Source organism: Streptomyces sp. NPDC055400 (genome assembly GCF_053644375.1).
The window spans coordinates 284,057-341,727 of sequence record NZ_JBSHLM010000004.1 but is presented as its reverse complement, the minus strand read 5'-3'; the positions used below and the strand labels follow the sequence as shown (position 1 = coordinate 341,727).

Annotated in this window: 46 protein-coding genes and 1 pseudogene (2 of these 47 running past the window's edge); 26 read left to right on the top strand and 21 right to left on the bottom strand. The window is 71.8% G+C overall.

The genetic code is table 11. The annotated features are described in order from the left end of the window. From ACWIGU_RS12840 to ACWIGU_RS12830, 3 genes are all read left to right on the top strand, one after another. Positions 1–235, top strand: the end of a protein-coding gene (locus ACWIGU_RS12840) for a sugar phosphate isomerase/epimerase family protein (protein WP_454400134.1). Its footprint begins 668 nt before the window's first position; only the last 235 of its 903 coding nucleotides appear in the window; its start codon lies off the left edge, out of view; the stop codon is at positions 233–235. Positions 236–498: 263 nt separating this feature from the next. After that, positions 499–696 carry a helix-turn-helix transcriptional regulator gene (locus tag ACWIGU_RS12835; protein WP_356273352.1) on the top strand — a complete coding sequence of 66 codons (198 nt, stop codon included), beginning with the start codon at positions 499–501 and terminating at the stop codon, positions 694–696. Positions 697–799: 103 nt separating this feature from the next. Next, a complete protein-coding gene (locus ACWIGU_RS12830) occupies positions 800–1,381 on the top strand; it encodes a GNAT family N-acetyltransferase (RefSeq protein ID WP_454400131.1) in 582 nt (193 codons plus the stop codon). A gap of 15 nt (positions 1,382–1,396) precedes the next feature. On the opposite strand, the gene ACWIGU_RS12825 is transcribed toward ACWIGU_RS12830, so the two are convergent. Continuing rightward, positions 1,397–2,431, bottom strand: a complete 1,035-nt coding sequence (locus ACWIGU_RS12825; RefSeq protein ID WP_454400129.1) for a zinc-dependent alcohol dehydrogenase family protein — start codon at positions 2,429–2,431, stop codon at positions 1,397–1,399. Between the two features lie 159 nt (positions 2,432–2,590). Here ACWIGU_RS12825 and ACWIGU_RS12820 point away from each other — a divergent pair. The 3 genes and pseudogenes from ACWIGU_RS12820 to ACWIGU_RS12810 all read left to right on the top strand — a co-directional run bounded on the left by ACWIGU_RS12820 (position 2,591) and on the right by ACWIGU_RS12810 (position 6,408). Next, positions 2,591–3,540, top strand: a pseudogene (locus tag ACWIGU_RS12820) (PrsW family intramembrane metalloprotease). A gap of 116 nt (positions 3,541–3,656) precedes the next feature. Beyond that, positions 3,657–3,974: a heavy-metal-associated domain-containing protein gene (locus tag ACWIGU_RS12815; RefSeq protein WP_454400127.1), complete on the top strand. Its 318-nt coding sequence runs from the start codon at positions 3,657–3,659 to the stop codon at positions 3,972–3,974. Between the two features lie 91 nt (positions 3,975–4,065). After that, entirely contained in the window at positions 4,066–6,408 is a 2,343-nt protein-coding gene (locus ACWIGU_RS12810; protein ID WP_454400125.1) for a heavy metal translocating P-type ATPase, read from the top strand. A gap of 631 nt (positions 6,409–7,039) precedes the next feature. Here ACWIGU_RS12810 and ACWIGU_RS12805 read toward each other — a convergent pair. The 3 genes from ACWIGU_RS12805 to ACWIGU_RS12795 form a co-directional block, all read right to left on the bottom strand. Next, on the bottom strand, positions 7,040–8,329 hold the full coding sequence (locus ACWIGU_RS12805) for a citrate synthase (RefSeq protein WP_454400123.1): 1,290 nt from the start codon (positions 8,327–8,329) through the stop codon (positions 7,040–7,042). A gap of 134 nt (positions 8,330–8,463) precedes the next feature. After that, a complete protein-coding gene (gene recD2, locus ACWIGU_RS12800; RefSeq protein ID WP_454400121.1) occupies positions 8,464–10,767 on the bottom strand; it encodes an SF1B family DNA helicase RecD2 in 2,304 nt (767 codons plus the stop codon). Positions 10,768–10,822: 55 nt separating this feature from the next. Continuing rightward, the gene (locus ACWIGU_RS12795; RefSeq protein ID WP_454400120.1) at positions 10,823–11,407 is read right to left on the bottom strand and encodes a hypothetical protein; all 585 of its coding nucleotides are present in this window, start codon (positions 11,405–11,407) and stop codon (positions 10,823–10,825) included. Between the two features lie 283 nt (positions 11,408–11,690). On the opposite strand from ACWIGU_RS12795, the gene ACWIGU_RS12790 reads away from it, so the two are divergent. From ACWIGU_RS12790 to ACWIGU_RS12765, 6 genes are all read left to right on the top strand, one after another. Further along, positions 11,691–12,764 (top strand): LacI family DNA-binding transcriptional regulator, encoded by a 1,074-nt coding sequence (locus tag ACWIGU_RS12790; protein ID WP_454400118.1) that lies wholly within the window; start codon positions 11,691–11,693, stop codon positions 12,762–12,764. Continuing rightward, a complete protein-coding gene (locus ACWIGU_RS12785) occupies positions 12,761–14,359 on the top strand; it encodes a sugar ABC transporter ATP-binding protein (RefSeq protein ID WP_454400116.1) in 1,599 nt (532 codons plus the stop codon). The genes ACWIGU_RS12790 and ACWIGU_RS12785 overlap by 4 nt, the downstream gene beginning before the upstream one ends. Further along, positions 14,349–16,295: an ABC transporter permease/substrate-binding protein gene (locus ACWIGU_RS12780; protein WP_454400114.1), complete on the top strand. Its 1,947-nt coding sequence runs from the start codon at positions 14,349–14,351 to the stop codon at positions 16,293–16,295. The genes ACWIGU_RS12785 and ACWIGU_RS12780 overlap by 11 nt, the downstream gene beginning before the upstream one ends. A 38-nt stretch (positions 16,296–16,333) precedes the next feature. Then, positions 16,334–17,242 carry a ribokinase gene (locus ACWIGU_RS12775; RefSeq protein ID WP_454400112.1) on the top strand — a complete coding sequence of 303 codons (909 nt, stop codon included), beginning with the start codon at positions 16,334–16,336 and terminating at the stop codon, positions 17,240–17,242. Continuing rightward, the gene (gene rbsD / locus ACWIGU_RS12770) at positions 17,239–17,628 is read left to right on the top strand and encodes a D-ribose pyranase (protein WP_454400109.1); all 390 of its coding nucleotides are present in this window, start codon (positions 17,239–17,241) and stop codon (positions 17,626–17,628) included. The genes ACWIGU_RS12775 and rbsD overlap by 4 nt, the downstream gene beginning before the upstream one ends. Positions 17,629–17,868: 240 nt before the next feature. Then, complete coding sequence (locus ACWIGU_RS12765) at positions 17,869–18,333, top strand: DUF937 domain-containing protein (RefSeq protein ID WP_454400107.1); 465 nt, start codon at positions 17,869–17,871, stop codon at positions 18,331–18,333. A gap of 21 nt (positions 18,334–18,354) precedes the next feature. On the opposite strand, the gene ACWIGU_RS12760 is transcribed toward ACWIGU_RS12765, so the two are convergent. From ACWIGU_RS12760 to ACWIGU_RS12750, 3 genes are read right to left on the bottom strand one after another with little or no spacing between them, the layout of a single operon-like run. Beyond that, positions 18,355–19,152: a sugar phosphate isomerase/epimerase family protein gene (locus tag ACWIGU_RS12760; RefSeq protein WP_454400561.1), complete on the bottom strand. Its 798-nt coding sequence runs from the start codon at positions 19,150–19,152 to the stop codon at positions 18,355–18,357. A gap of 32 nt (positions 19,153–19,184) precedes the next feature. Beyond that, entirely contained in the window at positions 19,185–20,324 is a 1,140-nt protein-coding gene (locus ACWIGU_RS12755) for a dihydrodipicolinate synthase family protein (protein ID WP_454400105.1), read from the bottom strand. Further along, positions 20,321–21,478 (bottom strand): Gfo/Idh/MocA family protein, encoded by a 1,158-nt coding sequence (locus ACWIGU_RS12750; RefSeq protein WP_454400103.1) that lies wholly within the window; start codon positions 21,476–21,478, stop codon positions 20,321–20,323. The genes ACWIGU_RS12755 and ACWIGU_RS12750 overlap by 4 nt, the downstream gene beginning before the upstream one ends. 187 nt (positions 21,479–21,665) lie before the next feature. On the opposite strand from ACWIGU_RS12750, the gene ACWIGU_RS12745 reads away from it, so the two are divergent. Continuing rightward, complete coding sequence (locus tag ACWIGU_RS12745; protein WP_454400101.1) at positions 21,666–22,715, top strand: LacI family DNA-binding transcriptional regulator; 1,050 nt, start codon at positions 21,666–21,668, stop codon at positions 22,713–22,715. 264 nt (positions 22,716–22,979) lie between these two features. Beyond that, positions 22,980–23,780 (top strand): sugar phosphate isomerase/epimerase family protein, encoded by an 801-nt coding sequence (locus ACWIGU_RS12740; protein WP_454400099.1) that lies wholly within the window; start codon positions 22,980–22,982, stop codon positions 23,778–23,780. Positions 23,781–23,804: 24 nt separating this feature from the next. Here the strand turns inward: ACWIGU_RS12740 and aroA are convergent, their stop codons facing one another. Then, positions 23,805–25,040, bottom strand: coding sequence for a 3-phosphoshikimate 1-carboxyvinyltransferase (gene aroA / locus ACWIGU_RS12735; protein ID WP_454400097.1), 1,236 nt, complete (start codon positions 25,038–25,040; stop codon positions 23,805–23,807). Further along, complete coding sequence (locus ACWIGU_RS12730) at positions 25,027–26,001, bottom strand: EamA family transporter (RefSeq protein ID WP_454400559.1); 975 nt, start codon at positions 25,999–26,001, stop codon at positions 25,027–25,029. The genes aroA and ACWIGU_RS12730 overlap by 14 nt, the downstream gene beginning before the upstream one ends. 133 nt (positions 26,002–26,134) lie before the next feature. Between ACWIGU_RS12730 and ACWIGU_RS12725 the strand changes: the two genes are divergently transcribed. The 3 genes from ACWIGU_RS12725 (at position 26,135) to ACWIGU_RS12715 (ending at position 30,034) form a co-directional block, all read left to right on the top strand. Then, complete coding sequence (locus tag ACWIGU_RS12725; RefSeq protein ID WP_454400095.1) at positions 26,135–27,094, top strand: LysR family transcriptional regulator; 960 nt, start codon at positions 26,135–26,137, stop codon at positions 27,092–27,094. 342 nt (positions 27,095–27,436) lie between these two features. Next, positions 27,437–29,290, top strand: a complete 1,854-nt coding sequence (locus ACWIGU_RS12720) for a glycoside hydrolase family 3 protein (RefSeq protein ID WP_454400093.1) — start codon at positions 27,437–27,439, stop codon at positions 29,288–29,290. Positions 29,291–29,401: 111 nt separating this feature from the next. After that, a complete protein-coding gene (locus ACWIGU_RS12715; protein WP_454400091.1) occupies positions 29,402–30,034 on the top strand; it encodes a hypothetical protein in 633 nt (210 codons plus the stop codon). A 15-nt stretch (positions 30,035–30,049) separates the two neighbouring features. Here the strand turns inward: ACWIGU_RS12715 and ACWIGU_RS12710 are convergent, their stop codons facing one another. The 8 genes from ACWIGU_RS12710 to ACWIGU_RS12675 all read right to left on the bottom strand — a co-directional run bounded on the left by ACWIGU_RS12710 (position 30,050) and on the right by ACWIGU_RS12675 (position 42,314). Further along, positions 30,050–31,477 carry an aminopeptidase gene (locus ACWIGU_RS12710; RefSeq protein WP_454400090.1) on the bottom strand — a complete coding sequence of 476 codons (1,428 nt, stop codon included), beginning with the start codon at positions 31,475–31,477 and terminating at the stop codon, positions 30,050–30,052. 101 nt (positions 31,478–31,578) lie between these two features. Further along, positions 31,579–31,971 (bottom strand): hypothetical protein, encoded by a 393-nt coding sequence (locus ACWIGU_RS12705; RefSeq protein WP_454400088.1) that lies wholly within the window; start codon positions 31,969–31,971, stop codon positions 31,579–31,581. Between the two features lie 95 nt (positions 31,972–32,066). Beyond that, positions 32,067–35,798 (bottom strand): ABC transporter ATP-binding protein, encoded by a 3,732-nt coding sequence (locus tag ACWIGU_RS12700; protein WP_454400086.1) that lies wholly within the window; start codon positions 35,796–35,798, stop codon positions 32,067–32,069. A gap of 134 nt (positions 35,799–35,932) precedes the next feature. Beyond that, on the bottom strand, positions 35,933–36,856 hold the full coding sequence (locus ACWIGU_RS12695; protein WP_454400084.1) for a serine hydrolase: 924 nt from the start codon (positions 36,854–36,856) through the stop codon (positions 35,933–35,935). 371 nt (positions 36,857–37,227) lie between these two features. After that, positions 37,228–37,914 (bottom strand): DUF6445 family protein, encoded by a 687-nt coding sequence (locus ACWIGU_RS12690; protein WP_454400082.1) that lies wholly within the window; start codon positions 37,912–37,914, stop codon positions 37,228–37,230. A gap of 204 nt (positions 37,915–38,118) precedes the next feature. Further along, positions 38,119–39,798, bottom strand: coding sequence for a thiamine pyrophosphate-binding protein (locus ACWIGU_RS12685; RefSeq protein ID WP_454400080.1), 1,680 nt, complete (start codon positions 39,796–39,798; stop codon positions 38,119–38,121). Further along, entirely contained in the window at positions 39,795–40,763 is a 969-nt protein-coding gene (gene speB / locus ACWIGU_RS12680; RefSeq protein ID WP_356273302.1) for an agmatinase, read from the bottom strand. Before speB ends, ACWIGU_RS12685 begins: the two co-directional genes overlap by 4 nt. A gap of 72 nt (positions 40,764–40,835) precedes the next feature. After that, complete coding sequence (locus tag ACWIGU_RS12675) at positions 40,836–42,314, bottom strand: sodium:solute symporter (protein WP_454400078.1); 1,479 nt, start codon at positions 42,312–42,314, stop codon at positions 40,836–40,838. A 177-nt stretch (positions 42,315–42,491) separates the two neighbouring features. Between ACWIGU_RS12675 and ACWIGU_RS12670 the strand changes: the two genes are divergently transcribed. Both ACWIGU_RS12670 and ACWIGU_RS12665 read left to right on the top strand, forming a co-directional pair. Beyond that, positions 42,492–43,991, top strand: a complete 1,500-nt coding sequence (locus ACWIGU_RS12670) for a helix-turn-helix domain-containing protein (protein WP_454400076.1) — start codon at positions 42,492–42,494, stop codon at positions 43,989–43,991. A 62-nt stretch (positions 43,992–44,053) separates the two neighbouring features. After that, positions 44,054–44,851, top strand: a complete 798-nt coding sequence (locus tag ACWIGU_RS12665; RefSeq protein ID WP_454400074.1) for a phosphatase — start codon at positions 44,054–44,056, stop codon at positions 44,849–44,851. On the opposite strand, the gene ACWIGU_RS12660 is transcribed toward ACWIGU_RS12665, so the two are convergent. From ACWIGU_RS12660 to ACWIGU_RS12645, 4 genes are all read right to left on the bottom strand, one after another. After that, positions 44,835–45,833 (bottom strand): cation diffusion facilitator family transporter, encoded by a 999-nt coding sequence (locus tag ACWIGU_RS12660; protein WP_454400072.1) that lies wholly within the window; start codon positions 45,831–45,833, stop codon positions 44,835–44,837. The two genes, ACWIGU_RS12665 and ACWIGU_RS12660, sit on opposite strands and share 17 nt — an antisense overlap. Positions 45,834–45,880: 47 nt before the next feature. Continuing rightward, positions 45,881–46,762: an acyl-CoA thioesterase gene (locus tag ACWIGU_RS12655; RefSeq protein ID WP_454400070.1), complete on the bottom strand. Its 882-nt coding sequence runs from the start codon at positions 46,760–46,762 to the stop codon at positions 45,881–45,883. Positions 46,763–46,798: 36 nt separating this feature from the next. Further along, the gene (locus ACWIGU_RS12650; RefSeq protein ID WP_454400068.1) at positions 46,799–47,956 is read right to left on the bottom strand and encodes an acyl-CoA dehydrogenase family protein; all 1,158 of its coding nucleotides are present in this window, start codon (positions 47,954–47,956) and stop codon (positions 46,799–46,801) included. 92 nt (positions 47,957–48,048) lie between these two features. Further along, positions 48,049–48,642: an SACE_7040 family transcriptional regulator gene (locus ACWIGU_RS12645; protein WP_454400066.1), complete on the bottom strand. Its 594-nt coding sequence runs from the start codon at positions 48,640–48,642 to the stop codon at positions 48,049–48,051. Positions 48,643–48,739: 97 nt separating this feature from the next. Between ACWIGU_RS12645 and ACWIGU_RS12640 the strand changes: the two genes are divergently transcribed. The 7 genes from ACWIGU_RS12640 to desA all read left to right on the top strand — a co-directional run. Then, entirely contained in the window at positions 48,740–50,362 is a 1,623-nt protein-coding gene (locus ACWIGU_RS12640) for a carboxyl transferase domain-containing protein (RefSeq protein WP_454400064.1), read from the top strand. A gap of 15 nt (positions 50,363–50,377) precedes the next feature. Then, positions 50,378–52,327, top strand: a complete 1,950-nt coding sequence (locus ACWIGU_RS12635; RefSeq protein WP_454400063.1) for an acetyl-CoA carboxylase biotin carboxylase subunit — start codon at positions 50,378–50,380, stop codon at positions 52,325–52,327. Further along, on the top strand, positions 52,324–53,319 hold the full coding sequence (locus tag ACWIGU_RS12630) for a hydroxymethylglutaryl-CoA lyase (RefSeq protein ID WP_454400061.1): 996 nt from the start codon (positions 52,324–52,326) through the stop codon (positions 53,317–53,319). Before ACWIGU_RS12635 ends, ACWIGU_RS12630 begins: the two co-directional genes overlap by 4 nt. Positions 53,320–53,324: 5 nt before the next feature. Continuing rightward, on the top strand, positions 53,325–54,485 hold the full coding sequence (locus tag ACWIGU_RS12625) for an acyl-CoA dehydrogenase family protein (protein WP_454400059.1): 1,161 nt from the start codon (positions 53,325–53,327) through the stop codon (positions 54,483–54,485). A gap of 104 nt (positions 54,486–54,589) precedes the next feature. After that, on the top strand, positions 54,590–55,639 hold the full coding sequence (locus ACWIGU_RS12620; protein WP_454400057.1) for an ABC transporter substrate-binding protein: 1,050 nt from the start codon (positions 54,590–54,592) through the stop codon (positions 55,637–55,639). A 5-nt stretch (positions 55,640–55,644) separates the two neighbouring features. Next, positions 55,645–56,532, top strand: coding sequence for a siderophore-interacting protein (locus ACWIGU_RS12615; protein ID WP_454400056.1), 888 nt, complete (start codon positions 55,645–55,647; stop codon positions 56,530–56,532). 152 nt (positions 56,533–56,684) lie between these two features. After that, a protein-coding gene (gene desA, locus ACWIGU_RS12610; RefSeq protein WP_454400054.1) for a lysine decarboxylase DesA crosses the window boundary here: on the top strand, positions 56,685–57,671 show its 5' portion. Its footprint extends 465 nt past the window's final position; the window shows 987 of its 1,452 coding nt (coding positions 1–987); the start codon lies at positions 56,685–56,687; its stop codon lies beyond the right edge, outside the window.

Below are 57,671 nucleotides of genomic sequence, written 5' to 3'. Positions count from 1 at the left end.
CGTGCTCGCCGAAGTCCGCGCGGGCGGGATCCCGTTCGGGCCCGCCGTGGCGCGCGGCGTGATGTGCGAACCCCCGGCCGGGGAGCCCGCGTTGGAGCCCGTCATCGCGGCGGCCCGGCGTCTGGACGTCGATCTCTTCGCGATCGTCGAGCAGGACATGTACCCGTGCGAGCCGGACCGCCCGCTGCCCATCGCGCGCCGCACCAGGGGTTATCTGAGGTCGTGCGGGGTGTAGGGACTCCTCGGGGGGCCGATCACCCCCGCGTACGCACCTTCCGCGCGCCGCGAATGCGTCACTCGCGTCACAAACACCCCCTTCCTGTCACACATGTTCCGTATACGCGGGTCTTGCGTCACACCCCGTCGACAGCCCCTCGCCTCTTCTCCGGGCGGGTCGTTGTCCGGGCACAGGCTGACTGATCGCCAGCGTTTCGCGCCGCAGCTCCCCCGACGGCCACCCCGAGCCGCCGCTGCGGCACCCGCAGCAAGGAGCCACAGATGACCGACCGAAGGCTCTGGTCGTACCAGGACATCGCCGCGCACATCCGGGTCCAGCCGGACACCGTGCGCTCGTACCGCAAGCACGGTCTGCTGCCCCCGCCCGACCACGTGGAGGCGGGAAAGCCGTACTGGTACGTGGACACCGTCCACGCCTGGGTCGCCTCCCGCCCCCGCAACCGGGGCCTCAATCAGTGACCACCCCACCGCACCGCCGCCGCCCCGCACGTATGCCACCGTGCGGGGCGGCGCCCGCGTTATTCGATTGCCGCGCGCGGCCGGCCCTGCGGACAATCCCCGGATGACCCAAGACCCCCTGGCCGCCGGCTTCTCCGTCAAGCCGGTGCTGACCGGCGAGAAGACCGTCCTGCGGCCGTTCACCGCCGCGGACGCGGACACGATGGCCGAGATCATCGACGACCCGGAGGTACGCCGCTTCACCGGGGACCCGTCGAACGAGCTCACCCTGGACTCCCTGCGCGCCTGGTACGGCTCACGCTCCGCGCAGCCCGACCGTCTCGACCTCGCGGTGACCGACCGCGCCACGGGCCGGCTCGTCGGTGAGGTCGTCCTGTACGACTGGGACCCGGTCCACCGCAGCTGCACGTTCCGCACGCTCGTCGGCCCCGAGGGCCGCGGCCGGGGTCTCGGCACCGAGGCGGTCCGCCTCATCGTGGGCCACGGCTTCGAGAGCCTGGGCCTGCACCGCATCGCCCTTGACCTCTTCAGCCACAACCACCGGGCCCGCCGCGTCTACGAGAAGGCGGGCTTCGTCGAGGAAGGCGTGGCCCGGCAGTCGGTACTGCGCGACGGCCAGTGGTACGACCAGACACTGATGTCGGTCCTGGCCCCGGAGTGGGCGGAGCACGGCGGGCGGCCCTGACCAGGAGTCAGGGGCTCAGGCCCACGGCTCGATGATCGTCACGCCCGCGCCCGGCGTCGTGCCCATCGCTTCGAGCGCTGCGGGTGCCGCGTCCAGGGTGATCGTGGAGGTGACCAGGAGGTCCGGGCGCAGTACCCCGGCGCGGACCGTCTCCAGCATCTGCGGATAGGCGTGCGCGGCCATTCCGTGGCTGCCGAGGAGTTCGAGTTCGAGGCCGATCACCCGGCTCATGGGGACGACCGGGTCCTGCGGCAGCAGGCCGACCTGCACATGGCGGCCCCGGCGCCGCAGGCCGCCCACCGAGGCGGCGCACGTGAGCGGTGAGCCGAGCGCGTCGAGCGACAGGTGCGCGCCGCCGCCGGTCAACTCCCGTACGGCTGCGGCCACATCGGGCACCTGGGAGGCGTTCAGGCAGTGGGCGGCGCCGAAGGTGCGGGCGAGGTCCAGCGCGGCGGGCGAGACGTCGACCGCGACGACCCGCGCCCCGCTCGCCGCCGCGATCATCACGGCGGACAGGCCGACGCCTCCGCACCCGTGCACGGCGACCCACTCACCGGCGGCCACCCGGCCCTGCGCGACGACGGCGCGGAACGCGGTCGCGAAGCGGCAGCCGAGCCCCGCCGCCGTCGCGAACGACAGCTCGTCCGGTACGTCCACCAGGTTCACGGCGGCGTGGTCCAGGGCGACGTACTCGGCGAAGGAGCCCCAGTGCGTGAAGCCGGGCTGGGTCTGGCGCTCGCACACCTGGTGGTCGCCGGCCGCGCAGGACGCGCAGGTGCCGCAGGCGCACACGAACGGGACGGTGACCCGGTCGCCCGGCCGCCGGTCCGGCACGTCGGCGCCCACCGCCTCGACCACTCCGGCGAGTTCGTGCCCGGGGACGTGCGGCAGCCGGATGCCGGGGTCGTGGCCCGTCCAGCCGTGCCAGTCGCTGCGGCACAGGCCCGTCGCCTCGACCCGTACGACGACGCCGTGCGGCGCGGGCACCGGATCGGGCACCTCCCGGACCTCGGCCCGCTCCCCGAACTTCTCGAACACCACAGCCCGCATCGCCCTCGCGCCTCACTTCCGACCAGCCGTCACCCGACCGGACGAACGTAACCCCCGGCCCGGTCACCACGCCTGCGCCCCCGCACCCACTCACGGTGCGGCAAAACGCGCATCTACATAAACTCCGTCACAAATCTTCCCCACGCAGAGGGAATTGCCGTGACCCAAGCCCAGCCGCCCGGCGCGCCCCGAGCCCGCATCCCCGGCCCCAAGCGGCCCCCGTCGTCCGTGCCGCGGATCCGGGCGGGACTGTGGAAGCACTGGCTGCGGGGCGGACTCGCCCTGTGGACCCTGACCGCCGTCGTCACGTTCGCGACCCTGAACACGACGCTGCTGCCGACGCTGATCCTGCTCGGCAGCTTCCTCGTCCCGGGCGCCTTCGTGCTGTGGGCGTACGAGCGCCACGCGCGGACCTGGGCGTGAGTCTGACGCTCGGCTGCTTCGCCGCCGGTGGCGTCCTCGGGGCGCTCGGCGCCTCGGTCATGGAGTACTCCCTGCTGCACCCCTCGCCGTGGATGTTCGCCGGGGTCGGCCTGATGGAAGAGGCGGTCAAGCTCGCCGCCCTGATGTACGTGCTGCACACCCAGCCCCGGGTGCGCGGGCTGCGGGCGGGGCTCGTCCTCGGCGCGTCCGCAGGCTTCGGCTTCGCGGCCTTCGAGAGCACGGGCTACGCGTTCAACGCCGCCGTCGGCACGCAGGGCATCGACGTGCGCTCACTCCTGGAGACGGAGGTGCTGCGCGGCCTGCTCGCACCGCTCGGGCACGGCCTGTGGACGGCGATCTCCGGCGCCGTCCTACTGGCCTTCCGCAGGCCGAACGGGCGCTATCGCTTCGCGGCGCCGGTGGTGTTCACGTTTCTGGGGGTCTCCTTGCTGCACGCTCTGTGGGACTCCACGCACGGCATCGCGATCTGGACAGTCGCCCGGCTCACCGCCACGGACCTGCCCCTCACGCTCTTCGCCGAGGGTTACATCCCGCAGCCGACCGGCACCCGGATGCACCTCTTCACGCTCTTCTCGGTGGGCACTCTCGTGATCATCTCGCTCGCGGGGATCGCCTGGGTACGGTCACTCGCCCGCCATGGCCCCTCTTGGAGAAATACCCCCTAGGGGTATACAGTCGTGAGTGTCAGGAGGTCCCGGGGATGCCCCGGCGCCTCACTCGCACGGTACGCCGCACGCCTGCTCAGACCGGGACGCACGCGGCCTTCGACAAGGAGAACGACATGAGCGCCCAGACCGAGCTCCCCCAGATCGGCACCGAGTCGACCGGTTCCTGCTGCTCGCCCAGCGGTTCGTGCCACTCGGACGCCGCCGGGAACGCCGAGGGAGCCGTCACCACCGTGTACCAGGTGACCGGCATGACCTGCGGACACTGCGAGGGCGCCGTGTCGGACGAGATCTCGGGGCTGGCGGGCGTCATCTCCGTGAAGGCCGCGGCCTCCACGGGACAGGTGACCGTGGTCTCCGCGGCGCCCCTGGACGAGGAGGAGGTCCGGGCCGCCGTCGACGAGGCGGGCTACGAGCTGGCCGGCAGGGCCTGAGCCTTCAGGGAGCGCCGGGCCGCCCACCACGGCCCGGCGCCCGTGGTCGTACGCTCGGCGGTAGTCCCGTACGCCCCTGGAAAGAACCGCCATGACCACGCCCACGGACACCACGGCCGGGCCGCTCTGCGAGGTGGAGCTCGCCGTCGGCGGGATGACCTGCGCCTCCTGCTCGGCCCGCATCGAGAAGAAGCTCAACCGCCTCGACGGCGTGACGGCGACGGTCAATCTCGCGACCGAGAAGGCGAGGGTCGCGTACGCGCCCGGAGTCGAGGTCGCCGACCTGGTCGCGACGGTGCGAAAGCTCGGATACACGGCGGAGCCGGTGGTCCGGGAGGAGCCGGTCGTCCGTGACGAGGCGGCCGAAGCCACTGCGGACGGTCTTCTGGGCGCGGCCGGTGATGTGGCCCCGGTCGCGGTCCGCACGGAAACCGGGAGTGGAACCGGCGCCGAACCCGACCCCACCGCTCCGCTGCGCCGGCGCCTGGTCGTCTGCGCGCTGCTCTCCCTGCCCGTCGTGCTGCTGGCGATGGTGCCCGCCCTCCAGTTCGACAACTGGCAGTGGCTCTCCCTCACCCTCGCCGCCCCGGTCGCCGTCTGGGGCGGGCTCCCCTTCCACCGCGCCGCCTGGACCAACGCGCGGCACGGCGCCGCCACCATGGACACGCTCGTCTGCGTGGGGACGCTCGCCGCGTTCGGCTGGTCGCTGTGGGCCCTGTTCCTCGGCGACGCCGGGACGATCGGGATGCGGCACGGATTCACGTTCGCCGTCGACCGCACCGACACCTCCTCCACCATCTACCTCGAAGTCGCCGCGGGCGTCGTCACCCTGATCCTGCTCGGCCGCTATCTGGAGGCCCGCTCCAAGCGCCGCGCCGGCACCGCCCTGCGCGCCCTGCTCGAACTCGGCGCCAAGGACGTCGCCGTACTGGACGCCTCCGGCGCGGAAGTGCGCGTACCGGTCGGGCGGCTGAGGCCTGGCGACCGGTTCGTCGTGCGCCCCGGCGAGAAGATCGCGACCGACGGCACGGTCGTCGAGGGCACCTCAGCCGTCGACGCCGCCCTGCTCACCGGCGAGTCCGTGCCCGTGGACGTGACCGTCGGCGACGCCGTGACCGGCGCGACCGTGAACGCTGGCGGGCGGCTCGTCGTCGAGGCGACCCGCGTCGGCGCCGACACCCAGCTCGCCCGCATGGCGCGCCTCGTCGAGGACGCGCAGACCGGCAAGGCCGAGGTGCAGCGCCTCGCCGACCGGATCGCCGGCGTCTTCGTGCCGGTGGTGTTCGTCATCGCGCTCGGCACGTTCGCCGGGTGGCTGCTCGCCACCGGCGAGGTGACCGCCGCGTTCACCTCGGCCGTCGCCGTCCTGATCATCGCCTGCCCCTGCTCGCTCGGCCTCGCGACCCCGACCGCGCTCATGGTCGGCACCGGCCGCGGCGCCCAGCTCGGCATCCTCATCAAGGGGCCCGAGGTCCTGGAGAACACGCGCCGCGTCGACACCGTCGTACTCGACAAGACCGGCACGGTGACGACCGGCCGGATGACGCTCCAGGACGCGTACGCCGCCGAGGGCGTAGAGGAGAAGACGCTGCTGCGGCTGGCCGGGGCCGTGGAGCACGCCTCCGAGCACCCCGTCGCCCGTGCCGTCGCGGACGGCGCCGCCGGCCGGGCCGGAGCGCTGCCCGCCGTCAGCCGCTTCACGGCGCTCGCCGGACTCGGCGTCCGCGGCGTGGTGGACCGGCACGACGTGCTCGTCGGCCGTGAGCGGCTCCTGGCCGAGCACGGGATCGCCCTGCCGCCCGCGCTCGCCGCCGCCAAGACCGCCGCCGAGGCCGCGGGCCGTACCGCCGTCGCCGTCGCGTGGGACGGGGTGGCACGGGGTGTCATCACGGTCGCCGACGCGGTCCGCCCGACGAGCGCCCAGGCCGTCGCGGAGCTGCGCGCGCTGGGCCTCACGCCGGTGCTCCTGACCGGCGACAACCGGATCGTCGCCGAGTCCGTGGCGCGGGCCGTCGGGATCGCCGAGGACGCCGTGTACGCGGAGGTCCTGCCGCGGGAGAAGGTCGACGTGGTCCGGCGTCTGAAGGCCGAGGGGCGCACCGTCGCCATGGTCGGCGACGGCGTCAACGACGCGGCGGCGCTCGCCACCGCCGACCTGGGGCTCGCGATGGGCACCGGCACGGACGCCGCGATCGAGGCGGGCGACCTGACGCTGGTGCGCGCGGACCTGCGCGTGGCCGCCGACGCGATCCGGCTCTCCCGCCGCACGCTCGCGACCGTCAAGGGCAACCTCTTCTGGGCGTTCGGCTACAACGTGGCCGCGCTGCCGCTGGCCGCCGCGGGGTTCCTGAACCCGATGATCGCGGGCGCCGCCATGGCGTTCTCGTCGGTCTTCGTGGTGACGAACAGCCTCCGGCTGCGGACGTTTTCCTGAAGGTGAGGACCCTTTTTCTGGAAGGACTTCCCATCGCCTCTGCTCTGGCCCATCATCAAGGGGTCTTCACATTCGCCTCACATCACAACCGCAGCACCCTCACGTCCGAACCTCGATCTACATATGGGGTCTCTTGCGCACGATCAGGACATATGCAGGAGACGCAGATCACAGTGATCTGAACGTAACCATTTGAGGTTCTCGTGAGTCTAAGGAGGCGATGCAGGAACGTCTTGGGGGGCGTTTCTGTGTTGACCGGGGCCGTCTTGGGGGACGGACCCGACCGCGTTGGCCGGGACACGTGCCACGGAGAGCTTGAGCGGCCCTCCCGTGTACGCGTCCCGGCAGACCGCACCGTAGACGCCCGGACGGATCCCGTGGGGGGAATCCGCACCGGGAAAAGGAAAGCGCCCCGACTGCCGGCCCGTGGGGGGACTGGCAGCGGGGCGCTTTCCGCTTTCTCTTCACTTCTGCTCCCGCTCTACGCGGGGTGCGCTGCGTGGTGTGCGGTCACGCAGCGCAAGGTGCATGGCGCGAGGCCTCAGCGGGCCTCGACGGGGACGAAGTCGCGCAGGACCTCGCCGGTGCTGTGCCGACCCGGGGGGGCAACCCCCGGACCCCCGGCCGAGGATCAGCGAGCCTCGACGGGGACGAAGTCGCGCAGGACCTCGCCGGTGTAGATCTGGCGCGGGCGGCCGATGCGGGATCCCGGCTCCTTGATCATCTCGTGCCACTGGGCGATCCAGCCCGGCAGCCGGCCGAGGGCGAACAGGACCGTGAACATCTCGGTCGGGAAGCCCATGGCCCGGTAGATGAGGCCCGTGTAGAAGTCGACGTTCGGGTAGAGGTTGCGCGAGACGAAGTACTCGTCGGAGAGCGCGTGCTCCTCCAGCTTGAGCGCGATGTCGAGCAGCTCGTCGGACTTGCCGAGGGCCGAGAGGACATCGTGCGCCGCGGCCTTGATGATCTTGGCGCGCGGGTCGAAGGACTTGTACACCCGGTGGCCGAAGCCCATCAGGCGGACGCCGTCCTCCTTGTTCTTCACCTTGCGGATGAAGGCGTCGACATCGCCGCCGTTGGCCTGGATGCCCTCGAGCATCTCCAGGACCGACTGGTTGGCGCCGCCGTGCAGCGGGCCCCACAGCGCGGAGATACCGGCGGAGATCGAGGCGAACATGTTCGCCTGCGAGGAGCCGACCAGACGCACGGTGGACGTCGAACAGTTCTGCTCGTGGTCCGCGTGCAGGATGAGCAGCTTTTCGAGCGCGGCGACGACGACCGGGTCGAGGTCGTACTCCTGCGCCGGCACGGAGAACGTCATGCGCAGGAAGTTCTCGACGTAACCGAGGTCGTTGCGCGGGTAGACGAACGGGTGGCCGATCGACTTCTTGTACGCGTACGCCGCGATGGTCGGCAGCTTGGCGAGCAGCCGGATCGTCGACAGGTGGCGCTGCTGCTCGTCGAACGGGTTGTGGCTGTCCTGGTAGAACGTCGACAGGGCGCTGACCACGGAGGACAGCATCGCCATCGGGTGGGCGTCACGCGGGAAGCCGTCGAAGAAGCGCTTGACGTCCTCGTGGAGCAGCGTGTGCCCGGTGATCTCGTTCTTGAAAGTGGAGAGCTCGTCGACGGTCGGAAGCTCGCCGTTGATCAGCAGGTAGGCCACCTCGGTGAAGGTGGAACGCTCGGCCAGCTGCTCGATCGGGTAGCCGCGGTACCGGAGGATGCCCTGCTCACCGTCGAGATAGGTGATCGCGGATTTATAGGCGGCGGTGTTGCCGTATCCGCTGTCGAGGGTCACCAGACCTGTCTGGGCCCGGAGCTTCCCGATGTCGAAGCCCTTGTCGCCGACGGTGCTGTCGATCACCGGGTAGGTGTACTCGCCATCGCCGTACCGCAGTACTACAGAGTTGTCGCTCACGTCATCCCTCACCGACGTAGTGCCTCTTCTTCGAGGTGCCCTGACTGTTCTCTACCATCCCCCACTTGGCCCAGCAGAGTGCACTCGGGGTCGACCATTGGGCCTATTCGCGGCACTGAGTGCCGCCAACCTGCTCATCCTGCCCCCTTCGCCCTGCTTCCGGAAAGCCCGTGTGACGTTTCCGACTCATTTGATCGATCGAAAGTTACCAAACCGAAGGATGTACCCCCGGAGAGCCGGAAACGGAGCGCTGTGCAACGCCTTCCCGCGGAGACCGTGCGCACCGCCTGGCCGAGCGCTTTGCGTGAACCGACGAGCACCACCAGCTTCTTGGCCCGAGTGACCGCCGTATAGAGGAGGTTCCTCTGCAGCATCATCCAGGCGCCGGTCGTGACCGGGATCACGACGCACGGGTACTCACTCCCCTGGGAGCGGTGGATCGTCACCGCATACGCGTGAGCCAGCTCGTCCAGCTCATCGAATTCGTATACGACTTCCTCGTCCTCGTCGGTGAGTACGGTCAGCCGCTGCTCGTCCGCGTCGAGGGAGGTGACGACACCGACGGTGCCGTTGAAGACGCCGTTCGCCCCCTTCTCGTAGTTGTTTCTGATCTGGGTGACTTTGTCGCCCACGCGGAAGACCCGGCCGCCGAAGCGCTTCTCGGGGAGATCGGGGCGGGCGGGCGTGACGGCTTGCTGGAGCAGGCCGTTGAGGGTGCCGGCACCGGCCGGTCCGCGGTGCATCGGCGCGAGCACCTGGACGTCGCGCCGCGGGTCGAGGCCGAACTTGGCGGGGATGCGGCGGGCGACGACATCGACGGTGAGCCGGCCCGCCTCCTCCGTGTCCTCCTCCGCGAACAGGAAGAAGTCCTTGAGGCCCTGGGTGAGCGGGTGCTGACCCGCGTTGATGCGGTGCGCGTTCGTGACGACGCCGGACTCCTGGGCCTGGCGGAAGATGCGGGTGAGGCGGACCGCGGGGACCGGGCTGCCGTCACCGAGCAGGTCGCGCAGCACTTCGCCCGCGCCGACGCTCGGCAGCTGGTCGACGTCGCCCACGAAGAGCAGATGGGCGCCCGGCGGCACGGCCTTGACCAGCTTGTTGGCCAGCAGGAGGTCCAGCATGGACGCCTCGTCGACCACGACGAGGTCGGCGTCGAGCGGCCGGTCCCTGTCGTACGCGGCGTCACCGCCGGGCTTGAGTTCGAGCAGGCGGTGGACCGTGGACGCCTCCGCGCCCGTCAGCTCGGCCAGGCGCTTGGCGGCGCGGCCCGTGGGGGCGGCGAGGACGACCTTCGCCCGCTTGGCGCGGGCCAGTTCGACGATCGAGCGGACCGTGAACGACTTGCCGCAGCCGGGCCCCCCGGTGAGGACGGCGACCTTCCGCGTCAGGGCGAGCTTCACCGCCTCCTCCTGCTCGGGCGCGAGCTCGGCCCCCGTACGCCCCGCGAGCCAGGTCAGGGCCTTGTCCCACGCGACGTCCCGGAACGCAGGCATCCGGTCCTCGTCGGTGCGCAGAAGGCGCAACAGCTGGGCGGACAGGGAGAGTTCGGCGCGGTGGAAGGGGACGAGATAGACCGCGGTCACCAGCTCCTCCCCGCCTTCCGGGCCCGGCACCCGCTCCCGTACGACGCCCTCATCCTCGCCCGCCAGCTCACCCAGGCAGTCGATGACCAGGCCCGTCTCGACCTGGAGGAGCTTGACCGCGTCGGAGATCAGCTTTTCCTCCGGCAGGAAGCAGTGGCCCTGGTCGGTGGACTGCGAAAGGGCGTACTGCAAACCCGCCTTGACGCGTTCCGGGCTGTCGTGCGGGATGCCGACGGACTGCGCGATGCGGTCGGCGGTGAGGAAGCCGATGCCCCAGACGTCGGACGCGAGCCGGTAGGGCTGGTTCTTGACGACGGAGATCGACGCGTCGCCGTACTTCTTGTAGATGCGCACCGCGATCGACGTGGACACCTCCACGCTCTGGAGGAAGACCATCACTTCCTTGATGGCCTTCTGCTCCTCCCAGGCGTCGGCGATCTTCTTGGTGCGCTTGGGGCCGAGGCCCGGCACCTCGATCAGGCGGCCCGGCTCCTGCTCGATGATGTCGAGGGTGTCCAGGCCGAAGTGACGGGTGATCCGGTCGGCGAAGACCGGGCCGATGCCCTTGACCAGGCCGGAGCCGAGGTAGCGGCGGATGCCCTGGATGGTGGCGGGCAGGACCGTCGTGTAGTTCTCCACGGTGAACTGCTTGCCGTACTGCGGGTGGGAGCCCCAGCGGCCCTCCATGCGCAGCGACTCGCCGGCCTGCGCGCCGAGCAGCGCGCCGACGACGGTGAGCAGATCGCCGCCACCGCGGCCGGTGTCCACGCGGGCGACCGTGTACCCGCTCTCCTCATTGGCGTAGGTGATCCGCTCGAGGACCCCCTCGAGCACCGCCATCCCCGGGTTCGGCATGAGGCGACCGTACCGGTGGGGTCGGACACCCGGACAGCGGTGCCCTGATGACGGACTACAGGCCGCCCATGGGTTCGATGTCCACCTTGACGGGTGTGCCCCAGACCCGCACCACCTCGTAGTCCGTGAAGGCGTGGACCAGGCGGTACGCCGAGGCCGCGCGGGGCTCCCTGCGCTGGGCCGCGAGATAGTGCTCGGCCTCCCTGCGGTCGTGCCGCGGGGTGCCGCACAGCTGCCACACCTGGCCGTTCCACTTCTCGGGGAGCCAGCGCTGCTGGGGCTGCGGGCGGTCCTCCCGGATGCCGTACCGCGACATCGACGGGGCGTCCGCGGCCTCGCCCTGCCGAGGTCTGGCGGGATACGCGCCGTTGATCTCGGAGCGGCGGGCGACCCGGCGGCGGGTCTCGCACAGGAGGCACAGGTCCTGCGCGTTCTCGTCGACCGGGCCCGTCGGGTGCTCGGGGCAGCGGGTGGTGGGCGCGTCGCCCGTGACGGAGTCCTCGACGAGGTCCAGCGCGCGCTTCACGTCCGCGCGCATCTCGTGCAGCTTGCTGTCGGGCGTGTCGGCGCCGAGGCCCTCGCCGTGCTCGCCGAGGAGGCGCAGGGCCCGGCCGAGCGCGGTGAGCTGTGCGTGATTCACGGGCGTGCGCCCCTTCCGTGCGGGTTGCGTGGCTGACTCCGCCAGCGTCTCACGCACCACTGACACGGCCGTCCGGCACCGGCCGCGAGTGCGGCGTACATCACGATCCGGTCTCGACAAGCGGAACGGGGGTTGCCAAGAGCCCGTGTAATCGATTCCAATCCTCCGTGTAATCGATTCCATGACGGTGTCGGTCCACGTCTCGGACCAGATTCCGGCCCCGTTGCGCACCAGGTTCCGGAACCCGTTCCGGTCCCTGCAGCCACAAGGAGGTGGTCCCGCGATGGCGAGCATCAAGGACGTCGCCGCGGCGGCGGGTGTCTCCGTCGCCACGGTCTCGCGGGTGCTGAACAGCCACCCGTCCGTGAGCCCGGACGCCCGCGCACGCGTGCTCGGCGCCGTCGAGTCGCTCGGCTACCGCCCGAACGCCGTGGCCCGCTCCCTGCGCACCGCCCAGACCCGCACGCTCGGCCTGGTCATCAGTGACGTACTCAACCCGTACTTCACCGAGCTGGCCCGCTCCGTGGAGGAGGAGGCCCGCGCGCTGGGCTACAGCGTCATCATCGGGAACGCGGACGAACAGCCCGACATCCAGGACCACCACGTACGCACGCTCGTCGACCGGCGCATCGACGGCCTCCTCGTCTCCCCCACCGACGGCGGCTCGCCGCTGATGCTGGAGGCCGCGCGGGCCGGTACGCCGATGGTCTTCGTCGACCGCTGGATCCCGGGCGTGGACGTGCCCGTGGTCCGGTCCGACGGGCGCGCCGCCGTGCGCGACCTCGTGGCCCATCTGCACGCCCTCGGCCACCGCCGCCTCGCCATCATCGCGGGGCCCGCCGCCACCACGACGGGCAGCGAGCGCGTCGAGGCGTTCCGCGAGGCGCTCGCGGCGTTCGGCATCGCACTGCCGGACGCCTACATCGGGCAGGGCGACTTCCAGGCGGACAGCGGCCGGCGCGCGACGGAGCGCTTCCTCGCCCTGTCCGAGCCGCCCGAGGCCGTGTTCGCCGCCGACAACCTGATGGCGCTCGGCGCGCTCGACGCGATCAGGGCCGCCGGGCTGCGCGTGCCGCACGACATCGGGCTCGCGGCCTTCGACGACATCCCCTGGTTCGTGCACACCGACCCGCCGGTGACGGCGATCGCGCAGCCGACCAAGGACCTCGGCCGGGCCGCCGTACGGGCCCTGATCGACCGCATCGAGGGCAGGCCCCCGCAGTCGGTGACGCTGCCGGCGCGTCTGGTCGTCCGCCGGTCCTGCGGCGAGGCGGGGACCTTTGAGCCCCAGGCCCCGGCCCCCACGGCTCCCGCAGACACCCCCACCGCCACGACCTCAACGAGGAGGAACCCGTGAGCAACCCGGAAGAGCGGCCCGGCCAGGAGCCGGCCCGGCCGGCCGACGAGCTGCTGCGCATCGAGGGGATACGCAAGACGTTCCCCGGCGTCGTCGCGCTCGACAGCGTCGACTTCGATCTGCGCCGCGGCGAGGTGCACGTACTGCTCGGCGAGAACGGCGCGGGCAAGAGCACCCTCATCAAGATGCTGTCCGGCGCCTACCGGCCCGACGCGGGCCGGATCGTCGTCGACGGCCGGGAGGCCCGTATCCACGGGGCGCAGGACGCCGAGCGTCTCGGGATCGCCACCATCTACCAGGAGTTCAACCTCGTCCCCGATCTGACGGTCGCCGAGAACATCTTCCTGGGCCGCCAGCCGCGCCGCCTCGGGATGATCGACCGCAAGAAGATGGAGGCCGACGCCGAGGAGCTGCTCCGGCGCGTCGGCCTGACGGTGTCGCCCCGCACCCGGGTGCGCGAACTGGGCATCGCCCGCCTCCAGATGGTCGAGATCGCGAAGGCCCTGAGCCTGGACGCCCGCGTCCTGATCATGGACGAGCCGACGGCCGTGCTCACCTCGGAGGAGGTCGACAAGCTCTTCGGGATCGTGCGCGCGCTGCGCGAGGACGGCGTCGGCGTCGTCTTCATCACCCACCACCTGGAGGAGATCGCCGCGCTCGGCGACCGCGTCACGGTCATCCGCGACGGCAGAAGCGTCGGCCAGGTCCCCGCGTCCACCCCCGAGGCCGAGCTCGTACGGCTCATGGTGGGCCGCAGCATCGAGCAGCAGTACCCGCGCGAGCGGCCCCGGCTCGACGCCGCCGACGCCCCGTTGCTGCGGGTCGAGGGACTGACCCGCGACGGGGTCTTCCACGACGTGCACTTCGAGGTGCGGGCCGGCGAGGTCGTCGGCATCGCGGGCCTCGTGGGCGCGGGCCGTACCGAGGTCGTCCGTGCCGTGTTCGGCGCCGACCCGTACGACCAGGGCACGGTCGAGGTCGCGGGCGCGCGGCTGCCGCGGCACGACGTGAACGCGGCGATGGCCGCCGGCGTCGGGCTCGTGCCCGAGGACCGCAAGGGGCAGGGCCTCCTCCTTGACGCCTCCGTCGAGGAGAACCTGGCCCTCGTCACCCTGCGTTCGGCGACCCGCGCGGGCCTCGTGGACCGCAGGTCGCAGCGCGTCGCGGCCGCCCGCATGGCCGAGCAGCTCGGCGTGCGCATGGCCGGGCTCGGCCAGCATGTGCGCACCCTGTCCGGCGGCAACCAGCAGAAGGTCGTCATCGGCAAGTGGCTGCTCGCCGACATCAAGGTCCTCATCCTCGACGAGCCGACGCGCGGCATCGACGTCGGCGCGAAGGTCGAGATCTACCAGCTCGTCAACGAACTCACCGCGGCCGGGCACGCCGTCCTGATGATCTCCAGCGATCTGCCGGAGGTCCTCGGGATGAGCGACCGGGTCCTCGTCATGGCGCAGGGCCGGATCGCGGGCGAACTCGCGGCCGGCGAGGCGACCCAGGACTCCGTGATGGCGCTCGCCGTCAGCACCGCCGTATCTCCGGCGTCCCCGGCAACCACCCCCGAACACAATGAAGTGGAGGGCTCCCGTGGCCACTGACACGCTCAAGAGCAGCACGGCCGGCGCGGGTGGCCTGCGCCGCGTCCTGCTCGACAACGGCGCGCTGAGCGCCCTGGTCGTCCTGGTCATCGCGATGTCGCTGCTGTCCGGCGACTTCCTGACCACGCAGAACCTGCTCAACGTCGGCGTGCAGGCCGCCGTGACCGCGATCCTCGCGTTCGGCGTCACCTTCGTCATCGTCTCGGCGGGCATCGACCTGTCGGTCGGCTCCGTGGCGGCGCTGTCGGCGACGGTCCTCGCGTGGGCCGCGACCAGTGAGGGCGTCCCGGTGTGGATCGCCGTGATCCTCGCCGTCGTCACCGGTGTCGCCTGCGGATTCGTCAACGGCGCGCTGGTCTCGTACGGCAAGCTCCCGCCGTTCATCGCGACGCTCGCGATGCTGTCGGTGGGGCGTGGTCTGTCGCTCGTCATCTCGCAGGGCAGCCCGATCCCGTTCCCGTCGTCCGTCTCGCGGGTCGGGGACACGCTGGGCGGCTGGCTGCCGGTGCCGGTGCTCGTGATGGTCGTCATGGGGCTGGTCACGGCGCTGATCCTGGGCCGTACGTTCATCGGCCGGTCCATGTTCGCGATCGGCGGCAACGAGGAAGCGGCGCGCCTGTCGGGTCTGCGCGTCAAGCGGCAGAAGGTCGTCATCTACGCCCTGTCGGGCCTGTTCGCCGCGGTCGCGGGCATCGTCCTCGCCTCGCGTCTGACCTCCGCGCAGCCGCAGGCCGCGCAGGGTTACGAGCTGGACGCCATCGCCGCGGTCGTCATCGGCGGCGCGTCGCTGTCCGGCGGCGTCGGCAAGGCGTCGGGCACGTTCATCGGCGCGCTGATCCTCGCCGTGCTCAGGAACGGCCTCAACCTCCTTTCCGTGTCCGCGTTCTGGCAGCAGGTCGTCATCGGCGTCGTCATCGCGCTCGCCGTGCTCCTCGACACCGTGCGCCGCAAGGCGGGCGCGACCCCGACGGCCACCGGCGCCGCGTCCGGGCCGGGCGGCTCCAAGCGCAAGCAGGCCGCCCAGTACGTCATCGCGGCCGTCGTCGCCGCGGCGGTCATCGGCGGCATCTCCCTCTGGAACAACGGCTCTTCGGGTACGTCGACCAAGCTCGGCCTGTCCGTCTCGACGCTGAACAACCCCTTCTTCGTGCAGATGAAGGCGGGCGCGCAGGCCGAGGCGAAGAAGGAGGGCGTCAAGCTCACGGTCACGGACGCCCAGAACGACGCGTCCCAGCAGGCCAACCAGCTCCAGAACTTCACCAGTGAGGGCATGAGCTCGGTCATCGTGAACCCCGTCGACTCCGACGCCGTCGGTCCCGCCGTGCGCGGCGCCAACAAGGCCGGCATCCCCGTCGTCGCCGCCGACCGCGGCGTCAACAAGGCGAAGACGGCCACGCTTGTCGCCTCCGACAACGTCGCGGGCGGCCGCCAGGCGGCGAAGACCCTCGCCGGCAAGCTCGGCGGCCGCGGGAAGATCGTGATCCTCCAGGGCACGGCCGGCACCTCCGCCAGCCGGGAGCGCGGCCAGGGCTTCGCCGAGGGCATCAAGGCGTACCCCGGCATCAAGGTCGTCGCCAAGCAGCCCGCGGACTTCGACCGCACCAAGGGCCTCGACGTCATGACGAACATGCTCCAGGCCAACGCGGGCGTCGACGGCGTCTTCGCCGAGAACGACGAGATGGCCCTCGGCGCGATCAAGGCGCTCGGCTCCAAGGCCGGCAAGTCCGTCGCCGTCGTCGGCTTCGACGGCACGCCGGACGGCCTGAAGGCCGTCGAAGCGGGCACGCTGTACGCGTCCGTCGCGCAGCAACCGAAGGAGCTCGGCCGGATCGCCGTGCAGAACGCGGTCAGGGCGGCGAAGGACAAGGAGGTCGCGCAGATGGTCAAGGTGCCGGTGAAGGTCGTCACCTCGAAGAACGTCGCGAGCTTCAAGTGACCGTCGCGAACACGGAGAAGGCGGAGAGAGTGACAGCGATGCACGACTACGACCTGTTGGTGGTGGGGTCGGCCAACGTCGACCTGGTGACCGTCGTCGAGCGCCGCCCCGGCGCCGGGGAGACCGTCCTCGGCTCGGACCTCGCCGTCCACCCGGGCGGCAAGGGCGCCAACCAGGCGGTCGCCGCCGCGCGCCTCGGGGCCCGTACGGCGCTGCTCGCGCGGGTCGGCGACGACGGGCACGGGCGGCTGCTTCTCGACTCGATGAAGTCGGCGGGCGTCGACCCGGTCGGCGTCCTCGTCGGCGGGGCGCCCACCGGGGTCGCCCTGATCACGGTCGACCCGTCCGGGGACAACAGCATCGTGGTGTCACCGGGTGCCAACGCCCGGCTCACCCCGCAGGACGTCAGGGCCGCAGGCAGCCTCTTCCAGGCGTCGCGGGTCGTCTCGGTGCAGCTGGAGATCCCGCTCGACACGGTCGCGGAGGCCGTACGGGCCCTGGCGCCGGGCAGCCGGTTCGTCCTCAACCCGTCCCCGCCCGCTCCGCTGCCCGCCGAGGTCCTCGCGGCCTGCGACCCGCTCATCGTCAACGAGCACGAGGCGCGGGTCGTGCTCGGCGCGGACGTCGCCGGCGCCCCCGACGACCCCGACGACTGGGCGTCGGCGCTGCTCGCCCTCGGACCGCGCTCCGTCGTGATCACGCTGGGCGCCGAGGGCGCGCTGGTGGCCGACGCCGCGGGGACGCGCCGCGTGCCGTCCGTCAAGGTGACGGCCGTGGACACGACCGGTGCGGGGGACGCCTTCACGGCGGCCCTGGCATGGCGGCTCGGCGCGGGCGAGAGCCTCGCGGACGCGGCGGCCTTCGCGGCCCGCGTCGGCGCGGCGGCGGTCACGAAGGAGGGCGCGCAGGCGTCGTACCCGACGACCGCCGAGGTCGCGGCGCTGTGAGGAAGGCCGGCATACTCAACCGCCACCTGGCCGGCGCGCTCGCCGAGCTGGGCCATGGCGACGGCGTGCTCGTGTGCGACGCGGGCATGCCGATCCCGGCGGGGCCGCGGGTCGTGGACCTGGCGTTCCGGGCCGGTGTCCCCTCGTTCGCCGAGGTACTCGACGGGCTCCTGGACGAGCTGGTCGTGGAGGGCGGGACGGCCGCTGCCGAGATCCGGGCCGCGAACCCCGATGCCGCGGGGCTGCTCGCGGAGCGCCTGCCCGCGCTCGACTTCGTCCCGCACGAGGAGCTGAAGGAGCTCTCACGGGGCGCGCGGCTCGTCGTCCGTACGGGAGAGGCGCGGCCGTACGCGAACGTGCTGCTGCGCTGCGGGGTCTTCTTCTAGGCAGGTCAGCAGGTCCTGATCGCAGACGTGCAGGCGTGCAGGCGTGCAAAAGGGGGCCCGGTCGGCGGACCGGGCCCCCTGACGCTTCCCTCCCCATCAGAACCCCCGCGATCCCCCCGGATCCCCCCCTCCAGAAGTCCTGATGCCACATACGACCCGCCAAGCGCGGAAAGGGTTGCACGGTCGGCCCGGAATCTTTTCGGGGTGCCGACACACTGGGGCAGACGTAGCGTTTCGGGCATGAGCGAAAACACCGGATCTGCCGAACCCTCCCTGCAGAAGGACGTACTCGACGAGCTCGGCGACGACCGGCTGAGCGAGATCGCCGGGCTGCTCGGTACGGACGCGGCGGGCGCGCAGGACGTCGTGAGCACTACCGTCTCCGAGCTCTCCGGAGGGCTCAGGGAGAAGGCCACGGCCGACCCCCAGCAGGCCGAGGAGGTCCGGCAGGCGCTCGCCGAGACCGAGGAGCAGCAGCCGCTGCAGGGCGTCGCCGCCTTGGGCGGGCTCGGCGGCCTGGCGGGCGGCGGCCTGATGGCCGGGATCCTGGCGAAGATGAGCCGGCCCGTCGCGACCGCCGTCGCGAAGAAGACGGGCCTGCCGCCCGCGACGGTGACACGGGTCATCGAGCTCCTGGTCCCGGTGGTGCTCGCCGTCTTCACCAAGCGGGCCGCGGGCAGGAAGGCGGGCCGCGGCCCCCTGTAGGAGGCCGCCCGCCCGGAAGACTCAGCCGGCGTACCGCACGAAGCGGTCCGCCGTCTCCGCGAGGACCTCGCGCCCGTCGCGCGCCCACAGCCCGTCGTTGAACAGCTCCACCTCGACGGGCCCCGTGTATCCGGCGGCCTCGACGAGGCCGCGCCACGCGCGCATGTCGATCGCGCCGTCGCCGATCTGGCCCCGCCCGTTGAGGACGCCCTCGGGCAACGGCGTGGTCCAGTCGGCCAGTTGGAAGGCGTGCAGCCGCCCGCCCGCCCCCGCGCGCGCGATCTGCGCGGGCGCCCGGTCGTCCCACCAGATGTGGTACGTGTCCACGCAGACGCCGACCTGCTCGGCGGGGAAGCGCTCGGCCAGGTCGAGCGCCTGCGCCAGCGTCGACACGACGCAGCGGTCGGAGGCGTACATCGGGTGCAGCGGCTCGATCGCGAGCCGGACGCCCCGCTCGGCGGCGTACGGGCCGAGCTCCGCGAGCGCGTCGGCGATCCGCTCCCGCGCGCCGTGCAGGTCCTTGCTGCCTTCGGGGAGGCCGCCGGAGACCAGGACGAGGGTGTCCGTGCCGAGGGCCGCCGCCTCGTCGACGGCCGCGCGGTTGTCGTCGAGGGCCCGCACGCGCGCGTCCGGGTCGACCGCGGTGAGGAAGCCGCCCCGGCACAGCGTGGTGACGGCGAGGCCCGCGCCCCGTACGAGCTTCGCCGCGGCCTCGACCCCGTACGTCTGCACGGGCTCGCGCCACAGGCCGACGCCCGGGACGTCCAACTCGGCGCAGGCCGCGACGAGTTCTTCGAGGCCGAGCTGCTTGACGGTCATCTGGTTGATGGAGAAGCGGTCGAGTGCGTGGCTCACTGGTCGACTCCGTACACGCTGAGCAGGGACTTCATCCGGGTCTCGGCGAGGGCGGGATCCGGGAACAGGCCCAGGCCGTCGGCGAGTTCGTAGGCGCGGGCGAGGTGCGGGAGCGGTCGGGCCGACTGGAGGCCGCCGACCATCGCGAAGTGGGACTGGTGGCCCGCGAGCCACGCGAGCAGGACGACGCCCGTCTTGTAGAAGCGGGTCGGCGTCTCGAAGAGGTGCCGGGACAACTCGACGGTCGGGTCGAGCAGTTCACGGAACTTGGCGGTGTCCCCCGTGTCGAGGACGCGGACCGCCTGTGCCGCGAGCGGGCCCAGCGGGTCGAAGATGCCGAGGAGCGCGTGGCTGAACCCCTGCTCGTCGCCCGCGATCAGCTCGGGGTAGTTGTAGTCGTCCCCCGTGTAGCAGCGCACGCCCCGCGGGAGGCGGCGGCGCAGCTCGACCTCGCGCCGGGCGTCCAGGAGCGAGACCTTGATGCCGTCGACCTTGTCCGGGTGCGCGGCGATGACGTCGAGGAACGTCCCGGTGGCGGCGTCGAGGTCCGGTGAACCCCAGTAGCCCTCCAGGGCGGGGTCGAACATCGGGCCGAGCCAGTGCAGGATGACGGGCTCGGCGGCCTGGCGCAGCAGATGCCCGTAGACGTCGAGGTAGTCCTCGGGTCCGCACGCCGCGGCCGCCAGGGCCCGCGAGGCCATGAGGATCGCCTGCGCGCCCGTCCCCTCCACGAGCGCGAGCTGCTCCTCGTAGGCCGCGCGGACCTCGGCGAGCGTGGCGGGCCCGGACAGCTGGTCGGTGCCCACCCCGCACGCGATCGCGCCGCCGGCCGACTTCGCCTCGGCGGTCGAGCGCCGGATCAGCTCGGCCGCGCCCGTCCAGTCGAGGCCCATGCCGCGCTGGGCGGTGTCCATGGCCTCGGCCACGCCAAGGCCGTGCGCCCACAGATGACGGCGGAAGGCGAGTGTGGCCTCCCAGTCGACGGAGCCCGCGTCGGCGAGCGGGTCCGCGACGACGTGCGCGGCCGAGAAGACGGTCCGCGAGACGAGAGGGGCGCCCGTGGTGAAGGAGGCGGGCTCGGCGCGCGGGGTGTAGGCGCGCAGCGAACCGCCGGGGCCGGGGAGTCGGATCGTCACAGGCTGATCTCCGGAACGTCCAGGCGGCGGCCCTGTGCCGACGACTTCAGGCCGAGCTCGGCGAGCTGCACGCCGCGGGCGCCGGCGAACAGGTCCCAGCGGTAGGGCGCGTCGGCGTACACGTGCTTGAGGAACAGCTCCCACTGCGCCTTGAAGCCGTTGTCGAACTCCTGGTTGTCAGGGACCTCCTGCCACTGGTCGCGGAAGGAGTACGTGGCCGGCAGGTCCGGGTTCCATACGGGCTTCGGGGTCGAAGCACGGTGCTGGACACGGCAGTTGCGCAGCCCGGCGACCGCGGAGCCCTGCGTGCCGTCCACCTGGAACTCGACGAGCTCGTCCCGGTTGACCCGCACCGACCAGGAGGAGTTGATCTGCGCGACGGCGCCGCCGTCGAGCTCGAAGATGCCGTACGCCGAGTCGTCTGCGGTCGCGTCGTAGGGCTTGCCGCCCTCGTCCCAGCGCTGCGGGATGTGCGTCGAGGCCAGCGCCTGCACGCTGGTCACGCGGCCGAACAGCTCGTGGAGCACGTACTCCCAGTGCGGGAACATGTCGACGACGATGCCGCCGCCGTCCTGTGACCGGTAGTTCCAGCTCGGCCGCTGCGCCTCCTGCCAGTCGCCCTCGAAGACCCAGTAGCCGAACTCGCCGCGCACGGACAGGATCCGCCCGAAGAAGCCGCCGTCGATGAGGCGCTTGAGCTTGAGCAGGCCCGGCAGGAACAGCTTGTCCTGGACGACGCCGTGCCTGATGCCCTTCGCCTTGGCCAGGCGGGCCAGCTCGAGCGCGCCGTCGAGGCTCGTCGCCGAGGGCTTCTCCGTGTAGAGGTGCTTTCCGGCGGCGATGGCCTTCTTGAGCGCCTCCTCGCGGGCGGAGGTGACCTGCGCGTCGAAGTAGATGTCGATGGTGTCGTCGGCGAGGACGGCGTCGAGGTCGGTGGAGATGTTCGCCGGGTCGAGGCCGTGCTGCTCGGCGAGCGCGAGCAGCGCGTGCTCGCGGCGGCCGACGAGGACGGGCTCGGGCCACAGCACCGTGCCGTCGCCGAGGTCGAGGCCGCCCTGTTCGCGCAGGGCGAGGAGGGAGCGGACGAGGTGCTGGCGGTAGCCCATGCGCCCCGTCACCCCGTTCATGGCGATGCGCACCGTCTTGCGTGTCACGAGATTCCCTTCGTACGGATGCGTACTGACCGGACCGAGACGCCGATGAAGAACACGCTCGTCGTAGCAAGCGCTTTCTACACGGGAAGAAGCTAGCCTCTGCACAGCCGGTCGGACAAGACCGGGGGCTGATGAAACGGGATGCGAGGCCGGACGGACACCGGACGGCCGACCGGAGGATGATGCGATGACCGTGACCCTGGCGGACGTGGCGGCACGCGCCCAGGTCTCCCCCGCCACCGTGTCCCGCGTGCTGAACGGCAACTACCCCGTGGCGGCGGCCACGCGCGAGCGGGTGCTGCGCGCGGTGGACGACCTCGACTACGTGCTGAACGGGCCGGCCAGCGCCCTGGCCGCCGCCACCTCCGACCTGGTCGGCATCCTCGTGAACGACATCGCCGACCCGTTCTTCGGGATCATGGCGGGGGCCGTGCAGTCCGAGATCGTGGGGCCCGGCGGGCGCGCGGGCGGCGAGCGGCTCGCGGTCGTGTGCAACACCGGCGGGTCGCCCGAGCGCGAACTCACCTATCTGACGCTCCTCCAGCGCCAGCGGGCCGCGGCCGTCGTCCTCACGGGCGGCGCGGTCGAGGACGCCGAACACGCCCAGGCGATCTCCGGGAAGCTGCGGCGGCTCGCGGACGCCGGGACGCGGGTCGTCCTGTGCGGGCGGCCGCCCGTGCCGGACGCGGACGCGGTGGCGCTCGCCTTCGACAACCGCGGCGGCGGCCGGGCGCTCACCGACCACCTGCTCGACCTCGGCCACCGCAGGATCGGGTACATCGCGGGCCCCGAGGAACGGACGACGACCCGCCACCGCCTGGAGGGACATCGCGCGGCGCTGGCGGCGCGGGGCATGCCGGACGACGCCGGGTGGACCGTGCACGGCCCGTACGACCGGCGGTCCGGTTACGAGGCGACGGTCGAACTCCTGCGCCGCGAGCCGTCGTTGACGGCGGTGGTCGCCGCGAACGACACGGTGGCGCTCGGCGCGTGCGCCGCGCTGCGGGAGGCGGGCCTGAGCATTCCGGGCGACGTCTCGGTGGCCGGCTTCGACGACCTCCCGTTCAGCGTGGACGCGGTACCGGCCCTGACCACGGTCCGGCTGCCACTGGCGGAGGCGGGGGCCCGCGCGGGCCGCATCGCGATGGGCCGCGAGGCGGCTCCCGCCGGGGGGATGGCTGTGGTGCAGGGGGAGTTGATGGTGCGGGGGTCTACGGGGGTGCCGTCCAGGGCGTAGGGCTCGGGCGGGTGAGCGGACCTGCATCCGCTCACCCGCCCGGAGCGGGCGATGAATACGTGGTCGACGCACGGAATCGGCTTGGCCAAGCCGTGACCTGCATGGCAGGGACGTTGCCGAAGCTTGGCGCGGCAAGGCGATCGGGCCGGGCGCGGTCAGGTGTCGCGCCGTCATCGGGTGCCTCGCGCGGCCGCTTCACCCGGCCGCCGCATCCGCGCCCGGCGCGCCCTTGACCCCTGCCCGCGGCCCGGTAGCGTCCCCGCCATGAAACTGGCCTTCTCCACGCTCGGGGTTCCCGGGCTTCCCCTCGCCGATGTCGTGCGGCTCGCCGGCGAGCACGGGTATCACGGTGTCGAGCTGCGCGCCCATCCCGAGGAACCCGTACATCCCGGGCTCGGGCCCGCCGAACGGGCCGACGCCGCCGCCGAGTTCAAGGCCGCCGGGGTCGAGATCCTCGGGCTCGCCGGGTACGCGCGCGTGGCCGCTCCCGGCGAGGACGAACCGGTGATCGCGGAGATCGGGTCACTCCTCGAACTCGCCCGTGACGTGGGCGCGCCCTTTGTACGCGTCTTCCCGGGCGGCGGCACGGAGCAGAGCCGCGCCGAGGCCGACGCGACGGCCGCCCGGCGCCTGGGCACCGCCGCCGAGTACGCCGCGGACCTCGGCGTCCGCATCCTCCTGGAGACCCACGACTCGCACCGCACCGGGGCCGACGCGACGCGCGTGCTCGGCCCCGTCGGACACCGGCAGGTCGGCGCCCTGTGGGACGTCATGCACACCTGGCTCGGCGGCGAGCAGCCCGTGGCGTCGTACGCGGCGCTGTCCCCGCACCTGGGCTACGTACAGGTGAAGGACATCGCGGGCGCCGACGACACGACGCCGCTCGCGCTGGGCGCGGGCGTGCTGCCGCTCACCGAGGTCGTGGACGTGCTGTGCCGCGAGGGCTGGGACGGGTGGCTGTGCTGGGAGTACGAGAAGCGCTGGTATCCGGACGCCGCCCCGCTGCCCGGGCTCCTGACGGCCGGGCGTGAGCATCTCGCCCGGCTGCTCAACGAGTCGGCGTAGCACGCCGGGCGGCCGTCCGAACGGCTATCCGAACACCTTCGCGAACGCCTCGTGGAAGCCGGGGAACGTCTTCCGCACGCACCCCGGGTCGTCGTACGTGACCCCGCCGGGGATCCGCAGCCCCGTCACCGCGAAGGACATCGCGATGCGGTGATCCCCGTACGTGGTGATCTGCGCCGGGGCCGGGGTGCCCGGCTGGATCTCGATCCAGTCGGGTCCCGTCGCGACCGTCACCCCGAGCCCGCGCAGGTTCCGCGCGCAGGCCTCCAGGCGGTCGCACTCCTTGACGCGCGTGTTGTGCACGTCCTCGATGCGGACCGGGCCGCTCGCGTACGGCGCGATCGCCGCGAGGGTCGGCATCGTGTCGGAGATGTCCCGCATGTTGACCGTGATGCCGGACAGGCCCGCGGGGCCGGGCGCGGTGACCGTGGTGCGGTCCGCCGTCGTCGTCACCCCGGCGCCCATGCGCCGCAGTACGTCGACGAACGCCAGGTCGCCCTGGAGCGCGTCTTTCCCGAGCCCTTCGACGGTGACCTCGCCGCCGGTGACGGCCGCCGCCGCGAAGAAGTAGCTCGCGGTCGAGGCGTCGGGCTCGATCGCGTAGGTGGTGGCGCGGTAGCCGCCGGGCGCGACCTCGAACACGTTGCCGTCGCGGCGGACTTCGGCCCCGAAGCTGCGCATCATCGCCAGGGTGATCCCGATGTACGGCGCCGAGACCAGGTCGGTGACCGTGATGCGCAGGCCGGTCCTGGTCAGCGGGCCGAGCAGCAGGAGCGCGGTGAGGTACTGGGACGACTGGCCGGCGTCCAGGGTCACGTCACCGCCCTCCACCCCGCCCGCCGTGACCGTGAGCGGGTGGTGCCCCTCGGCCTCCTCGTGACGGAGGTCCACACCCAGGTCGCGCAGGGCCCTGCTGAGCGGAGCGAGGGGACGGCGGCGCATCTGGGGCGAGGCGTCGAAGCGGTACGTGCCGTGCGCGGCGGCCGACGTGAGCGTGGGCAGGAAGCGTGCGGTGGTCGCGCCGTCGCGGCAGTACACGTCGGCGTCGGTCGTGGCGGGGCCGGTCGGCCGGCCCTCGATGTGCCAGGCGTCCGGGCCGCGTTCGACGCCGTAACCGAGCCGGAGCAGACCTTCGGCGAAGCCCTCGGTGTCGTCCGAGCCGAGGGGGCGCAGGAGGGTGGTGGTGCCCTGCGCGGCCGCGGCGAGGAACAGCGCCCGCGCCGTCACGGACTTGGAACCGGGGAGCTCAACGACTGGCATGCGCTTCATGGTCCTCGACGGGCAGCGCGGGCGCCGGAGTGTCCACACGCTGGACGGTCCGGATCCGGGGAGCGGGCGCGAGCGACGCGAGAGCGACACCGCCGACGAGGAGCGCGGCGGCGCACCAGCGCAGGGGGCTGACGCTCTCGCCGAGGAAGAGCGCGGCGGACGACATCCCGAACACCGGGACGAGCAACGTGAACGGGGCGACCGACGAGGCGGGGTGGCTGCGCAGCAGGAAGCTCCAGGCGCCGAATCCGAAGAGCGTGGTGACCCAGGCGACGAACGCGATGATGCCGACGCCGGTCCAGTCGAGCGAGGCGAGCGCCCGGCTGTCGCGGTCCCAGCCCTCGAAGGCGAGGGACAGCGCGAACAGCGGCAGGACGGGGACGGCCGACGTCCACACCATGAAGGAGAAGGGGGCGGGCGGTGCCGCCTTGCGGGTGAGAACGTTCGAGACGCCCCAGCCGACGGCGGCCACGACGACGAGCGTGAAGCCGAGCAAGGGGCCGCTCGCGCCCTCGTCGGCGGCCGCGACGCCGATCCCGGCGAGCGCGACGACCATGCCGGCCAGGCGGATCCGGCCGGGCCGTTCGCCGAGCGCGACGAAGGCGAACAGGGCGGTGAACACGGCCTGGATCTGCAGGACGAGGGAGGAGAGCCCGGCGGGCATCCCCTGGTTCATACCGACGAAGAGCAGCCCGAACTTCATGACGCCGAGGGCCAGCCCGACACCGACCACCCCTCCCCAAGCTCCCCACTTCGTTCGAGCAGGGGAGACCCCGTCCCACGCCACCATCGGCCGCCCCACGAAGAACACCGCGGGCAGCGCCGCGACGAGGAAGCGCAGGGCCGAGAAGAGCAGCGGCGGGAAGTGGTCGAGGCCGACCTCGATGACGACGAAGTTGACGCCCCAGACGGCGGTGACGAGGACGGCGAGCGCGATGTGGGACGGGCGCATGGGGAGCGTAGGAGCCATGCGTCGAGGATCACCGGGTACGACCGTGTAGCACCAGCGCGAATGTCTGCATGGTTGAATTCAGCAACGCTAACGAATGCCCCAGACTCCGCCCCAGGCCCACCGGGAGGCCGGCATGCTCGATCTCCAGCGACTGCGCGCGCTGCACGCCGTCTCCGTGCACGGCACGGTCGGGGCCGCCGCGGCGGCGCTCGGCTACACGCCGTCCGCGGTCTCGCAGCAGATCTCCAAGCTGGAGCGGGAGACGAGGACCGTACTCCTCGAACGGCACGGGCGGGGCGTGCGCCTCACCGACGAGGCCCTCGAACTCGCCCGCACCGCACAGGACTTGATGGTCATCGTCGAGCGCGCCGAGACGGATCTGGAGGAGCGCCGCGGGCTGCCTGCGGGACGCCTGACGATCGCCGCGTTCGCCTCGGCGGCCCGCGGCCTGCTGCCGTCCGTCCTCGCGGATCTCGCCGTACGGCATCCCGCGCTCGACGCCCGGCTCACGGAGGTCGACCCGCATCTGTCGGTCGACCTGGTCGCCAAGGGGGCGGTCGACCTGGCCGTGGCGCACGACTGGGACATCGCGCCGCTGCCGGCCCCGGCCGGGGTGGAACAGGCGGCCATCGGGGACGACCTGTGCGATCTGCTGGTGCCGGCGGGACATCCGCTCGCGGGCCGGGCGGCGGTGCGCCGGGAGGAGCTCGGTGGTGAGCGGTGGGTGTCGCAGCCGCCGGGGCGGGTCTGCCACGACTGGCTGGTGCGGACGCTGCGGGCGGCCGGCTTCGAGCCCGACATCAGGCACCAGGCCGAGGAGAACCCCACGCTGACGGCGCTCGTCGCGGCCGGTCTCGGCGTGGCGCTGATCCCCCGGCTCGGCCGCGGCCCGCTGCCGGACGGCGTCGTCGCGGTGCCCCTGGACCCCATGCCCGTAAGGCACTTGTACGCGCTGTGGCGGACGGGGGCGTCGCGCAGGCCGGCCATCGCGGAGGCGGTGCGGACGCTGCGGGAACGGTGGGGGGAAGTCACCCGGGAGCCGGGATCGGGCGGATCAGGCGGGCAGGCGGATCAGCCAGATCCGGCCCGCTGACGCCCGCTGACCGGTACTCAGAAGCACTACCGCTCCCCTGATGTCACCGACGCACCACGTTCCGGCGATCCCCGGGAAGCGGGGAACCCGCCCGCGTACCGCTTCGTCAGAACGGCGTGCTGCCGGAGAGTCTCCGCAGAGCGGTGTCGGCCTCGCTGCCGGCTGCGAACGCCGACCACCCTCTCCGCCGCCTGCGGCCGGCAGCACGCCGTCACCGGCGCGCCCCCTCCCTTGCGCCGGTGACGGCCCCTCCCCTCACCCTTCTGCCGCCCCGGCTGCGCGCACCCTTGACTGGCAGAAACTTTCCGGATAATCGTGACCCTCGGAAGTTTCTTTCAGGGTATGGATCACCAGTTCTCCTCCGGAAGGAGTGCGCACGTGCACCACAGCCTGTCCAGACGCACCCTGCTCGCCGCCGCTACCGCGGGCGCCGCCGCGGTCACCCTGTCCGGCGTCCCGGCCCAGGCCGACGACGCGTCACGCAAGGGCAAGGACGCGCAACTCAAGCAGCTCATCTCCCGGATGAGCCTCGAGGAGAAGGTCGGCCAGCTCTTCGTGATGCGGGTCTACGGCCACTCCGCCACCGACCCCGACCAGGCCGACATCGACGCCAACCTCGCCGAGATCGGCGTGCGCACCGCGGCCGAACTGATCGACAAGTACAAGCTCGGCGGCATCATCTACTTCACCTGGGCGCACAACACCCGGAATCCGCACCAGATCGCCGACCTCTCGAACGGCATCCAGCGTGCGGGCCTCGCCCAGCCGAGCCGTATCCCGCTGCTCATCTCCACCGACCAGGAACACGGCATCGTCTGCCGCGTCGGCGAGCCCGCGACGCTCTTTCCCGGCGCCATGGCCATCGGCGCGGGCGGTTCCCGCTCCGACGCCCGCACCCTGGGCCGGATCGCCGGCGCCGAACTGCGCGCGGTCGGCATCCGCCAGAACTACGCGCCCGACGCCGACGTGAACATCAACCCGGCCAACCCGGTCATCGGCGTGCGCTCCTTCGGCGCCGACCCCGAGGCCGTCGCGGGCCTGGTCGCCTCCGAGGTCAAGGGCTACCAGAGCAGCGACATCGCCTCCACGGCCAAGCACTTCCCCGGTCATGGCGACACCGCCACCGACAGCCACTTCGGCTTCCCTGTCATCACGCACACGCGCGAGCAGTGGCAGCAGATCGACGCCCCGCCGTTCAAGGCCGCCATCGCCGCGGGCATCGACTCGATCATGACCGCGCACATCATGGTCCCCGACCTCGACGGCTCGGGCGACCCGGCGACGCTCTCGCACCCGATCATGACGGGCATCCTGCGCGAGGAACTCGGCTTCGAGGGCCTCATCGTGACCGACTCCCTCGGCATGCAGGGCGTACGCGACAAGTACGGCGACGACCGCGTGCCGGTGCTCGCCCTGAAGGCGGGCGTGGACCAGCTCCTCAACCCGCCCTCCCTGGAGGTGTCCTGGAACGCCGTCCTCGGCGCCGTGAAGAACGGCGAGCTGACGGAGGCACGCCTCGACGAGTCGATCCTGCGTGTGCTGCGCCTCAAGGAGAAACTGGGCCTGTTCGACGAGCCGTACGTCACCGGACGCGGCGTCGACAAGACCGTCGGAATCCCGGAGCACCTGGCTGCCGCCGACCGCATCGCCGAGGCCACCACGACGCTCCTGCTCAACAAGAACGGGCTGCTCCCGCTGTCGCGGCGCACCCACAGGAACATCCTGGTCGTCGGCGCCGACCCGGCCTCGCCCTCCGGCACGACGGGCCCGCCCACGACGACGCTCGGCCAGGAACTGACCGAACTCGGCTTCACCGCAACGGTGTTGTCGACCGGGACCGCGCCGAACCAGGCGAAGATCGACGAGGCGGTGGCCGCCGCCAAGGGCAAGGACGCGGTACTGGTGGGCACGTACAACGTCGCCGCCGGCAGCGCTCAGCAGCGGCTCGTGAACGCCCTGGCCGCCACCGGCGTCCCCGTCGTCGCGGTCGCGATCCGCAACCCGTACGACATCGCGCAGGTGCCCGGCGTCGGCGCATCGCTCGCCGCGTACTCGTGGACCGACGTCGAACTGCGGGCCGCGGTCCGGGTGATCGCGGGCCGGGCGAGGCCGCGGGGCAAGCTGCCCGTGCCCGTCCAGCGGGCCGACGATGCGACGCAGGTTCTGTATCCGATCGGCTACGGGTTGTCGTACTAGCCGTACGCCGCACACCCGGCGCACCACCCCCAAGTGGCCCGAACCACCCTGCACACCTGGCGTGCGCCCGCCCCGGCGGGTCACGCTGGGGTGTGTATCGGGGGGATTGCCATGCTTGCGTGGAACAGGGCTCGGTGGGTGGGGGCGGTGTGCGCGGCGCTGCTCGCCGCGACGCTCGTGGGGTGCCAGGGGTCGCCGGACGCGGGATCCGGCGGGCCTGCGCCGGGGGCGAGCCGGTCGCCGTCAGGGTACGGGGCGGTGTTCCTCGCCGTGGACGAGTGCAGCTCGCGGGGGCGCGACACGTTCACCGAGGTGCCGTGCAGAAGCGAGCGGGCGGTGGCGCGGGTCACCGCGCGCCACGACGGAAAGGTGGCGGCCGGGCCCATGTGCCCGGCCCGCACCGACTTCGTCCTCCACATCAGCGAGAACCGGCCCTCGGCGGACGGGAGCGACAGAACCGCCGCCGGGGAGATCCCGCAGGGCTACGCCTGCATGCGCAACCTCGAGCCGCCGCACCCCGGCGATCCGGGGGGCGGCGGCGGGCCCCGCACGATCGTCGGGGACTGCGTGTACTCGGCGGGCCGCGGTCAGGTCCGCGAGACCGCCTGCGACGGCTCCGGCACCGAGAAACCCCAGTACCGGGTGGCCGCCGCGGCGGCCGACCGCGCCGAGTGCCCCGCGCTCACGGCGTTGTACGTGACGCTGGGCGGGTCCGAACCGGTGGGATGCGCGGTCCGGGTGTAGACGCGACGGCCGCGGTCAGGGCCGCAGGGTCAGCTCGCGCTGGACGTCACGCTTGTCGAGCCTGGCGTCGTACGGGGCGAGCGGCTTGGCGGCCTGCGCGGCGGGGGCGGAGACGCCGGCCCACTTCAGGATCCGCTCCGTGGCGAACGTCTTGTCGTCGGCGTTCAGACCGGCGACGTTCGCGCCGTGGTTGGCGCCGGGGGCGGTGAGCACGTACGAGTCCGTCGAGCCCTTGCCCGGGCGGAACCGCTCGGCGCCCCACGGGTCGTTGGAGCCGTAGACGTACAGCATCCGCGTCGCGTGGTGGCGCACCCAGGAGTCCACGTCGCGCATCGCCGACGGCTGGAACTTCATCGGGATGGAGCGCGGCACGAAGTTGCGCGGCGGCTGGTAGCCGTAGCGCGACAGGTCGCCCAGCCAGGGCTGCTTGATGTCGGGGGAGCCGAGCTGCGTGCCCGCCTGGTAGTAGTACGGCGTGTACGTGGCGAGGCTCTGGTCCGCGTACGAGGACCAGCCGCCGACCGCGTCGACGTAGTCGAAGAGCGCCTGGTCCGTGACCGTCGCGGCGTCGGGCACCTCGGCGCACGCCGTCTGCGACGGCTGGTACTGCCAGAAGCCCCACACCAGGTCGAGGACCGTGGCCTCGTAGGCCTTGTCCAGCGAACCGACCGTGTCCACGGTGTAGTTGTTGGCCTTCAGGTAGTCCGCGTACTTCTTCTCCAGGGCGTCGCGGCGCACCAGCGTCTCGCGCTGCACGTTCTGCAGCGCCACGCGGCAGTCCTTCGGGCCGACCGTCTTGAAGAAGTCGTCGTACGCCGAGTCCTCCTTGTTCACCACGTCGTTGGGCGCGACGTACGCGACGACGCCGTCCATGTCGCGCGGGTAGAAGCGCTCGTAGTACGTGGCCGTCATGCCGCCCTTGGAACCGCCGGTGGTCAGCCAGTTCTTGCCGTAGATCGGCTTGAGGGCCTGGTAGATGCCGTGCTGGTCGCTGGCCGCCTGCCAGATGTCGAGCTTGGACCAGTCGGCCGGCGCGGGCCGGGACGGGGTGAAGTAGCGGTACTCCACGGACACTTGGTTGCCGTCGACGATGCGGGTCGGCTCGCTGCGGCCGGGATTCGTGGAGACGTTGTAGCCGCTGGTGAACATGACCGTCGGGCGGCTGACGTCCTTGTGCAGCACGGTGATGCGCTGCTGGAAGGTGCCCTCGGACGGGTGCCGGTGGTCGACCGGCTGGGTGTAGTTGAGGACGAAGTAGCGGTAGCCCGTGTAGGGCTTCTCCTCCACCAGGCTCATGCCGGGTACGGCGAGGAGCCGGTCCTTGATGTCGGTACTGGTGTCGGAGGCCGCCGGCCGGGCCTGAGCGGCGGTGGCCGCTGTGGCCGAACTCGCGGTGCCTATCAGCACCACGAGCGCGAGCAGCCATCTCAGCGCATTGCGCATGCATACTCCCCTGTAGAACACAGATGCGCACCGGAACCTAGCGGAGGAACATCTGTTCTGTCAGGGGTTCTTGGTGTTCTGTCAGCGCACGGGGCGCCCGTTCAGCAGAGGATCCAGCCCGAGCTCACCGAGGCCCCGCCGACCGAGCCCCTCACCCACACGCAGCGGTGGCCCGTGTGGACGGTCACCGGGCCCGCGTGGTGCACGTAGCGCCCGCTGTCCTGAACCGGCCTGCTGCCGCGTGCCTGCACGCTGACCGACATCTTCTGCCGTACGCCGTCGCGCTTGGTGAGGGTGTACGCGCAGAGGTAGTTGCCGCTGCGGTAGAGGACCGTCCTGCCGGTGGAGAACGGCAGGGTGCGCACCTTGTGGCCGGGGCAGATCGCCGCGGCCTGGGCCGTGCCGACGGCCGGCCCCGCGAGGGCCAGCAGCGCCGAGGAGATCAGTACTGCCGCCCCGGCCGCCAGCCGTCTGCGTATGGCGCCCTCGCTCATGCCTCCACCCACCGTCGCCCCTCCAGTCACGTGTGCCACAGCGTACTGATGAACGGACGCCGCACACACGCCCGGCGGTTGCACCGGTCCCGCCGTCACAGCGAAGAGCTGATCTCGGCCTCGGGCCCGGGCTCGCCGGCGAAGGTCCGCCACAGCTCGGCGTACCGTCCGCCGAGTGCGAGGAGCTCGGTGTGCGTGCCGTCCTCCGCGACGCGACCGTCCGCCATCACGACGACCCGGTCGGCGCGGGCCGCGGTGGTGAGCCGGTGCGCGACGACGAGGGTGGTGCGCTTGCCCGCTATCCGGTCAGTGGCCTGGTTGACCTGGGCCTCCGTGGCGAGGTCGAGCGCGGCCGTCGCCTCGTCGAGCAGCAGGATGTCGGGGTCGACGAGCTCGGCGCGGGCCAGGGCGATCAGCTGCCGCTGCCCGGCCGACAGGTTGCGGCCGCGCTCGGCGACCTCGTGGAGGTAGCCGCCCTCAAGGGTGGCGATCATCTCGTGCGCGCCGACCGCGCGGGCCGCCGCCTCCACCTGGGCATCGGTCGCGTCCGGGCGTCCGTAGGCGATGGCGTCACGCACGGTGCCCTGGAAGAGGTACGCCTCCTGCGGCACGACGCCGAGGCGGTGGCGGTAGCTCGTCAGGTCGAGGTCGCGCAGGTCGGTGCCGTCGACGGTGACGCGGCCCGCCGTCGGGTCGTAGAAGCGGGCGACGAGCTTGACGAGGGTCGACTTGCCCGCGCCGGTCTCGCCGACGAAGGCGACGGTCTGCCCGGCGGGGATCCGCAGGGCCACGTCGCTGAGTGCCGCCTCGGAGCCGTCGGCGGCCCCGTACGCGAAGTCCACGTCCTCGAAGGCGATGTCGCCGCGCAGGGAGAGGACGTCGAGGGGAGCGGCGGCGTCCTTCGTGGACGTCGGCTCCTGGAGCAGCTCCTGGATGCGGCCGAGCGAGACGGTGGCCTGCTGGTAGCCGTCGAACACCTGGGAGAGCTGCTGCACGGGCGCGAAGAACAGGTCGATGTAGAGGAGGTACGCGACCAGCGCGCCGGTCGTCAGGGTGCCCGCCTCGACCCGGCCCGCGCCCACCATCAGGACCGCGGCGGCGGCGACGGACGACAGGAACTGGACGAACGGAAAGTACACCGAGATCAGCCACTGGCCGCGGATACGGGCGCTGCGGTAGGCGCCGCTGCGCTCGGCGAACCGTGCGGCGCCCGAGCGCTCGCGCCGGAACGCCTGCACGATCCGCAGCCCGGCGACGGACTCCTGGAGGTCGGCGTTGACCACCGACACACGCTCACGCGCGAGTTCGTACGCCTTGACGCTGGAGCGGCGGAAGAAGAACGTGCCCACGATCAGCGGCGGGAGCGTCGCGAAGACGACCAGGGCGAGCTGCACGTCGATGACGAGGAGGGCGCCCATGATGCCGAAGAAGGTGACGACGGAGACGAAGGCGGTGACCAGGCCGGTCTGGAGGAACGTCGACAAGGCGTCCACGTCGGTCGTCATCCGGGTCATGATGCGCCCGGTCAGCTCCCGCTCGTAGTAGTCGAGTCCGAGCCGCTGGAGCTGGGAGAAGATCTTCAGTCGCAGCGAGTAGAGGACCCGCTCGCCGGTGCGTCCCGTCATGCGGGTCTCGCCGATCTGCGCGCACCACTGGACGAGGACGGTGACGAGGCCGAGCGCGGCGGCAGCCCACACGGCGCCGAGCGCGAGCTGCGAGACGCCCTCGTCGATGCCGTGCCGGATCAGCACGGGGAGCAGCAGGCCCATGCCGGCGTCGAGGGCGACGAGGCCGAGGCTGATCAGCAGGGGCGTGCCGAATCCGCGCAGCAGGCGGCGCAGCCCGTACGACTCCTCGGGCGTCACCGCGCGCGCCTCGTCGATGTCCGGTACATCGGTCGCGGCGGGCAGGGCGTCGACCTGGGCGAGCAGTTCGGGCGTCGCCGGCATCCCGTCGAGCGCGGTGTCCTTCGGCTCGCGGTCGCCCGTCCACAGGGTGGGGGTGATGCCCCGCTCAGCGTCGAACTCGGCGTCCAGCTCCTCGCGTACGGAGGTGTCCTCGTCGGGGAGCGCGGGCGCGACGTGGCCCGGCGAGACCCCGCCGAGCTCGTCGGGGTCGGTGAGCAGGCGCCGGTAGAGGGCCGATCCGGCCTCCAGCTCCTCGTGGGTGCCGATCGCGGCGAGGCGCCCGCCGTCGAGGACGGCGATGCGGTCGGCGAGGCCGAGGGTCGAGCGGCGGTGGGCGATGAGGAGGGTGGTGCGGCCGGCCATGACGCCGCGCAGCGCCTCGTGGATCTCGTGCTCGACGCGCGCGTCGACGGCGGACGTGGCGTCGTCGAGGACGAGGAGGCGGGGGTCGGTGAGGATGGCGCGGGCGAGCGCGATGCGCTGGCGCTGGCCGCCGGAGAGCGTGAGGCCGTGCTCGCCGACGGTCGTGTCGTAGCCGTCGGGGAGTTCGGCGATGAAGCGGTCGGCCTGGGCGGCGCGGGCCGCCGTCTCGATCTGCTCGTCGGTCGCGTCCGGGGCGCCGTACGCGATGTTCGCGCGGATGGTGTCGGAGAAGAGGAAGGAGTCCTCGGGCACGAGCCCGATGGCGGCCCGCAGCGAGTCGAGGGTCAGTTCGCGCACGTCGTGGCCGCCGACGAGGACGGCGCCGTGCGTGACGTCGTAGAAGCGCGGCAGGAGCAGCGAGACGGTGGACTTGCCGGAGCCGGAGGAGCCGACGACGGCGAGGGTCTGGCCGGCCGGGATCTCGAAGGAGAGCCCGTCCAGGACGGCCCGGTCGGCACCTTCGTAGGAGAAGGAGACGTCGTCGAACTCGACGGTCGCGGGGGCGTCGGCGGGCAGTTCCTTCCTGCCGTCCTCGATGGACGGCTCCGTGTCGATCAGTTCGAGGACGCGCTCGACGCCGGCGCGGGCCTGCTGGCCGACGGTCAGGACCATGGCGAGCATGCGGACGGGGCCGACGAGCTGGGCGAGGTAGCTGGAGAACGCGACGAACGTGCCGAGCGTGATCTGGCCGCGGACCGCGAGCCAGCCGCCGAGGGCGAGCATCGCGACCTGGCCGAGCGCGGGCACGGCCTGCAGTGCGGGGGTGAACTTGGAGTTCAGGCGGATGGTGCGCAGGCGCCCGGCGAACAGCCGCCGCCCGACCTCCCTGAGCTTCCCGGTCTCCTGGTCCTCCTGCCCGAAGCCCTTCACCACGCGCACGCCGGAGACGGCCCCGTCCACGACCCCGGCGACGGCAGCGGCCTGCGCCTGCGCGTACCAGGTGGCGGGGTGGAGGCGGGAGCGGCTGCGCTTGGCGATGAACCAGAGGGCGGGGGCGACGGCGAGCGCGACGAGGGTGAGCGGCAGGGACAGCCACGCCATGATCCCGAGGGAGATCAGGAAGAGCAGGACGTTCCCGATGGTCATCGGGAGCATGAAGAGCAGGCCCTGGATGAGCTGGAGGTCGCTGGTCGCCCGGCCGACGACCTGGCCGGTGGACAGCTCGTCCTGGCGCCGGCCGTCGAGCCGGGTGATCGTCCCGTACATCTCGTTGCGCAGGTCGTGCTGGACGTCGAGGGCGAGGCGGCCGCCGTAGTACCGGCGGATGTAGGTGAAGACGTAGACGACGAGGGCGGCGCCGATCAGGGCGCCCGCCCACGGGCCCATGGAGCGGGTGTGGTCCTGGACCACGTCATCGATGATCACCTTGGTGATCAGGGGCACCAGCGCCATGACGGCCATGCCGCCCAGGGACGCCCCGAGCGCGAGCACGACGTCCTTCGGGTACCGCCACGCGTACCCGGCGAGACGCCGGCCCCAGCCCCGTTGCTCCGCCACGTGTCCGCCTCCTGTTGTCCTGACCTGCCGAGAGGCCCAACGCGGAGAACGGCGGATTTCATCCCGCCGCAACAAACCGGGGAGCGGACCGGGACCAAGGACGGAGATCCCCCGGTCCTTTGGTCCTCGGCCGGTCAGCCCTGCGGTACGGCGACGAACGCCTCCTTGGGCGTACTGGTCGGGGTGTAGCGGGACGCCGCGGACGCGGTCGGCGTCAGGTCCTTGTGGATGACCCGCGCGACACCCTGAATCGTGTCCACGCCGTAACTCATAGTGCTGTTCCCGTGCGTCAGCACCGAAATGGTGTAGTCATGACCCCCGCCCTGAAAGGCCCCGATGCTGTGCACGCGCCAGCCGTACGTGGAGCGCTCCAGCCAGCCGTTCTTGACGTGCACGGCGACGGACGAGGGCGCGCCGGCCGGGGTCCCCCACCGCTGCGAGGACACGACCTTCCCCATGAGCTTGAGGATGTAGGCGCGGGAGTTGTCACTGAGGACGGAGTTCTTGGCGGTGACCAGCGAGAGCAGCTTCTGCTCGTCCTGGACGTTGATCTGGGTCAGCCCCCAGTAGCCGCCGGACCCCGGCACGGTCCGCGTCATCCCGGCGGCCTGGAGGAAGCCCTTCACCTTGGTGGTACCGAGCTGCTTCCACAGCGACGTGGTGGCCGCGTTGTCCGACTTGGTGATCATGGCGGTGGCGAGGTTCGCCTCGCGCGTCGTCAGATACCGGTTGGTCTTCTTGGCGTCCCAGAGCAGCGTGGCGAGAACGGTCACCTTCACCACGCTCGCGGAGTCGTACGAGGACGTGGCGCGCAGGGTGCACGTGGTGTTGGTGGTCCGGTCGCGCAGCCCGACGGCGACGGTGCCCTTACGGCTCGCGAGGGCGGCGGTGATGTCCTTCTGAAGCTTCGCGGCGAGGCCGGTCCTGTCCGAGGTACAGGTGACCTGCGGTGTGGTCGCGGCGGACGCGGGCGCGGCACCCGCGACGACCGGCACGAGCACGCCGGCGGCGATGACCGCCGGGAGCACACGGGTGCGGCTGAGTATTCGGTGCGTCATGCGATTCCCCCCCTGGAACGGAACGAGCACGCCTCCGGCGCACTCGCCTCACATGACTCCTGGATGGGGGCGAAGGGTTGTACGCGTCGCACCACTCCCGTCGGCAAGTTCGCCGGCCATGCCGACCTGAACGGACTCGACGCCGCCGGCCACACGGGAGAGGTGGCTGCGACTCCTGCCGGTGCCGTCGTGGCGAGTTCGCCCAGATCTGCCAATCCCGCAGTCCAGATCTGGGCCCCCTCACGCCGCATCACCGCATCACCGCAGGCCAAAGCCACGCGACCAGACCGCAGGACATACGGCAGAGCGGCAAACAGCCGCCCACCGAGACCAATGGGCAGACTTGGGCCAACCCACCGGATCAGGTGCCACTAGCGCTCGGCCATCCAGAAGAAGACCGCCGTCATCCGCTTGTCCTCCAGCGTGGTTCCGCAGTAGCCGGTGGCGCTGTGGATGGTGTTGGCGGTGTAGAGGAGCAGGCGGTTGTAGCGGTTCGGGACGGCGACGTCTTCGACGAAGGAGTCCGGCGGGACGAAACGCGTCCCCAACGCGTCCACCAGGCTGTTGTGCGGCGCCGCCACCGTGTTGCCGCCCAGCATGCCGCCGGGCAGGCGCTGGCGGTAGAAGCCGGTGCCGCAGTTCTTGGGTGCGTTCGGGGTGAGGTAGAGCACCGCCGCGTACCGGCACACGGCCCGCGAGTCCGTGTGCGGCCGCGGCTCCGACTCTCCCTCGCCGACCACCTGGATGCAGTTGTGGTCGGTGGCTCCGCCCAGGGCGGAGGCCGGCGCCCAGATCCTGCGCGCACCGGTCGCCTTCCTGACCAGCTTCTCCACATGAGCCAGCTCCCCGGGCCCCAGTCCCGGCTTCGTACGCAGCCCTGGCCAGGTCTCGGGCCGGTGCGGATAACCCTGCGCCCAGTCGTCCGTGGCCAGGCAGCGCTCACGGACGGCGTCGGGGTCCGGAAGGACGTCGTCCAGCACCCAGTAGTCCCGGCCGGACGTGGGTTTGCGGTACGGAAGTGTCGGAAGCCCCGGCTTGCGGGGTGGGCGCAGCGGCATGCCCAGAACCTAGGAACCCGTATGGCTTGGAAGGATCATGCGCAGGTCAATCTTCCGCCAAGGTCTGCCGGGCCTCAGGGGCGGCAGCGCGCACCTTCGGCCTGAAGTCCGGCCCGGGTCGGGGCACAGGCGACGCAGGCAAGCCGAGGATCAGCCAGGGCCTCGGCGGGCGCAGAGGATTTCCTTGCGCCCGCGCCGGCCGGCTCAGGTCCCGCCGAGATGCGTGGGCGCGAACATCTTCAGCAGCGCCGGGAGCACCACGACCGACGGGCCCGGTTCCGCGAGGGCCTTGGCCAGGTCGTCCTGGAGCGTCTCGGGGGACGTTCGTACGCCCGGGACCCCGAACGACTCCGCCAGGGCCACGAAGTCCGGGCGCGAAAGCTCCGTCGCCGTGGCTTCGCCGAACGCGTCCGTCATGTATTCGCGCAGGATGCCGTAGCCGCCGTCGTCCACGATCAGCCAGGTCACCGGCAGGTTGTACTGCTTGGCCGTGGCCAGTTCCGCGATCGAGTACATCGCGCCGCCGTCACCCGACACCGCGAGGACCGGCTTCGACGGGTCGGCGGCGGCGGCGCCGAGCGCGGCCGGGAAGCCGTAGCCGAGGCCGCCCGCTCCCTGTGCCGAGTGCAGCGCGCCCGGCCACGCCGACCAGGCCCAGTACGCCAGGATCGTCATGTCCCAGAAGGAGGGGGAGGAGGCCGGGAGGGCCGCCCTCACCGAACCCAGGATCTCGCGTTCGAAGGACAGGTCCTGGCCGTCGAGGCGTTCGCGGACTGCTGCCAGGAGGCTCGCGACCCGTTCGGGCGCCGACGGGTCCGGGCGTTCCGTGACCGTCTCCAGGAGCGCCGACAGCGCGAGACGCGCGTCCGCGTGGATGCCGAGCGCCGGGTGGTTGGACTCCAGCTTTCCGGCGTCCGCCTCGATCTGGATCACCCGGCCGCGCGGCGCGAACGTGTGGTAGTTCGAGGAGAGTTCGCCCAGGCCCGAGCCGATGACCAGCAGGACGTCCGCGTCTTCCAGGAGGTCCGTCGTGTGGCGGTCCTCCATCCAGGACTGGAGCGAGAGCGGGTGCTCCCAGGGGAACGCGCCCTTGCCGCCGAACGTCGTGACGACCGGGGCGTTGATCTTCTCCGCGAGCGCGACCAGCTTGCCGCTCGCGTCCGACCGTACGACGCCGCCGCCCGCGATGACCACGGGACGCTCGGCGCGCGACAGCAAGTCGGCGGCCACGGCGGTCAGTTCGGGGCGGGGCACCAGGTCGCGCGGGGTCGCGTCCATCGCGGTGACGACCGGAAGGGTCGTCTGCGCGAGGAGCACGTCCTGCGGGATCTCCACCCAGACCGGGCCGTGCGGCGCGGTGAGGGCGGACTCCCAGGCGGCGGCGATCGCGGAGGGGATCTGCGACTGCGTCCGCACGGTGTGGACGGACTTGACCACGTCCCGGAACGAGGCCTGCTGGTCGCGGAGTTCGTGCAGATAGCCGTGGCGTCCGCCGCCGAGCCCGGCGACCGGGATCTGGCTGCCGATGGCCAGGACCGGCGCCGACGCGGCCGCCGCCTCCTGGAGCGCGGCGAGCGACATCAGCGCGCCGGGCCCGGTGGAGAGCAGGAGGGGCGCGACCTCACCGGTCACGCGCCCGTACGCGTCGGCCGCGAAGCCCGCGTTGTTCTCCACGCGCAGGCCCACGTACCGCAGGTCCGAGCGGCGCAGCGCGTCGAACATGCCGAGCGCGTGCTGGCCGGGGAGCCCGAAGACGGTGGACGCGCCGAGGCCGTGCAGGGTCTCTACGACGAGGTCGCCGCCGTTGCGGCCGGGCGGCGGGTCCAGCGCGGCTGCGGTCTGCGCCTCGGTGGGCAGCAGTTCCAGGTCGTGGTCGTGCGTCACTTGCCCCTGGCCTCCGCGATCTGACGGGACATGATCGTCGTCAGCTCGTACGCGGTGTGCGAGGCGGCGACGGCGGTGATCTCCGCGTGGTCGTAGGCCGGGGCGACCTCGACCACGTCGGCGGAGACGAGGTTGCAGGACGACAGACCGCGCAGGATCTCCAGGAGCTCGCGCGAGGTCATGCCGCCGGCCTCGGGGGTGCCGGTGCCGGGCGCGTGGGCCGGGTCGAGGCAGTCGATGTCGATGGAGATGTACAGCGGGCGGTCGCCGATGCGCTGGCGCAGCTGGTCGGCGACCTCGTCGGCGCCGCGGCGGTAGATGTCCGCCGAGGTGACGATGCCGAAGCCCATCTTCTCGTCGTCGGTCAGGTCCTGCTTGCCGTAGAGCGGACCGCGCGTGCCGACGTGGGAGAGGGCGGAGGTGTCGAGGATGCCCTCCTCCACCGCCCGGCGGAACGGGGTGCCGTGCGTGTACTCGGCGCCGAAGTACGTGTCCCACGTGTCGAGGTGCGCGTCGAAGTGGAGCAGCGCGACCGGGCCGTGCTTCTTGGCGACCGAGCGAAGGAGCGGCAGCGCGATCGTGTGGTCGCCGCCGAGCGTCATCATGCGGGCGCCGGTGCCGAGGAGGTCGTCGGCCGCGGCCTCGATCGTCTCGACGGCCTCATTGATGTTGAACGGGTTGGCCGCGATGTCGCCGGCGTCCGCGACCTGCGCGAGGGCGAACGGGGAGGCGTCCTGCGCCGGGTTGTAGGGGCGAAGCAGCCGGGACGCCTCGCGGATCGCGTTGCCGCCGAAGCGGGCGCCCGGCCGGTACGAGACGCCCGTGTCGAAGGGCACGCCGACGACGGCCACGTCCGTGGTGCCGACCTCGTCGAGCCGGGGCAGCCGGGCGAAGGTGGCGGGACCGGCGTACCGCGGGACGCGGGAGGAGTCGACCGGACCGCGGGGCGTCTCGTTGCTGCTCATGCGAATTGCCTTCTTTCCTACGCTTCTTGGCGCCGCGCAGCCCTGGGCGGGGCTACGCGGCGCTGTGCGACTTTACTGAGTGGCGGGGACCGGCTCCGCGTCCGTCTCCGCCTCGGACCCGCGCCCCGCGAGCCGCTCGCGCCAGGTGGCGAGCACCGCGGCGTCGGTCGGCTTGGTGGCGAGGGAGACGATGACGTAGGCGGCGAGGGACAGCAGGAGGCCGTAGTAGACGGGCTCGTTGGCGAGGATTCCGTAGCCCCACATCAGGCCGATGACGGCGAGTCCGCCGACGGTGACGGCGGCGAGGGCGCCGGCGACGGTGCCGCGCTTCCACAGCAGGCCGCCGAGGATCGGCACGAGGAGCCCGCCGACGAGCAGGTTGTAGGCGACGGTCAGCGCCTCGACGACGTTGTTGAGCGCGATGGCGATGCAGATCACCGCGACGCCCATGATCAGGATGAAGAAGCGGTTGCCCTTCACCTCGTCGTGGGGCTCGTCCTGGTCGCCGCCGGAGGGCTTGACGGCGCCCCGCAGCCGCGACCAGATGTCGTTGTTGGCGACGGTCGCGCAGGCGATCAGCGCGCCGGACGAGGTCGACATGACCGCGGCGAGCGCGGCGGCGAGCACCAGGCCGCGCACACCGATGGGGAGCTCGTCCTTGACGATGGTCGCGAACGCGGCGTCGGCGCTGGGCAGCTTCGGGTACATGACCTTCGCGGCGGTGCCGATGACGGCGCCGGCGACGGCGTAGACCAGGCAGTAGGTGCCGGCGACCGTGCCCCCGACGCGGGCGACCTTGTCGCTGCGGGCGGTGAACACGCGCTGCCAGATGTCCTGGCCGATCAGCATGCCGAACGTGTAGATCAGCACGTACGTGAAGATCGTCTCGCCGCCGATGCCCAGCGGGTCGAAGTACTCGGTGGGCAGCTTGGCCTTCATCTCGCTGAAGCCGCCGGCCTTGATGACGGCGATCGGCAGCAGCAGGAGCAGCACGCCGATGGTCTTCACCACGAACTGCACCATGTCGGTGAGGGTGATGGACCACATGCCGCCGAGCGTCGAGTACGCGACGACGATCGAGCCGCCGAGGATGATCGCGATGGTGCGGTTCATGTCGAACAGCACGTCGAAGATCGTGGCGTAGGCGATGGTCGAGGTGACGGCGAGCATCAGCGTGTACGCCCACATCACCACGCCGGAGATGAGCCCGGACCGGCCGCCGTAGCGCAGGTCGAGCATCTCGGAGACGGTGTAGACCTTCAGGCGGGCGATGCGCGCCGAGAAGAACACGGACAGCGCCAGCAGGCCGAGGCCGATGGTGAAGACCATCCACGCGCCGGACAGGCCGTACTGGTAGCCGAGGCCCACGCCGCCGATGGTGGAGGCGCCGCCGAGGACGATCGCGGCCATGGTGCCGGAGTACATCATCGGGCCGAGCCTGCGGCCCGCCACGAGGAACTCGCTCTTGGACTTGGCGCGGCGCATGCCCCACCAGCCCATGGCGAGCATGCCGGCGAGATAGACGACGATCACTGTGTAGTCGACGGCCATAGGGCCCTCCTTCGCGCACCTCGGTGGCGTGTCGTGCAGATGGGGGTGGTGACCGGCCGTGGGGACATCCGCCCGTACCCGAGGCCTGCGGTCGGCACGACCTTAGGTGGCCTGAAAGCAACGCTGAAGTGTACTTTTTATCCACTCTCCCGCGACTGGATGGAGAAAACATCCACCATGCCGGACGCAACCCGGCCTGCGGCGGGCCTCCCAGGCTCCCCCGCACCGGCCGTTCCGCCCACCCCGCCGGTGCCGCTCACCGCGCTGCTCGCCCGCGAGGACCTGGGCCTGCGCCAGATCGCGGGCCCGCCCGTCGGCCCCGGCACGGTGATCCACTGGGCGCACACGTCCGAGATGGCCGACCCGTACCCGTACCTGCTCGGCGGTGAGCTGCTGCTGACCGCCGGGGTGCACGCGACGGAGTCGGCGGGCACGGGTCCCTACTACGACGACTATGTGGCGCGGATCGTCGCGGCCGGCGGCGCGGCGCTCGCCTTCGGTCTCGCGCCGGTGCACGACACGGTGCCGCGCGCCCTGGTCGAGGCCTGCGAGCGGCACGGGCTGCCGCTCCTCGAGGTGCCGCCGCACTCCACGTTCAGCGGGGTGACGCGCGCGGTGTGGCAGCTGATGGCCCAGGCGCGCCACGCTGAACTGCGCAGGGTGAGCGAGGCGCAGCAGGGCCTCGCCACGGCGGCGGCGCGCCCCTACCCGGTGCCCGCGGTGCTGCGGCAGCTGGCGCAGCGCACCGGCGGCTGGGCGGTGCTCACCGCGCCGGACGGCTCGGAGGTCGGCCGGGCGGGCCCCGAGCCGACGGCCGAGGTGAGCGCGGCGATGAGCCAGCTGATGCGGATCGTGCGCCCTGGCGAGACGCGCCTCTTCCCCGCGCCCACGTCGGCGGCGGACACGGTGGGCGGCGCGCATCTGGCGGCGTACGCGCTGGGCGGCGGCCAGGGCTACGTGCTGGGGACGGCGGTCGGGCAGCGCGATCCCGGCGACCACACGATCGCGGGGGTCGCGGTGGTCCTGCTCTCCCTGCTCACGGGCGAACACCAGACGACGGCCGAGGCGGCGCGCTCGGCGGCCCTGGTCCGGCTCCTGCTCGGCGAGGAGCCGGCCGGCGTCGCGGCGCTGCTCGGCGACGGCACGTGGCGGGTGGTCCACGCCGCGCCGGACCGTCCGACCCCGCCGCCCGTCTCCCTCGGCACGCCCCTGGTCGACACCACAGACTCCCTCGTACGCGCCCTGCTCCCCGCGGACCAGGAGGTCATCGCCCAGGACGGCTGGGTGATGGGGGTGAGCGGCGCGGCTCCCGCGGAGGACCTGGCGGCGGCCGACGCGCAGGCGTCCCGCGCCCTGACCCGGGCGAGGGCGACCCATGCCCCGCTCGTCCACCACCACGCGGACGCCCGGGGACTCGCCTCGCTCCTCGACCCCGGGGAGGCGACGGCCCACGCCCGGACGCTCCTCGCCCCGATCTCCCCCACGCCCGCGCTGACCGAGACGCTGCGTACCTGGCTTTCCCTGCACGGGAGTTGGGACCGTACCGCCACCGCGCTCGCCGTCCACCGCAACACCGTGCGTCAGCGCATCGCGAAGTGCGCGACGCTCCTGGACACCGACCTGGACGACCCCGACGTGCGCATGGAACTGTGGTTCGCTCTGCGCCACGCAGAGTGACGCCCGTCCCACCCCCCGGGACATCGGGCCCCGTCACAGCGCCCGACGGCACAATGGGGTGCATGCCGATACCCGGGACCCCCAGCCGCGCCGCGCTCGTCGACCATCTGATCCGCACTCGCATCGCGGGCGACGTGGCCACACCCCGCGACAACAACCTCTCCCACTACCGCAGGCTCGCGAACGGCGACCGCCACTACTGGCTCGGCCTGGAGCTCGGCGACCGCTGGACCGACGAGCAGGACGTCCTCGCGGTGATGGCGGAGCGCTGCGGCGTGAACGACGATCCCGAGTACCGCTTCGGCCAGGACACCATCGACCCGCAGCTCACGGTCGACGCCCTGGAGCGCATGGGCGCCCGGCTGCGCAAGGCGGCGGCCGGCAAGGAGCGCGTCCTGTTCGCGACCGGGCACCCGGGCGGCCTCCTCGACGTGCACCGCGCGACCGCCGCGGCGCTGCGCGCGGCGGGCTGCGAGATCGTCGTGATCCCCGAGGGCCTCTCCACGGACGAGGGCATGGTCTTCCAGTTCGCGGACGTGGCGATGCTGGAGCGCGGCGCGACGCTGTGGCACACGCATTCCCCGGACCCCATGGCGCGGATCCTCGACGGCATGGAGCGCGAGGAGCGCGCCCTGCCGAACCTGGTCGTCGCCGACCACGGCTGGGCGGGCTGCGCGGGCCGGCGCGGGATCGACTCCATCGGTTACGCGGACTGCAACGACCCGGCGCTGTTCATCGGCGAGGCGGAGGGCACCCTTCAGGTGACGGTGCCGCTCGACGACCACGTCACGAGCCCGCGCCACTACGACCCGATGACGGCGTATCTCCTCGACGCCGCAGGTCTCAACCCCACGGGTTGAGCCCCTCCTCGCGCCGCTGCGCGAAGCCGGGCGTCGGGTCGAGGTAGACCCGGGTCACGTTCGGGAACCGCTCGCGCAGTCGGCGGGCCGCCTCCTCGCAGGCCCACTCGATCTGCGCGGCGGTGGAGGTGTCGCGCAGGTCGACCTTCGCCGCGACGAGCGCCTCGCGCGGCCCCTGGACGAGGGTGGTCAGTTCGAGTACGGCCTCGATGTGCTCGACGCCCGCGAGGATTTCGCGGATCTCCAGGCGGACCGGCTTGGGCAGCGGGCGCCCGACGAGGAGTTCGGCGTTGGACCGTCCGAGGACCCAGGCGACGTACAGGAGCAGGGCGCCGATGCACAGGGAGGCGATGGCGTCCCAGACGCCGGAGCCGGTGAGCTGACCGCCGAGCAGTCCGCCCGCGGCGAGGACCAGGCCGACGAGGGCGGCCGAGTCCTCCATGACCACGGCCTTGACGGCGGTGTCGGGGGTGCGCTGCAGATACCGGCCCACGGGCGCCCCCATGCGCTCGGCCTCGCCCCGGGCCTGCTTGATGCCCGTACGCAGCGAGAAGCCCTCCAGGAGGAAGGCGAGGGCGAGGACGATGTACGAGATGAGCGGGTTGCCGAGCTCCTCGCCGGCGATCAGGGTGTGGACGCCGTCGTAGATCGCGAAGACGGCGCCGCCGACGAAGGTGGCGACGGCGGCGAGCATCGCCCAGATGTAGCGCTCGGGCCCGTAGCCGAGGGGGTGTTCCTCGTCCGCGGGCTTCTCGCTCCGCTTCAGCGCGGTAAGCAGCAGCACCTCGGTGACCGTGTCGGCGACCGAGTGGGCGGCCTCCGAGAGCATGGCGCTCGACCCGCTGATGATGCCGGCGACGGCCTTGGCGAGGGCGATCCCGAGGTTGGCCGCGGCCGCGACGAGAACGGTGGTGACGCTCTCGCCCCCGCCGTTCTCCTCCGTGTCCCCGGCCGTCCCACTCTGCTCAGCGCTCGTGCCCATGCAGGTGACGGTATGTCCGATCGCGACGCGCCGCGAACCACGCGGGTTCACCGCGGGACGCGGACGACGCCCTCCTGGATCACGGAGATGGCGAGCTGTCCGTCGCGGGTGTAGATGCGGGCCTGGCCGAGGCCGCGCCCGCCCGAGGCCGACGGCGACTCCTGGTCGTACAGGAGCCATTCGTCCGCGCGGAACGGCCGGTGGAACCACATCGCGTGGTCGAGCGAGGCGCCGACCACGTCACCCACGGCCCATCCGCCGCGCCCGTGCGCGAGCAGCACGGAGTCCAGGAGCGTCATGTCGGAGACATACGTGGCGAGGCAGACGTGCAGCAGCGGCTCGTCGATGACGCCGTCGAGCTTGCCGTTCGTACGGAACCAGACCTGCGAGCGCGGCTCCTGCGGGGTGCCGACGCTGCCGAACGGCGGCGCGTCCACGTACCGCAGGTCGACGGCCTCGCGCGCTTCGAGGAGCCGCTCGGCGACGCCGGGCTCGACGAACGCGTCGGCGTAGCGCGGCAGCATCTCGGCGGCCGTCGGCAGCGTCTCGGGGTCGGGCGCGGGCGGCATGTCCGCCTGGTGCTCCAGGCCCTCCTCGTACGTCTGGAAGGACGCCGAGAGGTGGAAGATCGGCTGCCCGTGCTGGACGGCGACGACGCGGCGGGTGGTGAAGGAGCGCCCGTCGCGGATCCGGTCGACGGTGTAGACGATGGGCGCGCCCGGGTCGCCGGCCACGAGGAAGTACGCGTGCAGCGAGTGGGCGTGCCGGTCGCGGGGGACGGTGCGCCCGGCGGCGACGAGCGCCTGGGCCGCCACCTGTCCGCCGAAGACCCGGGGGACGACGGCGGAGCGGGACTGCCCGCGGAAGATGTCCTGCTCGATCTGCTCGAGGTCGAGCAGATCGAGCAGGGACTCCAGTGCCTGATTCATACAGCCAGTTCTACAGAAGGCGGAGGGACGGGCGGGTTACAGGCCCATGTCCTTCGCGATGATCGTCTTCATGATCTCGCTGGTGCCGCCGTAGATGCGGTTGACGCGGTTGTCCGCGTACAGGCGGGCGATCGGGTACTCGTTCATGAAGCCGTAGCCGCCATGGAGCTGGAGGCAGCGGTCGATGACGCGGTGCGCGACCTCGGTGCAGAACAGCTTGGCGCTGGCGGCCTCGGCGGGGGTCAGCTCGCCCGCGTCGAGGGCCTCGAGGGCGCGGTCGGCGACGGCCTCGGCGGCGTCCACCTCGGCCTGGCAGGCGGCCAGTTCGAACTTGGTGTTCTGGAAGGACGCGACGGGCTTGCCGAAGACGGCGCGCTCCTGGACGTACTCCTTGGCGAACCGGACGGCGGCCTTGGCCTGCGCGTAGGCGCCGAAGGCGATGCCCCAGCGCTCGGAGGCGAGGTTGTGGCCGAGGTAGTAGAAGCCCTTGTTCTCCTCGCCGAGGAGGTCCTCGACGGGGACCTTCACGTCGACGAACGCCAACTCGGCGGTGTCGGAGGTCTTCAGGCCGAGCTTGTCGAGCTTGCGGCCTATCGAGTAGCCCTCGGACTTGGTGTCCACCGCGAAGAGGGAGATGCCGTGGCGGCGGTCCTCGGCGGTGGGCGCGTCGGTGCGGGCGCAGACGATCACCTTGTCGGCGTGGACGCCGCCGGTGATGAAGGTCTTGGCGCCGTTGAGGACGTAGTGCGTGCCGTCCTCGGAGAGCTTGGCGGTGGTCTTCATGCCCGCGAGGTCGGAGCCGGTGCCCGGCTCGGTCATCGCGAGGGCCCACATCTCCTCACCGGAGACGAACTTCGGCAGGAAGCGCTTCTTCTGCTCGTCGGTGGCGAGCATCTTGATGTACGGCAGGCCGAGCAGCACGTGCACACCGGAGCCGCCGAACTGGACACCCGCGCGCGCGGTCTCCTCGTACATCACGGCCTCGAACTTGTACGAGTCGATGCCGGCGCCGCCGAAGTCCTCGGGCACGCGGATGCCGAAGACGCCCAGCTCGGCGAGCTTGTAGTAGAAGTCGCGCGGGGCCTGCCCGGCCGCGAACCACTCGTCGTAGACGGGCACGACCTCGGCCTCGATGAAGGCGCGGATGGTGTCCCGGAACGCCTCGTGGTCCTCGTTGTAAACGGTACGGCGCACGACCTGCTCCTTCGGAAACGGCATCACTGCACGACTAAGCGCTTGCTCAGCTTAGGTTACCCGCCAGTTTCTGGAGCGTCCAGAGACGCACGTCACGCCTGGGCGGCCGCGAACGCACCGCGCGCCATGCGGTGCAGCAGGCCCGCCGTCGCCTCGCGGCCGGGGAGTCCGCCGGACCTGCCGAGGTGCGGGGTCGAGTTGAGCAGGCCGAAGACGGCGTGCACGGCGGCACGCGCGGGCTGCTCGACCAGGCCCGGATAGACCTCGCGCACCGCCTCGACCCACAGCTCGACGTACTGGCGCTGGAGCTGGCGCACCAGCTTGCGGTCGCTGTCGCGCAGGCGGTCCAGCTCACGGTCGTGCAGGGTGATCAGGGGCCGGTCGTCGAGGGCGAAGTCGATGTGCCCCTCGATGAGGGAGTCGAGCAGCACCTCGGGGTCGCCGCCGCCGGACTCGGCGAGCCGGCGCTTGCCGCCGGTCAGGAGCCGTCCGCTGATGCCGACGAGCAGCTCGGCGAGCATCGCGTCCTTGCCCGCGAAGTGACGGTAGAGCCCGGGGCCGCTGATGCCGACCGCGGCGCCTATCTCGTCGACGCCGACTCCGTGGAACCCGCGCTCGGCGAAGAGCCGCGCGGCCTCCTTGAGGATCTGCTCGCGGCGGGTGGGGGCGTCGGTTCTGGTGGCCATGAAGGTAATTCTAGACAGCGACGTTAGCGGTCGTTAACCTGAAGGAAACGCGTTAACGCTCATTAACCGAGCGAGAGCCGATCGAGGGGACTGCGCAATGCAGGAGGCACCGGAGCTGACGAGCGCGGCGGATCCCGCGTCGGAGGCCTGGAAGGCCAACGAGGCGGCGCACGAGGCGCTGGCCGACGAGCTGCGCGGCAAGCTGGCCGCGGCCCGGCTCGGCGGCGGCGAGCGGGCCCGCGCCCGGCACACCGCGCGCGGCAAGCTGCTGCCGCGCGACCGCGTGGACACGCTGCTCGACCCGGGCTCCCCGTTCCTGGAGCTGGCCCCGCTGGCGGCCGACGGGATGTACGGGGACCAGGCGCCGGCCGCCGGGGTGATCGCCGGGATCGGGCGGATCAGCGGCCGCGCCTGCGTGATCGTCGCCAATGACGCGACGGTCAAGGGCGGCACGTACTACCCGATGACGGTGAAGAAGCACCTGCGCGCCCAGGAGGTGGCCCTGGAGAACAGGCTGCCGTGCGTCTACCTGGTGGACTCGGGCGGCGCCTTCCTGCCGATGCAGGACGAGGTCTTCCCCGACCGCGAGCACTTCGGGCGGATCTTCTACAACCAGGCGCGGATGTCGGGCGCCGGCATCCCCCAGATCGCCGCGGTCCTCGGCTCGTGCACGGCGGGCGGGGCGTACGTCCCGGCGATGAGCGACGAGGCCGTCATCGTGCGCAATCAGGGCACGATCTTCCTGGGCGGCCCGCCCCTGGTGAAGGCCGCCACCGGCGAGGTCGTCACCGCCGAGGAGCTGGGCGGCGGCGAGGTGCACTCCCGGGTCTCGGGCGTCACGGACCATCTCGCGGAGGACGACGCGCACGCGCTGCGGATCGTGCGGACGATCGTCTCGACGCTCCCGGAGCGCGGCGAGCTGCCCTGGTCGGTCACCCCGGCGACCGAGCCGAAGGTCGACCCGGCGGGGCTGTACGGCGCGGTGCCGGTCGACTCCCGCACCCCGTACGACGTGCGGGAGGTCATCGCGCGCGTGGTGGACGGCTCGCGGTTCGCCGAGTTCAAGGCGGAGTTCGGGCAGACCCTCGTCACCGGCTTCGCCCGCATCCACGGTCACCCGGTCGGGATCGTCGCGAACAACGGCATCCTGTTCTCCGAGTCCGCCCAGAAGGGCGCGCACTTCATCGAGCTGTGCGACCAGCGCGGCATCCCGCTGGTGTTCCTGCAGAACATCTCGGGCTTCATGGTGGGGCGGGACTACGAGGCGGGCGGCATCGCCAAGCACGGCGCCAAGATGGTCACCGCTGTGGCCTGCACGCGCGTACCGAAGCTGACCGTCGTGATCGGCGGCTCGTACGGCGCGGGGAACTACTCGATGTGCGGCCGGGCCTACTCGCCGCGCTTTATGTGGATGTGGCCCGGCGCCAAGATCTCCGTCATGGGCGGCGAGCAGGCCGCCTCGGTCCTCGCGACCGTCAAGCGGGACCAGCTGGAGGCGCGCGGCGAACAGTGGCCCGCCGAGGACGAGGACGCCTTCAAGGCACCGATCCGCGCGCAGTACGAGGAGCAGGGCAACGCCTACTACGCGACGGCCCGGCTCTGGGACGACGGCGTGATCGACCCGCTGGAGACCCGGCAGGTCCTCGGCCTCGCCCTGACCGCCTGTGCCCACGCGCCGCTGCCGGAGAAGTCCGCCGGCTTCGGCGTCTTCCGGATGTGAGGGGAGGGAACCCCAATGAGCACGAGCATGTTCGACACCGTTCTTGTGGCCAACCGCGGCGAGATCGCCGTCCGCGTCATCCGTACGCTGCGGGCGCTCGGCATCCGCTCGGTGGCCGTGTACAGCGACGCGGACGCCGACGCCCGCCATGTGCGCGAGGCCGACACGGCGGTCCGCATCGGGCCGCCGCCCGCGGGCGAGAGCTATCTCCGCGTGGACCGGCTCCTCGAAGCGGCGGCGCGCACGGGCGCCCAGGCCGTCCACCCGGGCTACGGATTCCTGGCGGAGAACGCCGCCTTCGCACGGGCCTGCGCCGACGCGGGCCTCGTCTTCATCGGCCCCTCCGCCGAGGCGATCTCCCTCATGGGCGACAAGATCCGCGCCAAGGAGACCGTGCGGGCAGCCGGGGTCCCGGTCGTGCCCGGCTCGTCCGGCAGCGGCCTGACCGACGCCCAACTGGCCGACGCGGCACGGGAGATCGGCATGCCCGTCCTGCTCAAGCCGTCCGCGGGCGGCGGCGGCAAGGGTATGCGCCTGGTACGTGACGAGGTGCTGCTCGGCGACGAGATCGCGGCCGCGCGGCGCGAGGCCCGCGCCTCGTTCGGCGACGACACGCTCCTCGTGGAGCGCTGGGTCGACCGCCCCCGGCACATCGAGATCCAGGTCCTCGCGGACGGCCACGGGCACGTGATCCACCTGGGCGAGCGCGAGTGCTCCCTCCAGCGCCGCCACCAGAAGATCATCGAGGAGGCGCCGAGCGTCCTGCTCGACGAGGCGACGCGCGCGGCGATGGGCGAGGCAGCGGTGCAGGCGGCCCGCTCGTGCGGGTACCGCGGCGCGGGCACGGTGGAGTTCATCGTGCCGGGCAACGACCCGTCCTCGTACTACTTCATGGAGATGAACACCCGCCTCCAGGTCGAGCACCCGGTCACGGAGCTGATCACGGGCGTCGACCTGGTGGAGTGGCAGCTGCGGGTCGCGGCCGGGGAGCAACTGCCGTACGCGCAGGACGACATCGAGCTGACCGGGCACGCGGTCGAGGCCCGGATCTGCGCCGAGGACCCTTCGCGCGGCTTCCTGCCGTCGGGCGGCACGGTCGTCTCGCTGCGCGAGCCGCAGGGCGAAGGGGTGCGCACCGACTCGGGGCTCAGCGAGGGCACGGAGGTCGGGAGCCTGTACGACCCGATGCTGTCGAAGGTCATCGCGTACGGCCCGGACCGGGCGACCGCCCTGCGCAAGCTGCGCGCCGCCCTCGCGGAGACGGTCACGCTGGGCGTGCCGACGAACGCCGGGTTCCTGCGGCGGCTGCTCGCGCACCCGGCGGTGGTGGCGGGCGAGCTGGACACGGGACTCGTGGAGCGGGAGGCCGACGGCCTGGTCTCCGGGGAGGTGCCTCAGGAGGTGTACGAGGCGGCGGCCGCGGTACGCGCGGCACGCCTCGCCCCTTCGGAAGACGGCTGGACGGACCCCTTCTCCGTCCCCAGCGGATGGCGCCTGGGAGGCGAACCGGCACCCCTCGACCTCCACCTGCGAGTCGCGGGACTTGAGCCCGTCACTCACCGGGCGCGGGGCACGGGCACGGTCGGCGCCGGCAGCGTCACCGTCCACCTCGACGGCCTCACCCACACCTTCCACCGCGCCGGCGACTGGCTGGGCCGGGACGGCGACGCCTGGCACGTGCAGGACTTCGACCCGGTGGCGGCCTCGCTGACCGGTGCCGCGCACTCCGGCGCCGACTCCCTCACCGCCCCGATGCCCGGCACCGTCACCGTCGTCAAGGTGGCCGTAGGGGACGAAGTGGTCGCCGGACAGAGCCTGTTGGTGGTCGAGGCGATGAAGATGGAGCACGTCATCTCCGCCCCGCACGCCGGCACCGTGGCCGAACTGGACGTCACACCGGGCACGACCGTCGCGATGGACCAGATCCTCGCGGTCGTCACACCGCACGAGGAGACGACGGCATGAGCACCCCCGCATCCCCCTCAACCCCCGCGCCCACCGCCCTGCCCATGGTCGTGCCCGCGCAGGATCTGCCCCCGCGCGTGCGGATCCACGAGGTCGGCGCGCGCGACGGACTGCAGAACGAGAAGGCGACCGTTCCCACGGAGGTGAAGGCGGAGTTCGTGCACCGCCTCGCGGCCGCGGGCCTGACCACCATCGAGGCCACCAGCTTCGTGCACCCCAAGTGGGTTCCCCAACTGGCGGACGCGGAAGCCCTGTTCCCGATGCTCCGGAACTTCGGCGGCGCGCCCCGCCCGCACCTGCCCGTCCTCGTGCCGAACGAGCGGGGTCTGGACCGGGCCCTCGCGCTCGGGGCACGCCGCGTAGCCGTGTTCGCCAGCGCCACGGAGTCGTTCGCCAAGGCCAATCTGAACCGGACGGTGGACGAGGCGCTCGCCATGTTCGAGCCGGTCGTGGCCCGCGCCAAGGAGAGCCGGGCGCATGTGCGCGGCTATCTCTCCATGTGCTTCGGGGACCCCTGGGAGGGCGCCGTCCCGGTCCACCAGGTCGTCCGGGTCGCCAAGGCCCTGATGGACATGGGGTGCGACGAGCTGAGCCTCGGCGACACGATCGGCGTCGCGACACCGGGCCACGTCCAGACGCTCCTGGCCGAGCTCAACGAGGAGGGCGTGCCGACGAACGCGATCGGCGTGCACTTCCACGACACGTACGGCCAGGCCCTGTCCAACACCCTCGCGGCGCTCCAGCACGGAGTGACCACCGTGGACGCCTCCGCGGGCGGCCTAGGCGGCTGCCCGTACGCGAAGAGCGCCACCGGAAATCTCGCCACCGAAGACCTCGTGTGGATGCTTCAGGGCCTCGGTATCGAGACCGGGGTCGATCTCGGCCGCCTCGCCGCCACCAGCGCGTGGATGGCCGAACAGCTGGGCCGGCCCAGTCCGGCCCGCACCGTCCGCGCCCTCGTGAAAACGGCACAGCCCCTACAGGAGCAGTGAACAAGATGGACCACCGCCTGAGCAGCGAGCACGAAGAACTCCGCCGCACCGTCGAGGAGTTCGCGCACGACGTCGTCGCCCCGAAGATCGGCGACTTCTACGAGCGGCACGAGTTCCCGTACGAGATCGTGCGGGAGATGGGCCGCATGGGCCTGTTCGGGCTGCCCTTCCAGGAGGAGTACGGCGGGATGGGCGGCGACTACCTGGCCCTCGGGATCGCCCTTGAGGAACTGGCGCGCGTCGACTCGTCCGTGGCGATCACGCTGGAGGCGGGCGTCTCGCTCGGCGCGATGCCCCTCCACCTGTTCGGGACCGAGGAGCAGAAGGCCGAGTGGCTGCCGCGACTGTGCTCCGGCGAGATCCTCGGCGCGTTCGGCCTGACCGAGCCCGACGGCGGGTCGGACGCGGGCGCGACCCGTACGACGGCGAGGCTCGACGAGGCGAGTGGCGAGTGGGTGATCAACGGCACGAAGTGCTTCATCACCAACTCCGGTACGGACATCACCGGTCTGGTCACCGTCACGGCGGTCACCGGCCGCTGCCCCGAGGGCAAGCCGCAGATCTCCTCGATCATCGTGCCGTCCGGGACGCCGGGCTTCACGGTCGCGGCGCCGTACTCGAAGGTCGGCTGGAACGCGTCGGACACGCGTGAGCTGCACTTCGACGACGTACGGGTCCCGGCGGCGAACCTGCTCGGCGAACAGGGCCGCGGATTCGCCCAGTTCCTGCGGATCCTGGACGAGGGCCGCATCGCGATCGCCGCGCTGGCGACGGGTCTGGCGCAGGGCTGCGTGGACGAGTCGGTGAAGTACGCCAAGGAGCGGCACGCGTTCGGCCGCAACATCGGCTCGTACCAGGCGATCCAGTTCAAGATCGCCGACATGGAAATGAAGGCGCACACGTCCCGCCTCGCGTGGCGTGACGCGGCGTCGAGGCTGGTGAGCGGGGAGCCGTTCAAGAAGGAGGCGGCGCTCGCCAAGCTCTACTCGTCGACGATCGCCGTGGACAACGCGCGCGAGGCGACCCAGGTCCACGGGGGCTACGGCTTCATGAACGAGTACCCGGTGGCCCGCATGTGGCGCGACTCGAAGATCCTCGAGATCGGCGAGGGCACGAGCGAGGTACAGCGGATGCTGATCGCGCGGGAGCTGGGCCTGACGGGCTGAATCGGCGGCTGCCAGGGGACCCTCTGGACAACAGCTTAGGTTAGGTTAACCTAAGTCAGAATCCGGCCAGCGGCCCTCCGTACGTCACGAAAGCAGCCACTGTCATGCCCCATGCCCGTCTCACCACCCCCTCCCGTCGCGGCATCCTCGCCGCGGGCGGCGCCCTCGGTCTCACCGCCGCGCTCGCCGCCTGCGGCAGCGATTCCAAGGACAGCGGCTCGGGCGCCAAGTCGGGCAGCGCCAAGTCCGGCCCCTGGTCCTTCAAGGACGACCGCGGCACGACGGCGAAGGCCGACAAGGTCCCGGCGAACGTCGTCGCGTTCACCAGCGTCGCCGCCGCCCTGTGGGACTACGGCATCGAGTGCAAGGGCGTCTTCGGCCCGACGAAGACCTCGGCCGGCAAGGCCGACGTCCAGGCCGGCGACATGGACGTCGACAAGGTGACGGTCATCGGCAACGAGTGGGGCCGCTTCAACATCGAGAAGTACGCGGGCCTCGCCCCGGACCTCCTCGTCACCACCGTGTACGACACCGCCGGCACGCTGTGGTCCGTCCCGCTGGAGTCGAAGGACAAGATCCTCAAGCTGGCCCCGAGCGTCGGCATCTCCGTCTACGACCGCCAGATGACGCAGCCGCTGCAGCGCCTGCTCGCCCTCGCCGAGTCGCTCGGCGCCGACGTGAAGGCCGACAAGGTCGTCAAGGCCAAGCAGCGTTTCGAGACCGCGGCCGCGCGCCTGCGCAAGGCCGCCAAGGCACACCCCGAGATCAGGGTCCTCGTCGGTTCCGCGAGCCAGGACATCTTCTACGTCTCCGGATCGAACCTCTCCGCCGACCTGGAGTACCTCAAGTCGCTCGGCGTGAACTTTGTCGAGCCGTCGGAGAAGGCGAAGAAGGCGTCCGGCGGCTGGTTCGAGAACCTGAGCTGGGAGAACATCGACAAGTACCCGGCCGACATCATCATGATGGACAACCGCACGGCCACCATCCAGCCCGCGGACCTCGACCGCGACAAGGCCACCTGGAAGAAGCTGCCCGCCGTCAAGGCCGGCCAGGTCATCCCGCGCGTCACCGAGCCCATCTACTCGTACGACAAGTGCGCCCCGATCCTCGAGGACCTCGCCGAGGCCATCGAGAAGGCGAAGAAGGTCGGCTGACACAGATGACGACGACCGAGTCGCCCGCGATCGCACCTTTCCGATTCTTCGACCTCCAGGTAGCGCGGACGCGGCGGCTCGGTCCGTCGCTGCGGCGCGTCACGTTCACGGGGCCCGGCCTCGTGGACTTCCACTCCGGAGGCCGCGACCAGAGCCTGTCGCTGTTCCTGCCGCGGCCGGGCCAGGAGGCCCCCGTCCTACCGGCCGCCGAGCCCGGCGACGACGGCCGCGCCTGGCACGCCGCGTACCGGGCGCTCCCGGACGACGTGCGGGCCGTGATGCGCTCGTACACGGTCAGCGGGCAACGCCGCGCGCCCGGTGAACCCGGCGAAATAGACATCGACTTCGTGCTCCACCACGACGGCCCCGGCGGCGCGGGTCCCGCCTGCGTCTGGGCCGAGGCGGCGAAGCCCGGTGACCGCGTGACGGTCCTCGGCCCGGCTGCCGCCGACAACACGGCCGTACGCTGCCGCCCCCAAGAGGGCGCCGACCACGTCCTGATGTGGGGCGACGAGACCGCCCTGCCCGCCGCCCTCGGCATCCTCGCCTGGCTGCCTCCGGGATTGCGCGCGCACGTCTGGCTCGAGGTCCCGCACCGCGAGGACATCCCGGCCGTCGAGACCGCGGGCGACGTCACCCTCACCTGGCTCGTGCGTGACGAGAAGGCGCCGTCCGCGCTGGAGGCGATCCGCGCCGCCGAGCTGCCGGAGGCGTCGAGTCCGTACGCCTGGCTCGCGGGCGAGTCCGGAACGATGAAGGAGCTGCGCCGCCATCTCGTGCGCGAACGCGCCTACGACAAGCGGTCGGTGACGTTCGTCGGCTACTGGCGCAAGGGGCTCAGCGAGGACGGGCTGCGCGTCGCCGAGGCTCAGGAGGCGGTCGCCGAGGGCTGACCGGCAGCAGGTTCCGGCCACTCAGTAGGGGCGGGGTCGCAAGCGCAACTTAGGTTAGGCTAACCTAAGTCACGTGCTGGGACCTCGCCCCTTTCCCATGCCCCCGTCTTCCCCGCTCACCCGCATTCCTGCCCCCACCCGGAGGACCGTCCATGCGCTCGCACCTGCTCAACGACACGACCGCGGAGCACTACCGCCGTTCCGTGACCGAGGGAATCGAGCGGGTGGCGGCCAAACTCGCCACCACCGGCCGGCCGTTCACCGGGGTCACGGTCGACGAGCTCTCGCCCCGGATCGACGCCGTCGACCTGGACACGCCCCTCCTCGACACGACCGCCGCCCTGGACGAGCTCGAAGAGGTCTACCTCCGCGACGCCGTCTACTTCCACCACCCGCGCTACCTCGCCCACCTCAACTGCCCGGTCGTCATCCCGGCCGTGGTCGGCGAGGCCGTACTCTCCGCGGTCAACTCCTCCCTCGACACCTGGGACCAGTCCGCCGGCGGCACCCTCATCGAGCGCAAGCTCATCGACTGGACCACGAGCCGCATCGGCCTCGGCCCCGCCGCCGACGGCGTCTTCACCTCCGGCGGCTCCCAGTCCAACCTCCAGGCGCTGCTCCTCGCCCGCGACGAGACCAAGTCCCAGAACGCCGAACACCCCACGAAAATGCGGGTGTTCGCCTCCGAGGTCAGCCACTTCAGCGTCAGGAAGTCCGCCACGCTCCTCGGCCTCGGCCCCGACGCCGTGGTCACCGTCCCCGTGGACCGCGACAAGCGGATGCAGACCGTCGCCCTCGCGCGTGAGCTGGAGCGCTGCCGCGAGGAGGGCCTCGTGCCCATGGCGGTCGTCGCCACCGCCGGGACCACCGACTTCGGCTCCATCGACCCGCTTCCCGAGATCGCCGAGCTCTGCGACCGGTACGGCACCTGGATGCACGTCGACGCCGCGTACGGCTGCGGACTCCTCGCCTCCGTCAGGAACCGGCACCTCCTCGACGGCATCGAGCGCGCCGACTCCGTCACCGTCGACTACCACAAGTCGTTCTTCCAGCCCGTGAGTTCGAGCGCGGTCCTCGTCCGGGACGCGGCCACCCTGCGGCACGCCACGTACCACGCCGACTACCTCAACCCGCGCCGC

What these genes read in the sequence shown, in the direction of transcription:
- ACWIGU_RS12810 (WP_454400125.1), top strand. Translation starts at nt 4,066, where the DNA reads ATGACCACGCCCACGGACACCACGGCCGGGCCGCTCTGCGAGGTGGAG.
- ACWIGU_RS12615 (WP_454400056.1), top strand. Translation starts at nt 55,645, where the DNA reads ATGACGACGACCGAGTCGCCCGCGATCGCACCTTTCCGATTCTTCGAC.
- ACWIGU_RS12760 (WP_454400561.1), bottom strand. Translation starts at nt 19,152, where the DNA reads ATGACCGTCAAGCAGCTCGGCCTCGAAGAACTCGTCGCGGCCTGCGCC.
- ACWIGU_RS12740 (WP_454400099.1), top strand. Translation starts at nt 22,980, where the DNA reads ATGAAACTGGCCTTCTCCACGCTCGGGGTTCCCGGGCTTCCCCTCGCC.
- ACWIGU_RS12690 (WP_454400082.1), bottom strand. Translation starts at nt 37,914, where the DNA reads ATGCCGCTGCGCCCACCCCGCAAGCCGGGGCTTCCGACACTTCCGTAC.
- ACWIGU_RS12705 (WP_454400088.1), bottom strand. Translation starts at nt 31,971, where the DNA reads ATGAGCGAGGGCGCCATACGCAGACGGCTGGCGGCCGGGGCGGCAGTA.
- ACWIGU_RS12695 (WP_454400084.1), bottom strand. Translation starts at nt 36,856, where the DNA reads ATGACGCACCGAATACTCAGCCGCACCCGTGTGCTCCCGGCGGTCATC.
- ACWIGU_RS12830 (WP_454400131.1), top strand. Translation starts at nt 800, where the DNA reads ATGACCCAAGACCCCCTGGCCGCCGGCTTCTCCGTCAAGCCGGTGCTG.
- ACWIGU_RS12775 (WP_454400112.1), top strand. Translation starts at nt 16,334, where the DNA reads ATGCACGACTACGACCTGTTGGTGGTGGGGTCGGCCAACGTCGACCTG.
- ACWIGU_RS12635 (WP_454400063.1), top strand. Translation starts at nt 50,378, where the DNA reads ATGAGCACGAGCATGTTCGACACCGTTCTTGTGGCCAACCGCGGCGAG.
- ACWIGU_RS12645 (WP_454400066.1), bottom strand. Translation starts at nt 48,642, where the DNA reads ATGGCCACCAGAACCGACGCCCCCACCCGCCGCGAGCAGATCCTCAAG.
- ACWIGU_RS12655 (WP_454400070.1), bottom strand. Translation starts at nt 46,762, where the DNA reads ATGAATCAGGCACTGGAGTCCCTGCTCGATCTGCTCGACCTCGAGCAG.
- recD2 (WP_454400121.1), bottom strand. Translation starts at nt 10,767, where the DNA reads ATGCCGAACCCGGGGATGGCGGTGCTCGAGGGGGTCCTCGAGCGGATC.
- ACWIGU_RS12835 (WP_356273352.1), top strand. Translation starts at nt 499, where the DNA reads ATGACCGACCGAAGGCTCTGGTCGTACCAGGACATCGCCGCGCACATC.
- ACWIGU_RS12725 (WP_454400095.1), top strand. Translation starts at nt 26,135, where the DNA reads ATGCTCGATCTCCAGCGACTGCGCGCGCTGCACGCCGTCTCCGTGCAC.
- aroA (WP_454400097.1), bottom strand. Translation starts at nt 25,040, where the DNA reads ATGCCAGTCGTTGAGCTCCCCGGTTCCAAGTCCGTGACGGCGCGGGCG.
- ACWIGU_RS12630 (WP_454400061.1), top strand. Translation starts at nt 52,324, where the DNA reads ATGAGCACCCCCGCATCCCCCTCAACCCCCGCGCCCACCGCCCTGCCC.
- ACWIGU_RS12790 (WP_454400118.1), top strand. Translation starts at nt 11,691, where the DNA reads ATGGCGAGCATCAAGGACGTCGCCGCGGCGGCGGGTGTCTCCGTCGCC.
- ACWIGU_RS12620 (WP_454400057.1), top strand. Translation starts at nt 54,590, where the DNA reads ATGCCCCATGCCCGTCTCACCACCCCCTCCCGTCGCGGCATCCTCGCC.
- ACWIGU_RS12720 (WP_454400093.1), top strand. Translation starts at nt 27,437, where the DNA reads ATGGATCACCAGTTCTCCTCCGGAAGGAGTGCGCACGTGCACCACAGC.
- ACWIGU_RS12710 (WP_454400090.1), bottom strand. Translation starts at nt 31,477, where the DNA reads ATGCGCAATGCGCTGAGATGGCTGCTCGCGCTCGTGGTGCTGATAGGC.
- ACWIGU_RS12675 (WP_454400078.1), bottom strand. Translation starts at nt 42,314, where the DNA reads ATGGCCGTCGACTACACAGTGATCGTCGTCTATCTCGCCGGCATGCTC.
- ACWIGU_RS12665 (WP_454400074.1), top strand. Translation starts at nt 44,054, where the DNA reads ATGCCGATACCCGGGACCCCCAGCCGCGCCGCGCTCGTCGACCATCTG.
- speB (WP_356273302.1), bottom strand. Translation starts at nt 40,763, where the DNA reads ATGAGCAGCAACGAGACGCCCCGCGGTCCGGTCGACTCCTCCCGCGTC.
- ACWIGU_RS12640 (WP_454400064.1), top strand. Translation starts at nt 48,740, where the DNA reads ATGCAGGAGGCACCGGAGCTGACGAGCGCGGCGGATCCCGCGTCGGAG.
- ACWIGU_RS12625 (WP_454400059.1), top strand. Translation starts at nt 53,325, where the DNA reads ATGGACCACCGCCTGAGCAGCGAGCACGAAGAACTCCGCCGCACCGTC.
- ACWIGU_RS12815 (WP_454400127.1), top strand. Translation starts at nt 3,657, where the DNA reads ATGAGCGCCCAGACCGAGCTCCCCCAGATCGGCACCGAGTCGACCGGT.
- ACWIGU_RS12660 (WP_454400072.1), bottom strand. Translation starts at nt 45,833, where the DNA reads ATGGGCACGAGCGCTGAGCAGAGTGGGACGGCCGGGGACACGGAGGAG.
- ACWIGU_RS12745 (WP_454400101.1), top strand. Translation starts at nt 21,666, where the DNA reads ATGACCGTGACCCTGGCGGACGTGGCGGCACGCGCCCAGGTCTCCCCC.
- ACWIGU_RS12670 (WP_454400076.1), top strand. Translation starts at nt 42,492, where the DNA reads ATGCCGGACGCAACCCGGCCTGCGGCGGGCCTCCCAGGCTCCCCCGCA.
- ACWIGU_RS12715 (WP_454400091.1), top strand. Translation starts at nt 29,402, where the DNA reads ATGCTTGCGTGGAACAGGGCTCGGTGGGTGGGGGCGGTGTGCGCGGCG.
- ACWIGU_RS12825 (WP_454400129.1), bottom strand. Translation starts at nt 2,431, where the DNA reads ATGCGGGCTGTGGTGTTCGAGAAGTTCGGGGAGCGGGCCGAGGTCCGG.
- ACWIGU_RS12765 (WP_454400107.1), top strand. Translation starts at nt 17,869, where the DNA reads ATGAGCGAAAACACCGGATCTGCCGAACCCTCCCTGCAGAAGGACGTA.
- ACWIGU_RS12730 (WP_454400559.1), bottom strand. Translation starts at nt 26,001, where the DNA reads ATGCGCCCGTCCCACATCGCGCTCGCCGTCCTCGTCACCGCCGTCTGG.